The sequence below is a fragment of the Deinococcus hopiensis KR-140 genome, assembly GCF_900176165.1.
Taxonomy (GTDB): Bacteria; Deinococcota; Deinococci; order Deinococcales; family Deinococcaceae; genus Deinococcus; species Deinococcus hopiensis.
In genome coordinates this window covers 172515-229412 of the sequence record NZ_FWWU01000007.1, presented here as the reverse complement: position 1 = coordinate 229412, position 56898 = coordinate 172515, and the positions used below count along the sequence as shown (strand labels likewise).

52 protein-coding genes and 3 pseudogenes (2 of these 55 running past the window's edge) are annotated in these 56898 nt (G+C 62.5%); 19 read left to right on the top strand and 36 right to left on the bottom strand.

Annotated features, from left to right (window positions below; all coding sequences use genetic code 11):
- From B9A95_RS09675 to B9A95_RS09660, 4 genes are all read right to left on the bottom strand, one after another.
- Positions 1–2208: the 5' portion of a winged helix-turn-helix domain-containing protein gene (locus B9A95_RS09675; RefSeq protein WP_281255834.1), read on the bottom strand. 453 nt of this gene lie to the left of the window's left edge; only the first 2208 of its 2661 coding nucleotides appear in the window; its start codon is at positions 2206–2208; its stop codon lies beyond the left edge, outside the window.
- A 512-nt stretch (positions 2209–2720) separates the two neighbouring features.
- Positions 2721–3842 carry a Gfo/Idh/MocA family protein gene (locus tag B9A95_RS09670; RefSeq protein WP_084046806.1) on the bottom strand — a complete coding sequence of 374 codons (1122 nt, stop codon included), beginning with the start codon at positions 3840–3842 and terminating at the stop codon, positions 2721–2723.
- A gap of 125 nt (positions 3843–3967) precedes the next feature.
- A complete protein-coding gene (locus B9A95_RS09665) occupies positions 3968–4789 on the bottom strand; it encodes a sugar phosphate isomerase/epimerase family protein (RefSeq protein ID WP_084046804.1) in 822 nt (273 codons plus the stop codon).
- Between the two features lie 421 nt (positions 4790–5210).
- A complete protein-coding gene (locus tag B9A95_RS09660) occupies positions 5211–5966 on the bottom strand; it encodes an SDR family NAD(P)-dependent oxidoreductase (RefSeq protein WP_084046803.1) in 756 nt (251 codons plus the stop codon).
- A 467-nt stretch (positions 5967–6433) separates the two neighbouring features.
- On the opposite strand from B9A95_RS09660, the gene B9A95_RS09655 reads away from it, so the two are divergent.
- A complete protein-coding gene (locus tag B9A95_RS09655) occupies positions 6434–7495 on the top strand; it encodes a chemotaxis protein CheB (protein ID WP_245808230.1) in 1062 nt (353 codons plus the stop codon).
- A 17-nt stretch (positions 7496–7512) separates the two neighbouring features.
- Here the strand turns inward: B9A95_RS09655 and B9A95_RS09650 are convergent, their stop codons facing one another.
- Entirely contained in the window at positions 7513–8811 is a 1299-nt protein-coding gene (locus tag B9A95_RS09650; RefSeq protein ID WP_084046800.1) for a sensor histidine kinase, read from the bottom strand.
- A 246-nt stretch (positions 8812–9057) separates the two neighbouring features.
- Here B9A95_RS09650 and B9A95_RS09645 point away from each other — a divergent pair, with 246 nt between their 5' ends.
- Positions 9058–12015 carry a CheR family methyltransferase gene (locus B9A95_RS09645; RefSeq protein ID WP_084046799.1) on the top strand — a complete coding sequence of 986 codons (2958 nt, stop codon included), beginning with the start codon at positions 9058–9060 and terminating at the stop codon, positions 12013–12015.
- A 500-nt stretch (positions 12016–12515) separates the two neighbouring features.
- Here the strand turns inward: B9A95_RS09645 and B9A95_RS36150 are convergent, their stop codons facing one another.
- The 3 genes and pseudogenes from B9A95_RS36150 to B9A95_RS09635 form a co-directional block, all read right to left on the bottom strand.
- Positions 12516–12710: a chemotaxis protein CheB gene (locus B9A95_RS36150; RefSeq protein ID WP_281255833.1), complete on the bottom strand. Its 195-nt coding sequence runs from the start codon at positions 12708–12710 to the stop codon at positions 12516–12518.
- Positions 12711–12790: 80 nt separating this feature from the next.
- Positions 12791–13006, bottom strand: a pseudogene (locus tag B9A95_RS37020) (chemotaxis protein CheB); the annotation flags it as partial.
- Positions 13007–13093: 87 nt separating this feature from the next.
- Positions 13094–13369, bottom strand: coding sequence for a hypothetical protein (locus B9A95_RS09635; RefSeq protein ID WP_084046796.1), 276 nt, complete (start codon positions 13367–13369; stop codon positions 13094–13096).
- Between the two features lie 146 nt (positions 13370–13515).
- Here B9A95_RS09635 and B9A95_RS09630 point away from each other — a divergent pair, with 146 nt between their 5' ends.
- Positions 13516–14967, top strand: coding sequence for a sensor histidine kinase (locus B9A95_RS09630; protein ID WP_084046794.1), 1452 nt, complete (start codon positions 13516–13518; stop codon positions 14965–14967).
- Positions 14964–15605, top strand: a complete 642-nt coding sequence (locus B9A95_RS09625) for a LuxR C-terminal-related transcriptional regulator (protein WP_084046793.1) — start codon at positions 14964–14966, stop codon at positions 15603–15605. The genes B9A95_RS09630 and B9A95_RS09625 overlap by 4 nt, the downstream gene beginning before the upstream one ends.
- A gap of 486 nt (positions 15606–16091) precedes the next feature.
- Here the strand turns inward: B9A95_RS09625 and B9A95_RS09620 are convergent, their stop codons facing one another.
- The 3 genes from B9A95_RS09620 to B9A95_RS09610 form a co-directional block, all read right to left on the bottom strand.
- Entirely contained in the window at positions 16092–16610 is a 519-nt protein-coding gene (locus B9A95_RS09620; RefSeq protein ID WP_084046792.1) for an SHOCT domain-containing protein, read from the bottom strand.
- Positions 16611–16751: 141 nt separating this feature from the next.
- On the bottom strand, positions 16752–17435 hold the full coding sequence (locus tag B9A95_RS09615) for an ankyrin repeat domain-containing protein (protein WP_245808229.1): 684 nt from the start codon (positions 17433–17435) through the stop codon (positions 16752–16754).
- Positions 17432–17956, bottom strand: coding sequence for a GlcG/HbpS family heme-binding protein (locus B9A95_RS09610; RefSeq protein ID WP_084046790.1), 525 nt, complete (start codon positions 17954–17956; stop codon positions 17432–17434). Before B9A95_RS09610 ends, B9A95_RS09615 begins: the two co-directional genes overlap by 4 nt.
- Before the next feature lie 730 nt (positions 17957–18686).
- Between B9A95_RS09610 and B9A95_RS09605 the strand changes: the two genes are divergently transcribed.
- Both B9A95_RS09605 and chrA read left to right on the top strand, forming a co-directional pair.
- A complete protein-coding gene (locus B9A95_RS09605) occupies positions 18687–19583 on the top strand; it encodes a chromate resistance protein ChrB domain-containing protein (RefSeq protein ID WP_084046788.1) in 897 nt (298 codons plus the stop codon).
- Positions 19576–20964 carry a chromate efflux transporter gene (gene chrA, locus B9A95_RS09600; protein ID WP_084046786.1) on the top strand — a complete coding sequence of 463 codons (1389 nt, stop codon included), beginning with the start codon at positions 19576–19578 and terminating at the stop codon, positions 20962–20964. The genes B9A95_RS09605 and chrA overlap by 8 nt, the downstream gene beginning before the upstream one ends.
- 191 nt (positions 20965–21155) lie before the next feature.
- Here the strand turns inward: chrA and B9A95_RS31965 are convergent, their stop codons facing one another.
- Positions 21156–21425, bottom strand: coding sequence for a hypothetical protein (locus tag B9A95_RS31965; RefSeq protein WP_139806633.1), 270 nt, complete (start codon positions 21423–21425; stop codon positions 21156–21158).
- A 29-nt stretch (positions 21426–21454) separates the two neighbouring features.
- On the bottom strand, positions 21455–21712 hold the full coding sequence (locus tag B9A95_RS09595) for a hypothetical protein (RefSeq protein ID WP_084046784.1): 258 nt from the start codon (positions 21710–21712) through the stop codon (positions 21455–21457).
- Positions 21713–22192: 480 nt separating this feature from the next.
- Here B9A95_RS09595 and B9A95_RS33510 point away from each other — a divergent pair, with 480 nt between their 5' ends.
- Positions 22193–22342, top strand: a complete 150-nt coding sequence (locus B9A95_RS33510) for a hypothetical protein (RefSeq protein WP_170928549.1) — start codon at positions 22193–22195, stop codon at positions 22340–22342.
- Positions 22343–22596: 254 nt separating this feature from the next.
- Here the strand turns inward: B9A95_RS33510 and B9A95_RS09590 are convergent, their stop codons facing one another.
- The gene (locus B9A95_RS09590; RefSeq protein ID WP_084046782.1) at positions 22597–23073 is read right to left on the bottom strand and encodes an ankyrin repeat domain-containing protein; all 477 of its coding nucleotides are present in this window, start codon (positions 23071–23073) and stop codon (positions 22597–22599) included.
- A 56-nt stretch (positions 23074–23129) separates the two neighbouring features.
- Positions 23130–23321 (bottom strand): hypothetical protein, encoded by a 192-nt coding sequence (locus tag B9A95_RS31960; protein WP_139806632.1) that lies wholly within the window; start codon positions 23319–23321, stop codon positions 23130–23132.
- A 428-nt stretch (positions 23322–23749) separates the two neighbouring features.
- Here B9A95_RS31960 and B9A95_RS09580 point away from each other — a divergent pair, with 428 nt between their 5' ends.
- Positions 23750–23980: a hypothetical protein gene (locus tag B9A95_RS09580; RefSeq protein WP_084046779.1), complete on the top strand. Its 231-nt coding sequence runs from the start codon at positions 23750–23752 to the stop codon at positions 23978–23980.
- 127 nt (positions 23981–24107) lie between these two features.
- On the opposite strand, the gene B9A95_RS09575 is transcribed toward B9A95_RS09580, so the two are convergent.
- A complete protein-coding gene (locus B9A95_RS09575; RefSeq protein WP_245808228.1) occupies positions 24108–24464 on the bottom strand; it encodes a transposase family protein in 357 nt (118 codons plus the stop codon).
- A complete protein-coding gene (locus B9A95_RS09570; protein ID WP_139806631.1) occupies positions 24415–24930 on the bottom strand; it encodes a transposase family protein in 516 nt (171 codons plus the stop codon). Before B9A95_RS09570 ends, B9A95_RS09575 begins: the two co-directional genes overlap by 50 nt.
- Before the next feature lie 286 nt (positions 24931–25216).
- Here B9A95_RS09570 and B9A95_RS09565 point away from each other — a divergent pair, with 286 nt between their 5' ends.
- Complete coding sequence (locus B9A95_RS09565; RefSeq protein ID WP_084046777.1) at positions 25217–26050, top strand: IS5 family transposase; 834 nt, start codon at positions 25217–25219, stop codon at positions 26048–26050.
- Between the two features lie 347 nt (positions 26051–26397).
- Here the strand turns inward: B9A95_RS09565 and B9A95_RS31955 are convergent, their stop codons facing one another.
- Positions 26398–26631: a hypothetical protein gene (locus B9A95_RS31955; RefSeq protein ID WP_139806630.1), complete on the bottom strand. Its 234-nt coding sequence runs from the start codon at positions 26629–26631 to the stop codon at positions 26398–26400.
- A gap of 913 nt (positions 26632–27544) precedes the next feature.
- On the opposite strand from B9A95_RS31955, the gene B9A95_RS09555 reads away from it, so the two are divergent.
- Together B9A95_RS09555 and B9A95_RS09550 are read left to right on the top strand one after the other, a co-directional pair.
- Positions 27545–30262 (top strand): ATP-binding protein, encoded by a 2718-nt coding sequence (locus B9A95_RS09555; RefSeq protein WP_084046774.1) that lies wholly within the window; start codon positions 27545–27547, stop codon positions 30260–30262.
- Positions 30255–30980: a response regulator gene (locus tag B9A95_RS09550; protein WP_084046772.1), complete on the top strand. Its 726-nt coding sequence runs from the start codon at positions 30255–30257 to the stop codon at positions 30978–30980. The genes B9A95_RS09555 and B9A95_RS09550 overlap by 8 nt, the downstream gene beginning before the upstream one ends.
- Before the next feature lie 613 nt (positions 30981–31593).
- Here B9A95_RS09550 and B9A95_RS09545 read toward each other — a convergent pair.
- The 3 genes from B9A95_RS09545 to B9A95_RS09535 form a co-directional block, all read right to left on the bottom strand.
- Positions 31594–32145, bottom strand: a complete 552-nt coding sequence (locus tag B9A95_RS09545; RefSeq protein WP_245808227.1) for a carboxymuconolactone decarboxylase family protein — start codon at positions 32143–32145, stop codon at positions 31594–31596.
- Between the two features lie 312 nt (positions 32146–32457).
- Complete coding sequence (locus tag B9A95_RS09540) at positions 32458–33756, bottom strand: cytochrome-c peroxidase (protein ID WP_212648287.1); 1299 nt, start codon at positions 33754–33756, stop codon at positions 32458–32460.
- 6 nt (positions 33757–33762) lie between these two features.
- The gene (locus B9A95_RS09535; RefSeq protein ID WP_084046770.1) at positions 33763–34233 is read right to left on the bottom strand and encodes a FixH family protein; all 471 of its coding nucleotides are present in this window, start codon (positions 34231–34233) and stop codon (positions 33763–33765) included.
- A 908-nt stretch (positions 34234–35141) separates the two neighbouring features.
- On the opposite strand from B9A95_RS09535, the gene B9A95_RS35255 reads away from it, so the two are divergent.
- Together B9A95_RS35255 and B9A95_RS09525 are read left to right on the top strand one after the other, a co-directional pair.
- Positions 35142–35318, top strand: a complete 177-nt coding sequence (locus B9A95_RS35255; protein ID WP_245808226.1) for a recombinase family protein — start codon at positions 35142–35144, stop codon at positions 35316–35318.
- Positions 35319–35833: 515 nt separating this feature from the next.
- Positions 35834–36788 (top strand): annotated as a pseudogene (locus B9A95_RS09525) (IS630 family transposase).
- Between the two features lie 745 nt (positions 36789–37533).
- Here the strand turns inward: B9A95_RS09525 and B9A95_RS37015 are convergent.
- The gene (locus B9A95_RS37015) at positions 37534–37980 is read right to left on the bottom strand and encodes a hypothetical protein (protein ID WP_170928548.1); all 447 of its coding nucleotides are present in this window, start codon (positions 37978–37980) and stop codon (positions 37534–37536) included.
- A complete protein-coding gene (locus tag B9A95_RS09520) occupies positions 37977–38597 on the bottom strand; it encodes an IS630 family transposase (RefSeq protein WP_084046768.1) in 621 nt (206 codons plus the stop codon). The genes B9A95_RS37015 and B9A95_RS09520 overlap by 4 nt, the downstream gene beginning before the upstream one ends.
- Before the next feature lie 101 nt (positions 38598–38698).
- Here B9A95_RS09520 and B9A95_RS09515 point away from each other — a divergent pair, with 101 nt between their 5' ends.
- Positions 38699–39784, top strand: coding sequence for an IS4 family transposase (locus B9A95_RS09515; protein ID WP_425429929.1), 1086 nt, complete (start codon positions 38699–38701; stop codon positions 39782–39784).
- Positions 39785–39870: 86 nt separating this feature from the next.
- Here the strand turns inward: B9A95_RS09515 and B9A95_RS09510 are convergent, their stop codons facing one another.
- The 3 genes from B9A95_RS09510 to B9A95_RS09500 all read right to left on the bottom strand — a co-directional run bounded on the left by B9A95_RS09510 (position 39871) and on the right by B9A95_RS09500 (position 42008).
- Positions 39871–40890, bottom strand: coding sequence for a beta-ketoacyl-ACP synthase III (locus B9A95_RS09510; protein WP_245808225.1), 1020 nt, complete (start codon positions 40888–40890; stop codon positions 39871–39873).
- A gap of 198 nt (positions 40891–41088) precedes the next feature.
- Positions 41089–41613 (bottom strand): SRPBCC family protein, encoded by a 525-nt coding sequence (locus B9A95_RS09505; protein ID WP_084046764.1) that lies wholly within the window; start codon positions 41611–41613, stop codon positions 41089–41091.
- On the bottom strand, positions 41610–42008 hold the full coding sequence (locus B9A95_RS09500; RefSeq protein ID WP_245808224.1) for an ArsR/SmtB family transcription factor: 399 nt from the start codon (positions 42006–42008) through the stop codon (positions 41610–41612). Before B9A95_RS09500 ends, B9A95_RS09505 begins: the two co-directional genes overlap by 4 nt.
- Between B9A95_RS09500 and B9A95_RS09495 the strand changes: the two genes are divergently transcribed.
- Positions 42008–42394: a hypothetical protein gene (locus B9A95_RS09495; protein ID WP_084046763.1), complete on the top strand. Its 387-nt coding sequence runs from the start codon at positions 42008–42010 to the stop codon at positions 42392–42394. The two genes, B9A95_RS09500 and B9A95_RS09495, sit on opposite strands and share 1 nt — an antisense overlap.
- 597 nt (positions 42395–42991) lie before the next feature.
- On the opposite strand, the gene B9A95_RS09490 is transcribed toward B9A95_RS09495, so the two are convergent.
- The 4 genes from B9A95_RS09490 to B9A95_RS31940 form a co-directional block, all read right to left on the bottom strand.
- On the bottom strand, positions 42992–43651 hold the full coding sequence (locus tag B9A95_RS09490) for a response regulator (RefSeq protein WP_084046762.1): 660 nt from the start codon (positions 43649–43651) through the stop codon (positions 42992–42994).
- The gene (locus tag B9A95_RS09485) at positions 43648–44811 is read right to left on the bottom strand and encodes a sensor histidine kinase (RefSeq protein ID WP_084046760.1); all 1164 of its coding nucleotides are present in this window, start codon (positions 44809–44811) and stop codon (positions 43648–43650) included. The genes B9A95_RS09490 and B9A95_RS09485 overlap by 4 nt, the downstream gene beginning before the upstream one ends.
- A gap of 51 nt (positions 44812–44862) precedes the next feature.
- Entirely contained in the window at positions 44863–46197 is a 1335-nt protein-coding gene (locus tag B9A95_RS09480; protein ID WP_170928547.1) for a DJ-1/PfpI family protein, read from the bottom strand.
- A 569-nt stretch (positions 46198–46766) separates the two neighbouring features.
- On the bottom strand, positions 46767–46985 hold the full coding sequence (locus B9A95_RS31940) for a hypothetical protein (protein ID WP_139806629.1): 219 nt from the start codon (positions 46983–46985) through the stop codon (positions 46767–46769).
- 259 nt (positions 46986–47244) lie between these two features.
- On the opposite strand from B9A95_RS31940, the gene B9A95_RS33505 reads away from it, so the two are divergent.
- Complete coding sequence (locus tag B9A95_RS33505) at positions 47245–47409, top strand: hypothetical protein (protein WP_170928546.1); 165 nt, start codon at positions 47245–47247, stop codon at positions 47407–47409.
- On the opposite strand, the gene B9A95_RS09475 is transcribed toward B9A95_RS33505, so the two are convergent.
- From B9A95_RS09475 to B9A95_RS09460, 3 genes are all read right to left on the bottom strand, one after another.
- Complete coding sequence (locus B9A95_RS09475; RefSeq protein WP_084046757.1) at positions 47394–48371, bottom strand: replication initiator protein A; 978 nt, start codon at positions 48369–48371, stop codon at positions 47394–47396. The two genes, B9A95_RS33505 and B9A95_RS09475, sit on opposite strands and share 16 nt — an antisense overlap.
- Before the next feature lie 1524 nt (positions 48372–49895).
- On the bottom strand, positions 49896–50801 hold the full coding sequence (locus B9A95_RS09465) for a ParB/RepB/Spo0J family partition protein (RefSeq protein ID WP_084046753.1): 906 nt from the start codon (positions 50799–50801) through the stop codon (positions 49896–49898).
- Positions 50798–51583 (bottom strand): type II toxin-antitoxin system prevent-host-death family antitoxin, encoded by a 786-nt coding sequence (locus B9A95_RS09460; protein ID WP_084046752.1) that lies wholly within the window; start codon positions 51581–51583, stop codon positions 50798–50800. Before B9A95_RS09460 ends, B9A95_RS09465 begins: the two co-directional genes overlap by 4 nt.
- Before the next feature lie 678 nt (positions 51584–52261).
- On the opposite strand from B9A95_RS09460, the gene B9A95_RS33500 reads away from it, so the two are divergent.
- Positions 52262–52420 carry a hypothetical protein gene (locus B9A95_RS33500; protein WP_170928545.1) on the top strand — a complete coding sequence of 53 codons (159 nt, stop codon included), beginning with the start codon at positions 52262–52264 and terminating at the stop codon, positions 52418–52420.
- 1160 nt (positions 52421–53580) lie between these two features.
- On the opposite strand, the gene B9A95_RS09455 is transcribed toward B9A95_RS33500, so the two are convergent.
- Positions 53581–53814, bottom strand: coding sequence for a hypothetical protein (locus B9A95_RS09455; protein ID WP_139806627.1), 234 nt, complete (start codon positions 53812–53814; stop codon positions 53581–53583).
- On the opposite strand from B9A95_RS09455, the gene B9A95_RS09450 reads away from it, so the two are divergent.
- Entirely contained in the window at positions 53813–55012 is a 1200-nt protein-coding gene (locus B9A95_RS09450; protein WP_084046749.1) for a hypothetical protein, read from the top strand. The genes B9A95_RS09455 and B9A95_RS09450 overlap by 2 nt on opposite strands.
- Before the next feature lie 30 nt (positions 55013–55042).
- Positions 55043–55396, top strand: a complete 354-nt coding sequence (locus B9A95_RS09445) for a hypothetical protein (RefSeq protein WP_084046748.1) — start codon at positions 55043–55045, stop codon at positions 55394–55396.
- A gap of 36 nt (positions 55397–55432) precedes the next feature.
- Here B9A95_RS09445 and B9A95_RS09440 read toward each other — a convergent pair whose 3' ends face one another.
- Positions 55433–55912, bottom strand: a complete 480-nt coding sequence (locus B9A95_RS09440) for a hypothetical protein (RefSeq protein WP_084046746.1) — start codon at positions 55910–55912, stop codon at positions 55433–55435.
- Between the two features lie 722 nt (positions 55913–56634).
- A pseudogene (locus B9A95_RS09430) lies at positions 56635–56898 on the bottom strand (RecQ family ATP-dependent DNA helicase) (its annotated part continues 283 nt past the right edge of the window); the annotation flags it as partial.

Genomic DNA, 56898 nt, shown 5'->3' with positions numbered 1-56898 from the left:
GAGGGTGCCGGTCCGTCCACCGGCGGCAGCCGCCTCTTCCAGGCGCGTCAGAAGTCCCAGCGCACCGCGCCGTTCCCGGTCGCCCCGCGAACTGGCGAGGCGCGCGCGCGCCCATGTGAGGTGCGCAAGCTCCCGAACGAACGGCACGGCGTCGTGGGGGGAGACGCTCCATTCCCGGATGATGGCCTCAGCGGCCTTCACGCGGCCTTGCAGGAGCAACACGCGTGCCCTTGATGCGGACACGAGGCGTACATCTGGAAAGAAGTCGGGCACGTACCGGCGCCCAGCCTCCTCAAGGAGGCGAAGGGCCTCGTCCAGATTTCCCTGCTGCACGTGCATCCCTGCCAGGGCCATGGGCTCGCGCCAACTGTGCTGCGGCAGTCCCATGTGGACGCCAAGCGCCTCACTCCGCTGGAGGTGATGCTGGGCGCCCGCCAGGTCGTTCCACTCCTGGTGGAGCCCACTCAGGCCCACATGCATGTCCGCCGCGCCTCGCGCGGCCGCCTGCCCAGGCGGGCAGGCGAACTGGAGGCCTCGTTCATACGTGCGTCTTGCCTCCTGCAGGTGGCCCTGAACGATGAGAATATCGGCCTGGGCGCGCGCCGCTCCCACGGCGTCCGGCACATGACCCGCACGCAGCAAGAGGGTCTCCCCTTCCGCCCAATGAAGGCGCGCTGCCTCGAGGTGCCCGCGGTGCAGGGACGTCAAACCGAGGAAACCTGCCACTGCACCGCGGGCGAGGTGGTCATCCTCATTGGAAAGCCGGAGTGCCCACTGCGCATGCCGCTCCGCCTCGTCCACCTCGCCGAGCGTCATGGCGCTGGCAGCGCGGTAGATTGCAATCTCCACAGGCAGGTGTGGACGGTCTTCCACGCGGCGCACTTCCAACCAACGTTCTGCTGCGCTTAACCTCGCCTCGACGCTGTGCAGGTCCCCGGTTGCCAGCAACGCTTTGGCGTAATGCACGTTCAGGGCCGGGCGGGAGCGCATGAGCTCCTCGGGAAGGGCTTGGAGCCAGCCCAGGACGGCGCCCTCCCGGAGGTCTCGGCGCAACTCAGGAATGATCCGTTCGAGCAGGTCGGCCGCCCGCTCAAAGTCTTCTCCCGCGAGGGCATGCCGAACTGCATCGGCGAGCAAATCCTGCTGTTCGAACCAGGTGCTCGCGCGGCGGTGTAAGAGCGGCACCCGTTCCGCCTCTTCGGCCCGCAGCCGCGCTTCAAGTGCTTCGGCAAACAGGCGGTGGTAACGGTACCAGCGGCCTGCACCGCCCAGAGGAACGAGGAAGAAGTTCTGCCGTTCGAGCGACTCCAGCCGCTCCTGGCCTCCTCCCTGTCCGCTCACGGCGTCGCACAGCGGCCCGTTCAGCCGCTCCAGCACCGCAGTGTGCAGCAGGAACCGCCGGACGGGTTCGGGTTGACGCGCGAGGATCTCTTCAACGAGGTACTCCAGCACGTACGTGTCGTTTCCAGCGAAACCGTGAATAAATGCGCTTCGGTCCACGCGGTGCTTCAGGGAGAGGGCCGCCAACTGGAGCCCGGCCACCCAGCCTTCAGTGCGTGCGTCGAGGGCAGTCACGTCCTCGGGGGACAGGCCAAGTCCCATGACCCCATTGAGGAAGGTTGCCGCCTCGCCCAAAGTAAAGCGCAGTTCGGAGGCACCCAGTTCACTCAGTCCATTGCGCACGCGCAGACGAGCGAGGGGAAAAGGTGGAGCCTCCCGCGTGATGACGATCAGGTGCAGTTGCGGAGGTTGATGCTCGAGGATGAAGTTGAGCATGGCGTGCACCGATGCGTGGCGAATGACGTGATAATCGTCCAGAACAAGAATGACGGGCTCCCGGCGCCGACCCACGGCGTTGAGCAGTGCGGTCAGGGTGTCGGGTAAGGGGAGCGGTCCAGCGGGCTGCAGCGCCTCCTCCAGCTGTTCAGCCAGCCCTGGGGTCACCACGCGTAGGGCAGCGGTAAAGTACGCCGCAAACCGCTCCGGATCATTGTCTTCGTTGTCGAGCGACAGCCAGGCGACGGGGCGCGGCGACGCAGCAGCCCAAGCGCTGACGAGGGTGGTTTTTCCTGACCCCGCAGGCGCCAACACAAGACACAAGTTGGCATAGAGGCCTGCGTTCAGCTGGTCTTCAAGGTGAGCGCGCGTGACGAGTGACCGCCGCGGCTGCGGTAGGTAGATTTTGGTGTCGATGATAGGGGAAGTCACAGGGGGAGTTGGCGCCACTGGGAAACTGGGGACGGCCCTGCGCCGCCCTGCGAGAGGCCTACTGTACAGCCTGGTAAAGGCCATGTGCCCGCGGTATTGCAGCCTATACGGACTCCGATTGAACCGTTTGCAGAGAGATTCGGTCCGAGCAGAGCGAGAAGGAGAGAAACGGGTTCCGGGTGTGGAGGGGCACCCCAGCGGTCTTCCGGTTTGTTAATGAAACAGACGGCACCCGTCTCAGCCCTGAACCTCGCCTCGAAATTGTTGCCACTGGACCTCCCTGAGGTCCAGTCCCAGTGACGCTTTGGCCGGCATGTGGGGTGGCCGCTCCTCCCCTTCAGACAAGCTGTACTGCGCCACACCACCAGAACCCAGTCGAGCAGTCCACGGAGCGCCAGCGCCCGAATGAACGCTTGCCTCACCAGCGCCCGCGCCAGTGGTGCTCCTCCCTCTGTGGAGGTTCGCCTCGGCGGGTCATTCCTTTGCGGTCGCGTCTCAAATCAACCTCGGCATCAACAGATCTGGTCGGGCGGCACGCTGCCCGGGTGCGTGAACCAAGCCGGCTGGGTCTCCAGCGCTTCGGGCCGCTGCACCGAGCTGCTTAGCGTCAGTGTGCGCTCCACCGCTGACGCTTCCAGCGTGGTGTGCATGATGTCGAGGATGTGGAAGGCAAGGTCGCCGCTTGCCCGGTGGGATGTGCCGTGTGCGATGGCGCTGAGCATGTCGGCCAGACCAATGCCACGCGCGTTGGTCTGGAAGGGGCGCTTGAGTTCCACCGTCTCCCATTCTTCCGCTCCCCGGCGGCGAAGTCTGACCGGACCGCCGAAGGTGTTGGGATCGGGGAGGCTGAGCGTCCCCTCCGTGCCGTACAGCTCCATGCGCGGCAGTTCGCTCGCGTGCGCGTCGAAGCTGGAGATGAACGTCGCGGCCTGACCTCCCTCAAAGGTCAGCTGGGCGGTGACGTGGGTCGGCGTGTTGACCGAAATCCGCTCCCCGCGGCGAGATTCGTGGCCCGCCACCCGCTCTTCCAGGGCACGTATGCCACTGCCACTCACGCGCTGCACCGGTCCCAGGAGGTGGACCAGGGCCGTCAGGTAATACGGTCCCATATCGAACAGCGGGCCTGCGCCCCGCTGAAAGAAGAACGCCGGGTTGGGATGCCAGCTCTCCGGCCCACTGCCCATCATGAAGGCAGTGGCAGCAACGGGACGTCCAATGGCGCCAGCATCGAGCAATTCGCGCGCAGTCTGAAACCCGGCGCCGAGGAAAGTATCTGGTGCGCAGCCGACCCGCAGGCCACGCCCGGTAGCTTCGCGCAGGATGGCCAAACCGTCTTCCCGCTCAATGGCCAGAGGTTTCTCGCTGTAGACGTGCTTCCCGGCGCGCAGAACTTCCATGCTGACCTCCGCGTGTGCAGCGGGTGGGGTGAGATTCACAACAGCGGTGATCTCCGGGTCAGCGAGAAGCTCATCCCGCGGTGCAGCTTGCGTTCCGTACTCCACAGCCCGGGCACGGGCGAGGTCGAGGTCAAGATCGGTGACAGCCCTGACTTCGAACAATCCGAGTTCACGGGCGACTCGGAGGTAGGCGGCACTGATGTTTCCGGTGCCAATGATGCCAATCTTGTGGGTCATGGTGCCGTCCTTGGGTGAGGGGGGACGCGTGTGGTGACCTGAGCACTGGTTCTCAATTCAGGTGAGGCAGCTGGTGTTGGGAGGACACGGCCTGAACGGAAGGGAGCAACTCCGAGGTCCGCGGATCACTCCCAGGAGGACAGGCCTTCCTCGATCAGACGCTTGGCACTCTGCTCAACGTCGGCAAAGACGTCTCCTGCACTGCGGTCCATCTCCAGCACGTGCCACTGTGCAGACGGCGCAGCGAGGAGCGCCGCGCGGTAATCCACCACGCCACCGCCCAGCGGCACCTGATCTCCCTCCTGCGTTGCAGGGCCATCCTTGATGTGGAGTGCCAGAACGCGGTCCCCAAATCGCTCAAGCAATTCAACGGGGTTTTGCCCTGCTGTACGTACCCAGTAGGTGTCCATCTCGAGAAACACCGCCGGGTCGAGCAGGTTGAGGAGGGTCTCATAGGCGGAGTGTCCGTTTTCCAGTGTGTTCCACTCCCAGAAGTGGTTGTGGTAGCCGATGCGAATTCCCCGTCTGCTCGCATTCTGAGCAGCTTCGTTCATGGCGTCCGCGAAACGCTGCGTACTGCCGAGCGTCGAGAGGGCATCCCGATCGAAGCCGTGCACTTCACCAGACCATGAGGCAAAAGCCAGGTTGGCTCCTATCAATTCCAACTCGTCGAGGATCGCTTCTGTCTCGGGTCCATATGGTGCAGCGGAGTGAACGGACGAGACCCTCAGGCCATGGTCGTCAAGCGCGCGGCGTGTCGCAGCTGCCGTTGCCATTCGCGCATTGGGGACCTGCTGGCGGTTACCTATACCGAAGGGCTCGATGTACTTGAAGCCGATCCCGGCCACCTGCGCGATTGTGGCCGAAGGGTCTGCTGGGTGAGCGTTGCGAAAGGTGTACATCTGCACCGAAAGGGTGCCCCGAGGGGTGTCCTGGGCGTCGGTCATGCGCAAACCTCCGAGAACGTGGGTTCTTGTGGGAAATGAGGCGGGTGGGCTGCGGCCGAATGGAACGGGCAAGAAGAATCGGTAACGGCTCAGCGTGAAAGTGTAGTGTCCTCCTCACCTGCCTTCAGGCCATCTGCTGCTTTGCGCTCCCCCCAGTCCAGGGCAGAGTCGTTCCTGCGGGGCCATAAGGGCGTCGAGGTGGTCCTGTGCGGCCTGCAAAGCCATTATCACCGGACGCACTGGCCGTGCGGATACGGCCGGTTCCCGTTCCTCCTGTACAGCAGCAACACCCCTGCGCCCTGCTCCAGGACCGGACGCCTTGGATGAACAGGGCGGCCGGGTCCGCCTCGCCGCCCTGTTCTCCGGGCGCCGTTCCTTGCTCTTCGGCCCCGTCCTCGTTCATCGGCCGGCGCCCAGACACTCAACGTACGTAGGAGGCGCCATTGAGGTCCAAGGTTGCGCCCGTCATGTGCCGAACCAGGCCTGAAGCGACGAAGGCAATCGTGTTGGCGACTTCTTCCGGAGGGACAACCTCACCCAGGGGAATTTCACGCGCAATGGTGTCCGCATGCGCCTCGATATACGCCTGCGCCATATCGGTGCTTACCCAGCCGGGCGCAACAGCGTAGGCCAGCACATTCTCACGGGCATACCCCCTGGCAATTGAGCGCGTCAGTGCAATAACGCCTCCCTTTGAGGCCGCGTAGTGCATCGCGTCGGGATTATCTCCCCGAAAAGCGGCTCGGCTGGCGACGTTCACGATGATTCCGCCCCCACGCTCCCTGAAGTGCAAGATGGCTTCACGGCAAAGATCTGCTGTGGCGACCAGGTTCACCTGCAGCGTGCTGGCCCAGGCAGCCGACCATTCACCCACCGGATCGTCAACGGTGGCCGTGGGAGCAATCCCGGCATTGTTAACCAGCACGTCCACGCGCCCCTGCCACGCAGCGGCTCTTTGGAAGAGTTCAGCCGCCGCTCCAGGCTGAGAGAGGTCAGCGCCGAGTGGCAGGGCATGGTCGTGACCCAAGTCCTCTACGAGCACCTGAGCTTCCGTAGCATTCCGTCCGTAATGGATGATGACTTGCGCTCCAGCATGGGCCAGTGTCCGGGCTGTCGCAGCACCGATACCGCGTGAGGCTCCCGTTACGAGAATTACTTTTCCAGTCAGGTCCGCCATGGTGCTTATTGTCTGACAGGGACATGTCCCTCTCGTGCCGTGGACGTCACTGAGGCCTAGACGACGGGAAGCAAAAACACCTTCTGCGTTGGAATGTCTCGCTTCGACACGTGAGCAATGCCCGATTTGCCCGGGTAAAAACTCGGCTCTTCTTTTGCATGGACGCCCGACTCTCAAATCTTTCCCGCCATACTCGGCGGGCTGTTCCCCGCACCACCGATGAAGCAGCCCAACAGAAGTGCTTTTCCTCCGGAACGGGGCCATGCAGGGGCGGCTTGAGAATCAAGTCGCCCACCGCGCTACACCGGCCTCGCCGAGGTTGGGTTGCCAGAACCGGACCGAGCAAGGCAGGTTCCGGGAGAAAAGTTGCGAACCCTTCGCGCTCCCTCCGCTCGTATGTGCCCTGCCTCAACATCCTTGGGGCAAAAGCGCACCCGCTAAACGTGCCTTGCACCCACGATGCTCGTATGTCATCCGTACCCGTCGTTGTGATCGGGGGATCTGCCGGAGCGCTCGTTCCCCTCCGTGAGATCACCGCGAATCTGCCTCAGGACTTCCCCGCTGCTGTTCTCGTCGTTATTCACGTCTCCCCGGACTACCCCAGCCATCTTCCCGACATCCTCAGCCGCAGTGGTCCCCTCCCTGCCCGGCACGCCGAGCAGGGCGAGGCCCTGTTGCCCGGTCAGATCTACGTCGCGCCTCCCGACCATCACCTGCTGGTCGCGGCCGACCGCGTGCGCCTGTCACGCGGGCCGAAGGAAAACCGTTCGCGGCCCAGCATTGACGTGCTTTTCCGCTCCGCTGCCTACACGCACCGCCCAAACGTTGTTGGCGTCCTGCTGAGTGGCATGCTCGACGACGGTGCGTCCGGCCTCTGGACCATCAAGCAGCTGGGGGGACGAGCGATTGCGCAGCATCCCGAGGACGCTGAGTTTGACTCCATGCCGCTCAGCGGCCTGAGGATCGTCACTGTGGACGCCATGCCCTACGCGCGCGACATCGCCCCGACCCTACAGCGGCTGCTGGGTCCGTCCGTCCCCCCTCAGGAGATCCAAGGCATGAATGACGAGGAATGGCAGCGGCTGGAACTGGAAGTCGGCATTGCCAGCGGGGACAACGCCTTTCACTCCGGCCTGCTGACCCACGGGTCACCGTCCACCTTTACCTGCCCCGAGTGTCACGGGGTGCTGATACGCCTCAGAGAAGGCAACACGCTGCGCTTCCGCTGTCATACCGGGCACGCCTACACGGCCGTGGGCCTCCTGAGTGAACTGCGGTCCTCGGTTGAGGCGAGCCTCTGGAACGCTGCCCGGACGCTCGACGAAGACGTGATGCTGCTCGAGCACCTGGCCAAGCACCACGAGGAGGCGGGCCAGCCCGAGCTGGCCGATGCGTACCGGGCGGAAGCGCAGGACGCCCGGGCGCGGGGAGGGCGCGTTCGGCAAGACGCCCTGCGCACGGCACAGACTGGGCGAGACCGCCTGCTCAACCTGCAGGGTGAGGCACCGGCGGAGGCCGAAGGGCCCTAACCCCGATGGGCGTTGTCTCAGTCCAGTACGTGCGGCTGTTTCGGCCAGGCGAGGAAAAGCGTGGCTCCCTCATTTACGCGGCCCTCACCCCAGACGCGCCCACCGAAGCGGGTGCAGATTCGGCGCACGACGGCCAGCCCCATCCCCGTCCCTGGGAAGGCGGATTCTGGGTGCAGGCGCTTAAACACCTGAAACAGCTTGTCCTTGTGGCGGTTGTTGAAGCCCACGCCATTGTCCTCAAAGCGCAGAATGAATTCCGCCTCTGTCTCCTCGGCGCGAACGTGAATCTGGGCCTCTTCGCGGGTGGCCGTGAACTTCAGGGCGTTGCGCAGCATCTCGAGGAACACCTGCTGCATCGCGTTGCTGTCGCCCTGCACTGTCGGCAACAAACCGGAGGTGAGGGATACCTTCCGGCCTTCCATCTGCGGCCGCAAGTCCTTCAGGACTTCAGAAAAGACGCGGTTGAGATCAAGTGGCGTGAGCCGCAGACGCCCGTGGCTGGCCCGGGTGTACTCCAGGAGCGCTGTGGTGAGTTCCTCCATCTGCCCGACCGAGCGGGAGATGAGTTCAAGGTGCTTGAGTGACGCCTCGCTGTCTTTAACCACGTCGCGCTTCAGCAGTTCCCCGAAGGAGGCGACGCGCCGGAGCGGGGCCATCAGGTCTTCCGCGACCGCCACCGCCACGATCCGCAGTTCGGTGCTCAGCTCCCGGATTTTGGCCGTGCGTTCCGCGACCCGCGCCTCCAGCGTCTCGTTCAGCCGCAGCAGGTCCTCCTGCGCCGCCTTTTCGGTGGTGATGTCCGTCACCGCAACCAGGCTGCCCGCCGGCGCGTACGCCTGGCCTTCCAGCCGCACCGGAAAGGTGGAGCCGTCGCCACGCTGCAGGCGCAGTTCTGCGACGAGCTCCTCCTGACTGGCGTGCAGGCGAGCCAGCAAGTGGGCCAGGGTGGTGCGCGAGTCTGGAGCGGTGAACTGGGCGAGGCGGCGTCCCAGCAGCCGGGATCCCTCTGCCCCCAACATGCGGCTGGCCCGCAGGTTCGCCTGCACAATCGCACCGTTCCCGTCCAGGGTGAAGTACCCGACCGGTGCAAAGTCGTACAGCCCGACGTATTTTTCGTGGGCTTCCTGGAGCTTCTGGACCGTACGCTGCAACTCCTCGTTTTGCAGCTCCAGCTCGATCTGACGCACCGAGAGCTCATGACGGAGGGCTTCCGGCGTCTCAACCAACGGCAAGACCTCAGGAACTGCGTCTTCGAGTTTGAGCTCAGCCTGCTCACGCAGCTTCCGTTGGGCCTGCTCGTTCTTTTGATCGTTCATGACACCTTTCACCGCAACAGCAACAGGCCTCTCCTGCACGCTCCAGACCAGATCTTATAGGAAGAGACGGAAGAGTAGCAGAGCACGCACGTGCTTCTCCCGTCACCCCGCGCGTCAAGGGAGGTGTCGGCACGTCCCGCGACCATTCGGTGTTCTCCGCAACCACTAGAGTGAGTCGTCCGCTTGGAGCCGTTTTAAGACGGAATCCCTGCGACATGCCCCTCCGCACTTCTTGATAGGACGCCCATGCCAGATGAACTGACGCCCACTCCCCTGCCCACCTCCACCCAGCCCTCCGCCATCGTGGGAATTGGGGGCTCCGCCGGCGCGCTCGACGGTTACGAACGGTTCTTCCTGGGATTGCCGCCTGGCAGCGGCATGGCCTTCGCGGTGGTTTCGCACCTGAGTCCAAACGGGGAAAGCCTCATGCCGGACCTGCTGCGCCGCTGCACCTCCTTGCCCGTGGTGGAGGTCGAGGACGGCATGCCTGCCCTTCCGGACCACGTGTATGTGGCGCCCGGTGGGTTCAGCGTCCTCATCCGGAACGGAACGTTCTTCCTGCGTGAGTCCGACGAGGCTCAGGGTCACACCATCAACGTGTTTTTCAGCAGCCTCGCTGCTGATCAGGGAGAGCGCTCGGTGGCGGTGATTCTGTCGGGCATGGGTACGGACGGCACGCGCGGCCTCCGGGCCATCAAGGACAATTTCGGCCTTGTGCTGGTGCAGTCCCCGGAAACCGCGGACTACCCGGCCATGCCGGCCAGCGCTGTTGCCACGGGCCTGGCCGATCACATCCTGCCACCGGATGAACTCGCGCCGCGCCTGCACCAGCTCGTCACGCACGAACGCCTGTTGCAGTCCGAACCGGAAGCGGTCTCCAGCGCGGACCTCCAGAAGGTCCTGCTCCTCGTGCGGGAACGCACCGGGCAGGACTTCAGCCGGTACAAGGCGGCCACCTTGCTCCGCCGCATTGACCGGCGCATGAAGGCCCACCGGTTGGGCACCCTCCCGCAGTACCTCGGGCACCTCCAGCAGAATCCGGGTGAAGTCGACGCCCTGTTCGACGACCTCACCATCAACGTGACCAGCTTTTTCCGTGATCCTGAGGCGTTCGACCTGCTCAAGGTCCGCCTGCGGAGGTCCCTCACCCAGGAGGAACGCGGCGAAGAAGCCATTCGCGTCTGGAGCGTCGGCTGCGCGAGCGGCGAGGAAGCCTACAGCATTGCCATTGTGCTGCACGAGCTTATTCAGGAGCCCAACTGGACGGGTCCCGTCACGGTTCAAATCTTCGCCACGGATATCGACCCCCGCTCCATCGGGAAGGCCCGCCTGGGCCTGTACCCCCGCGACCTTGAGCAGACGGTGGCTCCTGAGCGGCTGCAGCGTTACTTCTCCCTCGGGGAGGGCGGTTACCAGGTCAGCAGCCTGATCCGGGACATGATTGTATTTGCCCGGCATAACACCTTTGGTGATCCGCCCTTCACGCAGTTGGACCTGCTGTGCTGCCGCAACATGCTGATCTACCTGAACGCCGACTTGCAAAAACGGATTCTCTCGGTGTTCCATTACGCCCTCAAGCCGGGCGGGCTCCTGTTTCTGGGGGCGAGCGAGACGCCCGGACTTTCCGACGAGCGGTTCAGTCCTCTGGATGCCCGCTGGAAACTCTATCGGCGCAGGCCGGGAGCCTCCGGCACGCTTCCCATCGAAGCGGGCTCAAGCGGTCCGGGCCACTTTCCCCATCAGGGTTTGCCGCCGCGAGCAGACCGCCGATTACGCACCGTGAACCTGCCGCAGCACATCCAGCGGCTGCTCCTCGCGAAGTACGCTCCCCCGTCCGTGGCGGTGAACGCGGAGGGGAACATCCTGTACGTGAACGGGCGGACGAGCCGCTACCTCGAACTGCCGTCCGGCAGCAGCGGTACGAACAATGTCCTCGACATGGTGCGGGACGGACTGCGTTTCGAACTGTCCTCCGCCATACGCCGGGTGCTGAAGGAACAGCACGCCATTACCCTTCGTGACGTGCAGACGGGCGAAGGGCAGCAACCCTACCTGCTGGACGTGACGGTGCAGCTCATCTCCGCTCCGGACGTGCAGGAGGGAGAACCCACGCTGCTGATCATCTTTGAGGAGCGGCCCGCGGAGGACACGTTGGAGGCCGCGCCCGAGCAGGTGGATCAGGTCCAAGCCCTCGTGCGGGAACTGCACCACCTGCGCGAGACGCTGCAGACGACGCTGGAAGAGAACATCACCTCCACAGAGGAACTGCGCAGCACCAACGAGGAGTACCAGACGACCATCGAGGAGCTCAAGAGCACCAACGAGGAACTGCTGACCTCCAAAGAAGAGCTGCAGTCCGTGAACGAGGAACTGATCACCACGAGCGCCGAGCACCAGGGCATCATTCACGACCTCGCGCAGGCGAATGACGACATGAAGAACTTGCTGGAAAGCGCCGGAATCGCCACCCTGTACCTGGGCAACGACCTGCGCATCAAGCGCTTCACGTCTCAGATCACCCAGGTCATGAACCTGATCCCGACCGACATTGGGCGGCAGTTCAGCGACATCAGCGTGAAGCTCAACGGCACAGACTTCGGACACCACGTTCGGCAGGTGCTGAGTACCCTCACGCCGCTCGAAATGCAGGTCCGCGCAACGGACGACCGCTGGTACCTGATGCGCATCAGCCCGTACCGCACCTCCGACAACTTCATCGATGGCGTCGTCATTGCCTTCACGAACATCGACGCGGTCAAATCGCTGGAAGCGAAGCTCAACCACTCCGCGCAGTACTCGGAGGCGCTGCTCAACACCATCCTCACGCCGATGGTGGTCTTCGACGACGAACTGCGGGTGGTCACCGCCAACCGCGCCCTGTACAGCCTGCTGCGCGTCTCCCCCGAGCAGGCCCGCGGGCAGCGGCTGTATGACATCGGCAGCCAGCAGCTCAACCAGTGGGAATTGCGCGAGAAGCTCCGCGACATGGTCGCGGTGGATATGCCGCTTTCTCAGTACATCATCGACCTGGACATGCCTGGGGTCGGCATACGGAAGACGAAGGTGGAGGCGTGGCCCGTGCTGGACTCAGGCGGCGTGCAGGCCCTACACCTGATGACCCTGGAGGACCTGACGTCGGTCTTTTCCAAGGTGGCGCAGGAGGGAGAAAGCTTTAGGGGGGACGCCAGGGAGCAGGGCCAGTGACGGGAGACTTGGTGTCGGGAAGACCCAGCGCGGCCTCATTTGTCCAATCGGGCGTCCCGCTTGAGCTGCTCCTGAATCCGGGCCTCCGGTCCTGACCACGTGCTCAAAAATGGTGCGGCCCCGGAGCTTCAGCCCGTGGGCCCTGCACCAGTAGGACTGTGCGGGGTGAACCTCACCGTTGTTCCGCAATGCCGCACCAGTGTTTTTCAGCAGTGTGGTCGCTTCCTCCAGCGTCCGCATGGTCCGCCATAAGGTCTCCTCAACGTGCTCGGTCACGCTAACGAGCAGGGCATCCGGGGTGTAGGCGTGCCCGGTGTGGCAATGGTACCGGGCCCCCTCTCCTTGAGCTCCGCCAGCACGCCGCCGCAGACCAGGCAGGTTTGGGGCGTGAGCTGCCCGAGCGCCATCACGCCCTTGCGAAAAGCGTCGCTGCCCCCCAATACTGACCTTTATCTCGACGCGCCGCCGCTCGTCCTCGCTGACCGTTACCCCTGCCCATTTCAAACGGGTTCACCCAGGAGGCGGACGAGGAGCGCACCGAGGTCGCGGGCGCGAACGGTATGTTCCACGTCCATCTGGTTCAGTGCGCTGAGCGGTATGGAACTGTATTCAGCGTCTTGCACGGCGGTGGTACCGCCGAAGTGCTTGATGGTCCGCAGGGCCGAGGTGCCGTCGTCGACCACGCTGGACAGCACGACACCGATGGCCTGGGGCCTGCATTGTACCCAGTGGAACGGAAGAGGATGTTGCTGGTTGGCCGAACGCGGTTTTCCTTGGGGCCCTGCTTGCCGGTGAGGTGACAACCCTCCACGAGGAGGTGATGATTGGACGGCGCGCAGGCGCTGCGGCCTGACCTGATGGCTTCGCCGTCGTGAGGATGTGAAGCGGGAAGAGGACCGGCGCTGCTGGGGATCTCGGGGCGTCGACATGGACTGTGCGCGGGCACGTGCGTGACGGTGCAGATCCCTGCCAGGAAGGTGAAGCCCAGCATTCCTGCCTCGGGCGCGCCTTCTGGACGTTTCAGTCACTGTTCTGGGCCGCCCAGAGGACGGCCCGGAATCTCGCGAATGGTTGCTGCTTAGCGGTGCCCGCCGCCATGGTTGCCGTGGTCGTCGCCGAGCTCCTGATGTCCACCCCGACCACGGTCATCCCCCACTTCCTTATGGTTCCCCCGGTCATCGCGGGGTTCGGCTTCACGCGAGGCAGAGACAGAGGCGTTGCGGACCACCTTCTGCACAGTGGTCTGATTGGTATGGCGACCGTGACGCCCGGACTCGGTTTCGCGGGCAAGGGCGGGTGTCAGGATGAGCAGGCTGGACAAGGCGATGATGGAAGAAATGGTGTTGCGCTTCATAGGGACCTCCTTGGGTGCCTTCACTGTAGGCACCGCTCCTTTCCGCCGACATGGACCGCAGACGGGGGCAGGTCCCCGGACCATCGCCCCAGACCCCACCCGACTTTGGTCTGATCCCCAAGGGCGGCGGCAGAGGATAATGGGGCATGGCGCTCAGACTGCTCCCCGGGGCTTCCCTGTTTCCCCGGCGTGGCCCTTCGCTGATCACGAGGCCGTGGAATCTGGCGCGGCAGTACAGCCTGGCGAGCCTGCTGGTGCTGCTCCTGAGCCTGCTCCTGATCGGCTGGTGGGTGGGACGACAGATTGAGGTCGGCGTTACCCACCGGGCGGCCGCGGCCGCCGCGCTCTACGTCGAGAATTTCATCGTCACGCATCTTCAAGGTCTGAAGCGGCAGCGTTGGTTGAGCGCGCGGGAAAAGGCTGAACTGGAGCGGCTCTTTACCACCACGCCGCTCGGCCACGAAATTGTAAGCATCAAAGTCTGGGGCCCGGGAGGCCGCGTCGTATACGGCGACGAGGCGGGCCGCACCTTTTCCGTGGGAGAAGATCAGGCGCGTGCCTGGAAGGGCGAGGTGTCTTCCGACATCTCCGACCTCACCGACGCGGAGAACGTCAACCTGAAAGCCAAGCACCACCGCTTGTTAGAAATCTATGCCCCCATGCGCCTGGAAGGGTCTGACCGCGTGATTGCGGTGGCTGAGTTCTACCAGAGCGTTGTTCCCCTGGAGCGCGCCATTCGTCAGGCCCAGATCGAGAGCTGGCTGTTGGTGGGGGCGGTGCTGCTGCTCGCCTACCTGCTGCTTTTGGGTCTGGTCCGCCGGGGCAGCGACACCATCGCCCACCAGCAGGCAGCCTTGGGCGCTCAACTTGCCGAGCAACGCGCCCTGATGATCCAGAACGCGGAGTTGCACGACCGGGTGCAGCGCGCCGCCACCCGCATTGCGGAGTTGCACGAGCGGGTGATGGAACGGGTATCCAGCGGACTGCACGACGGCCCAGCACAGGATGTGAGTTATGCCTTGTTGCGGCTCGATAGCCTTTCAGCCCGCACTGAGCGCCTGGAGAGCCCCTACCGGGAACAGGCCGAGCAGGACCTGGCCGCGCTGGAACGCTCCCTCACTGGCGCCATGCGGGCCATGCGGGACCTGGCGACCGAGGTTCGGCTGCCCGCCCTCCACGCCCTGACGCTGGAGGAAACGCTGGAACGCGCCGTACGTGACCACCACAACCGTACGGGCAGCGAGGTCGGCACACACTGGGCCGGTCTCCCCCAACAAGCGCCACTGCCCGTCAAGATCACCGCTTTCCGGGTGGTGCGTGAGGCCTTGAGCAATGCCTACAAGCATGCAGGTGGACAGGCGCAGTGGGTGAGAGCAAGGGCGCTGGAAAACGCCCTGCTCCTGGAGGTGTCTGACGGCGGCGCGGGGTTTGATCCCTCGGTGATCGACCTGGAGGGCAGCCGCCTGGGCTTCATGGGCATGCGGGAGCGGGTGGAGAGCCTGGGTGGAGCGTTCGCAGTGTACAGCGCAAGCTCCGGCACCCGCGTGCAGGTCCACCTCCCCCTGACTGTTCGCTCAACTCTGGAGGAGACCCCATGACCGATCCCATTCGCACGGTGCTGGTGGATGACCATCCCCTCTTTCGCGAGGGTGTGGCCGCGACCCTGAGTGCCGATCCACACTTCGAGGTGGTGGGTGAGGGCGCCACCGCCGACGAGGCGCTACGCCTGTGTGCCGGACTGCTACCGGACGTGCTCCTGCTGGACCTCAACTTGCCCGGAGGTGGCCTCAATGGGGCCCGAGCGGTGGCCGCCGCCTGCCCCGTGACCCGCATCGTCATGTTGACCGTCAGTGAAGACGAGGCCGACGTGCTGGGCGCCCTCAAAGCGGGGGCGCGCGGCTTCGTGCTCAAGGGCGTCTCTGGGCGAGAACTCCGCGGCATCATCGCTTCCGTGGCGGCGGGAGACGTCTACGTGACGCCCGGCCTGGCGGCCAGCATGCTCCGCGACATGAGCTCGCCCCGTCCATCGGCCCGTCCGCTGGATGACCTCACGCCCCGAGAGCGGCAGATCCTGGAGGGGGTGGCCTCAGGACAGAGCAACAAGGAGATCGCGCGCGGTCTGGAGCTTACCGAGAAGACGGTCAAGCATTACATGACCAACATCCTCCAAAAATTGCAGGTCCGCAACCGGGTGGAAGCGGCCCTGCTCGCCCAGCGGGAACAGGCCCGGGAATAGCTCCATCTGGCCAATACAAGCAGCGTGTCCGCAGCCGTGCAAGGGTATCCCACAGGCGGTCTGTTTTTCAGACGACATGATAAAAGCGGCCTCGCGACGGATCAGGGTGCTCCGTTGGCCGTGTGGGTAAGCCGTTCGCGGACCAGGGTGTGCAGCTGCCCCGGGGTGAGGTGGCAGAAATGGGCATGCCGGAGTTCGGCATTGGCCCCCCCGAGCGTGTTGACCAGCGCCGGCCCTTTTCCGGAATGACTGTGGGTACACGGCGGCGGTCGGCGGTGTTGCGCGCAGTGGACCAGGCCGGCGGCAGCTGGCGCAGAGCGCGAGGTCCTTCTCGAGGAGGGGGCGGAAGAAAAGGCACCATCCCGGGTGGAATGTGCCTGTAGAGTCCTGGCTGGAGCCAGGGAGTACTGCCCCTCCAATACACGCAAAAGCGAATAGGCAAGTCGAGGCTCCTGAGCTGAAGACCCGTTCGCCCCGGAAGAAGGCTTACGACCCGAGGTACTGCTGGACCTTCACGTCATACTCTTCTTGGGTGAATACGCCGGCCTGCAGCGCCTTCTCCAGCTGTTGGAGCTTCTCTTCGTGCTCCAGGCGCTTGAGCAGCTGGCCCCGCTTCTCCTCAAACTCCACCCCATCCAACAGTCCTTTGTCGTGGCTCTCCTTCAGGACCCGGAACCGCATCTCAAAGTTCGCGGCCGGCTGCGCTCCTGAAAAAGGGTGGGCCAGCGCCGAGGGGAGACGCCCCCACAGCGGCGTGTTCCGATGTTGGAGAAGGTAGAGGTCGTAGTACCCGAGGAGTCCAAACGCGATCCACACCGGAAGGGCCAGAGCGCCTCCCGAAAGGGCAATCAGGGTGAGGGCAGCAGCGGTATAGATCCCCGCTTTGGCCGGCATTCCATTGGAGAGGTACCAGATCGGTCCGAGGGCGAAGGATCCCCAGTTCCAGGTGGCGGCGAAGTTTCCTCGGTTGCGGTCAAATTCAGCGAATGCTTTTTCGTGGTTCATATCACTCTCCGTTGCGTTTCAGTGTGCCCGGAAGCGGCCGTGCGTACATCCTCCTTAAGGACGCCCGTTTTCCTCCACCTTTCGTTCCCCACCCGCTTGATGCCTTGGGAAACAAAACGGTGGATCTGCGCCCACCATGGCTTAACGCCCACGTCCGGATGTCAAAAGCGCCACCATGCTGGCAAAGCCGCGCCGTTTGGCATGTGCCAGGGGTGTCACGCCGTCCCGGTCCGTCAGGTTGGGATTGGCATCCGCTGCGAGCAGCAAGCGAACGATCTCGGTATGGCGGGGATCACCGTCGCCGAGGAGGACCGCCTCCAGCAGGGCAGTCCACCCCAGGTTGTTCACATGATTCACATCAATACCGGTCTTGAGCAGTTCGCGCACGTACTCGACGTGTCCCCGGTCGGCCGCTGGAATCAGGGCGGTACCGCCGAAGCGATTGGTACGGGTCAGGTCCGGCCCTGCGCGCAACACCTCGCGGAGCATGCCGACGTTGCCGGTTTCACCGGTCACGAGCAGGGCATTGTTCCGGGCCGTGTCCTGCGGATCCGGGTCTGCTCCCGCAGCAACGAGCATCCGGGCCACAGCGACGTGATTCCCGAGAGCAGCGCTCGTCAGGGCAGTGCGGCCGTCCGCGCGCCGAGCGCGCGGTGAGGCCCCACGCTTTAAAAGGTTGCGGACCCCGGCCACGTCGCCCCGTTCGGCGGCCTGGCCCAGGGCGGCGTTCAGGGCGGGCTGGCCCACGCCAGGCTGGAGGGTGGCTGCCCCACCCGCGTCCGCCCATGGGAAGATGAGCAGGGCAGCCAGCAGTGCGCGCCTCACCGACCCAGGACCGTCGTGATGGCGTCGGTCACGCACTTCTCGTCGATGGTTCCGCTTGCGCCCCCTACCCCGGCAGCGCCCACCACCACGTTGTCGACGCGAATGGGCATGCCCCCGGCCAGCACGAGGAAGCGGTCAATGCGGGCGAGCTCGGCCGAGGTGGGGTTGGTGCGGATGTTCTCAGCGATGGCGGCGGTGGTGTTGCGGGCCGAGGCGCGGGTGTACGCCTTGCGGTATGAGGCGTCGAGGGTGTGGGGGCCAGCATTCTCGGCGGGGGCCACAGCGAGGGTGATCCCGGCGCGGTCCACCACGGTCGCGGTGACGTTGTAGCCTCCCTGGGCGCAGTTCTGAACAGCAAGCTGGGCGATGCGCACCGCCGCCGAGAGGCTAAGGCTTACCTGGGTCACGGTGCGCGTGGCAGCGAGCTGGACGGGCTGCGGCGCGGGCTGGGCGGCCGGGGTCGTCTGGGCAAGGGCAACGGGCAGGCCCAGGGCGAGCAGAGGCAGCAAGACCCGTTTCATTCGCCCACTCTGGCATTCCTCCAGGCGGCGGCACCATGCGGGGCATTTCTTAGGCACCTGCGTAGTTTTACGCAGGGCAGGCACGGGCTGCTCTGCCGTTCCGGCTGGTCTTCGGCACAGCTGTGCGGATCGGGGAGGCGCTCAATTTCCACCTGGAGACCTCGACCCGATGAAAGGGAACGAACACCTGACGGTGCTGGAAAGGGAGACCGAAAACGCACCGTGCTCCTCGCCGATCCCGAACTGGTCAACACCCTGCGGCGTTGCCTGCGGACCCTGGCTTACATCCAAGGCTGACTCTTCCAGGCAGTGAAGAATAGGCGCGGCAGACCTCTGCGCTATCAGCGTGGGCAGAGCCCCTGACAGGGGTATACGGAGGGTGGAGGCCACACCTGCACGCTCCATCAACTTCGATACAGCCACGCCACGGAACTCGTGGACGGCAATCTGGCGTTATCCGCAAGCGGCTGGGCCACCAGCACATCCAGACCACGCTGCGCTACGCCAAGGTCAATGACGCGACGGCTAATGCCGCGGTGCGGTGCTGGCGCAGGAGAAATTCCCAACCAAACCCCTGTGGCCGGTCACCTCAAGCGGGAGCTGCCCTCCGTAAATCCAGCTTCACAGGGAGAGGTGCAAAGTACGTTTCTTTATAACGCAACACCTGTAACATTCCTTTATATGGAGTGGTTGGTGTTCTCTTCCGCCCGCCCCAGTGGGGACACGTCAAGTGCCCGTGTCGCCCTTTGGCGACGGCTCAAGCGTTTGGGGGCAGTCACACTCCCCGGGAACAATACAGTCCTCCCGACCCGAACCTCTCGAAGCCCTCCAATGGCTTGCCCAGGAGGTTCGTCATGGCGGCGGGGAGGGCGTCATCCTCCGCGTCCAGGGCTTTCTTGGCCTGACGGACGCTGAGCTTATCAAGCGCTTCAACGCCGCCCGCAGTGAGGAGTACGCCGAGCTGGAGGAAGACCTGCGCGCGCTCGAGGCCCTGATCCAGCCCGGCAAAAGCCTCCAGGCCAAGACCCAGGCCGCGCTGGAGAAGCTGCGCAAACGCCACGCCGAGCTCGGCCGGATCGATTTCTTTCAGTCTCAGGCAGGACGAACGCTGGCCCTGCGCCTCGCGGACGTCGCCCAGGTGCTCACCGTCCCGGAGGTTCCCATGCCCGTTCCCCACGCCTCTCGCGCTGCCTATCTGGGCCGCCGCTGGGTCACCCGGCCCCCTCCCCATGTGGACCGCCTCGCCTCTGCCTGGCTTATCAAGCGCTTCATTGACCCTATGGCTGCCATCCGCTACACCATGGCCCCGGGTCCTGATGAAGTCACCTTCGGTACCCCGAATGGCGACTTCACCCCCATGGTGGGAGACCTTTGCACCTTCGAGACGCTGCTGCGCGCGTTTGACCTCACGGAAGGAGCCCTCACGGCCCTGGCCGAGATCGTGCATGGCATCGACTTGCGGGACGGGAAGTACAACCGTCGTCAAACCGCTGGCGTGGAGGCCCTGCTTGACGGCTGGGTAACCTCCGGATTGAGGGACGGACAACTGGAGGTCAATGGCCTTGCCCTCTTCGATGGTCTGTACGCTGCCCTCTCGGATCAACCCTTGGGAGAAACCCATGCTTAGCCGCCGTGCGGCTGTGCCCACCCCCGCTCACGGCATCTCTTTTCGAGAGGCCCTCGTCGTGTGGACGCGCGTGGCATTGCAGAGCTTTGGTGGTCCCGCTGGACAGATCGCGGTGATGCACCGCATCCTTGTAGAGGAGAAACGCTGGATCAGCGAGGAGCGCTTCCTGCACGCCCTGAATTACTGCACGCTCCTGCCTGGCCCGGAAGCACAGCAGCTCGCCATCTATATCGGCTGGCTGCTCCACGGCACCCGGGGCGGCATCGTCGCTGGCACTTTGTTCGTTCTGCCCGGCTTCCTCTCGATCCTCCTGTTGAGCATCATCTACGCTCTGTATGAGGAGACGACAGCCATTCAGGCCGTCTTCTTCGGCCTCAAGGCCGCCGTCCTCGCCATCGTTCTCGAGGCGGTGTTCCGCATCGGTCGCCGCGCCCTGAAGCATCCCCTCCTGGTTGTCTTCGCAGGGCTGGCCTTCACTGCCCTTTTCTTCTTCAACGTTCCCTTCCCATTGGTAGTCCTCAGTGCTGGAGTGATGGGGTACTTCGGGAGCCGTGCCCGCCCTGAAGTGTTCGCAGGTGGCGGGGGGCACGGACCGGGGAAAACAGCTGTCCTGTCCGAGGACCAAGCGGTGATTAACCGTCACACCGTCCCGCATGTATTCCCCTCCTGGGGGCGTACCCTAAGGGTCGGGGGGTTGGGCCTGGCTGCCTGGTTTGGTCCATTGCTGCTGGTCGGTGTGCTCCTGGACTTTGGCAGCGTGTACTGGCAGCAGGCGAAGTTCTTTAGCCAGATGGCGGTGGTGACCTTCGGTGGAGCCTATGCGGTCCTCGCCTACGTTGCTCAGCAGGCCGTGGAGGTGTTCGGCTGGCTGCGTCCCGGAGAGATGCTCAATGGACTGGGGATGGCGGAAACAACGCCAGGTCCCCTGATCCAGGTCGTGCAGTACGTCGGGTTCCTCGGGGCGTTCCGCCATCCTGAAGGTCTGGCCCCGCTCACCGCTGGCATCCTGGCCTCTATCGTCGTGACGTGGGCGACATATGCCCCATGCTTCCTGTGGATCTTTCTGGGCGCGCCGTACATTGAGCAGCTTCGGGGAAACAAGGCGCTCTCAGGTGGGTTGACCGCCATCACCGCCGCCGTCGTCGGTGTGATCCTGAACCTTAGCGTCTGGTTCGCGCTGCACACCCTGTTTGGCGGGGTAGCGGAACAGCACGTTGGCCCGCTGCGCCTCTACGTTCCCGAGTGGAACACCCTGAGTCTCCCTACCCTGGTGCTGTCGGTGCTGGCCACCTTGGCACTGTTCCGCTTCAAGATCGGCACGCTGCCTGTCCTCGTGGGGAGTACGGTTCTCGGTGCCGCATACGTGTTCCTCATGACGTGAATAGGACCGGCAGGAGACACTACCAGACAGAGATAAGGCCAAGTTGAACAACGATCAATATTGTGGTGAAAGGCGCAACATAGTTCTCTGGTCGTCCACAACTCCTTCCCCACCTTGTAGGCAAAAAAGGCCCCACCTTCGTGTGTCCCGAGGGGGGGGTTCCCCGTTTCTACTGCTGCTTAGAGCGTTTGTCAAAAAGAGGACTTCTTTTTGACCGAGCAGGGCGAACTTGAAGGCGCATTTGTCCGAATGGCGCCGTGAGTGGAAGGCCATCCCTCACGGCGCCATTCGGACAAATGCGCTAGGCCGTAGCACCAACTCCTTGCCTGGCGTATGGCCCAGATCATTCCCAGCACGAGCAACGCTGCTGGGACGCCGAACCATTGAGCCGCCTCTTTGCTTGGCCAGAACAGCCAGCCGATCCCAAAGGCAGCAGCCCAGATGCCGGTGAGGATCAGCATGGTCCGCATTGAGGGGGGTTTGGGCGATTTCATTGCCTTGCCAGCAGGGCATGCATCTCTGCCCGCCGCTGTCGCCCTTTCTCGGTGATGACGGATGTCCCAAAGGCGCGACCGTCACGGGTCGTGAGGCGATCAGCGACGAGAAGACCGGCCTCACCGGATGCCGTTTTGGGCTTGACCTCCTCGGGGAGAAGCGCCATCCGGTCCTGGAGACGAATGGGGCCGTCTGGCATGACGGCAATCATTTGATCGATGGTCTGGAGCCCAGCCTTCTGGCCGCCAGTCACTGCTGCGCCTTCGGCCGGACCACGATTTCGAGACCAAGCATGTCAAGTACATCCAGGAAGCTTTAAGGGATGAAGCGGAATAATAATGATTCTCAATCATACGGTTATGAGAGTCATATTTATTTAAGCCCTCCTAGGTATGATCTGTATCCTCATCATACATCTAGCCATATACAGGAATCACTTTGGTTCCGTGTGCGTCCTCTCTTGCGGGTCAGGACAGCAGTGATCAATGGGGGTTTAATGCCCAGTGTCCCGGCTAGTGCAGCGTGCGTTATGCCCTGTTGCCGCCGCGCATGTTCTGGCTCCTCCTTTATCTTTTGCTCCGTCTCGGACAGCTCGCTCATGCCAAAATGTAGTAGACGACTCGTCTATTAATGGCAGTAGACATATTGCCTATAAAGACAGCAAAAAAGGCAGGTCATCCCAGGAAAGTTTCCCGCCTCTGTGACGCCATCACCTGTTAGTTCAGGGAGCAAGTTGACCACTATCGCTCCCCGCACCAAGACCATCATCCACAAGGCCTGCGTCGGTAATGTCGAGTACAGCGTTCTCCACAGCGTGAGCACCCACTTCGTGACGCTGGGGCGGGACCACAGCGTCAACTTGGCGTGGTTGCAGAGGGGGTGAACGTGAGCTTCGTGGAGGCCTCCCGCTTGCCTGACAGCACTTCCCAGGTGGAGATGAAGAAGTCACACGCCGACTCCCACCGGGAACGCGGTCGCTTATCAGCCGCACCGTACGCTGGACTACTTGAGCTACCGCAACCACGCTGCTCTGGCCCCGGAGGTGCTGGGCCGCCCGGTGACGAGCTTAACCACGCTGAGTACAGAGGACGCGGCCCCGGGCGGGAGCGGAGAAAGTTCCGACAATCCCAGCGCTGATCAAAGGACAAGCAGTTCTGCAGCTTCGGTCCAGCCATGCCGGCGGGCGACAGCCTCGGCGGTCAGACCAGCGCCAATGGTCACGGTAGGGTCAGCGCCGTAGCGCAGCAGGAGGTGGAGCATCTGGAGGTCACGAGGTCTGCCGTCCTGAGCCTCTAGTTCTATTTGCGCCTCGATGGCCTCCATGAGCAGCGTCTGTCCAGCACGGTTGCATCTGTGCACGTCTCCACCTCGCTGCAAGATCAACTCTATGCCGGGCAGCCATCCCTGCTCGACAGCACTGCTGAGGGCGGACAGGCGTCCGTCTTCAGCAGGTGCATTTGGATCTGCACCGAGCGTGAGGAGGTCTGCCGTCATCTCCAGATGGCCGTGCCACGCGGCCAGTCTAAGCGCTTCGGTGAGCTTGCTCAGGGGAACTGGTCCAGCGGAGCATTCCAGACGAAGATCGTTCCAGCGTTGCGCTATGTCCCGTGGCATTCCCCAAAGTGTAGCTGGCGGTGGGATTTTAGGCGTTCACCAGGGAGGTTCTCTCATCACGCCTTCAGGCCTGCCCGAACAGGGTTGCCCTGCAGGGCGGGCTCAATGAGCAGGCGCTTCCCCATCTTGGTCTTGCCGGGCCGCCGTCCAGTGCAGACCACCCCGAAGCGCTTGGCATTCGTGACGATCTGACGCTGGGCGGGGTGGTACTTTGGCAGGGGCACCCCGACAGCGGTATTCACCGCCATACACCACTTGGATGGTCATGCTGCCGCTGTGACTGCGCTTCTCCGTGAACAGGCCAAAGCGCTTGCCCAGAATCTCACTGGCCTTGAGCAGGTCCTTCATGTCCTGTCCGCCGTCCTGCAGGGTACTGGTCCAGAACTCCCGCAGGTCGTTAACCGTGGCGATTGTGACAGGCTGCTCAGCCATAGTCTGCGCGCGCAGGCATGCGCCCGCGTTGACCCGGCGAAGCAAGCGGTACCCCTGATTGCCAGCGCTGGCCGGGGAGTAACCCGCGAGCTATGGCGGCCTTCAGCAGGTCAGCGCGCTGGGCGGAAGCGTTAGCGAAGGCGCAGTCCTCACCCCAAGCACCGCGCCCATCTCCTCGGCGGTTGGTTGTTTCGGTGCGTCGGTTTGCATCGGCGGAATCACCCCCTTAGGGTAAAGTGGGCGAATGGACAGAATTATTCAAGCAATGGCGATGCAGGTCTACCTTCTCGCCTTTGGCAACTACCGAAATCGCCTCGGCGGCGATGAGGAGAGACATAAAGTCGCTGCCACTCACGTCGATATGTTCCTGACAGATGCGCTTGGCGGGAACAGCAACTGGAAGGCGCTCAGCAATGAAGTTCAAGGCCGAGCGCGAGCTCAGTTGCTCAAGGACATGGAAACTCCAGCAGAATGAACAAAAAGCTGCTCGGATAGGCAGTTTTTTATTGGTTTCACTTTTTAAACAGCACGCAGAGCCTTGATCACAGGGAGGTTGCGTCCCGCTCGGAAGTAACAAACGATGATTAGACCTCTTGCGGAAGTCATGATTGGCAGGCTCGTGTCAGCTTGCACAGCGCCGCGATGGGCTGAACCCGGAGGGCAAAGCGACGCCGCCGATGTCGGTACACGCCCTTCAACACGCGGAAGATCTTCATGCGCCGGATCACATGTATGGTCCCCTGCGGGGTATGCGCCAGGACATGGTTGTCCTGGCGCTGCTCATCTGACAGAGGCGACGTAAGGGTCATGGCGTGCCTGTGGCTTCTCCACAAGCCCTGATACCCAGCATCTCCAATGAGCGCCGTGTGGTGAGGGAAACGGACGCCTGACTGACCCAACAGCTTCAGGTCATGAACGGCCCCAGTGCTCGTGGCCGTGCTGAGGATCCGCTGCGTCACGGTGCAGGTGAGCAGCTGAAATCTCACGGTGTGGCGCTTTTTCTTCCCGCGCTACCAGCAGCGCTGTTTTTTTTGGTCGCTTACAGGGCACTTCGGAGGCATCAACGGCAACGACGCTGTACACCAACTGCGCTTCCTGAAACATACGCCTCTTCGGCATCCGGAACCGCGCACTTTCGATCAGGGCCGCCTCCACGCGTTCCACCGTGCCGTGCACGGTGCTCTCATGCACGCCCCAGTCGTCACCCAGGTGCGCGAAGGTCCGGTACTCGCGCCAGAACTCCAGCGTCATCAGCAGTTGTTCCGCCACGCTGAGTGCGGCTGGGCGTCCAGACTTCTTCTTCCGTCCTTCGCGTCGCCTCAGCACCTCTTCCATCTCCGCAAAGGTTTCCGCGTAGACCCCGGTGCGTCGACGAAACTGCTTGCGATTCACTTTTAGCGTGCGTGCCAGACGGTCTCGCTCCACGCTCCCAGCTTAGCCCACGACTTTCGCAAGAGGTCTATTGCTCGTCTGTCAGTCGCACCTTTTTAGCGTGCCACACGGCCCTCAGCCAAAACAGTGACCTATTTCCGGATGACCTGTAGTACTACAGTTGCAGTTGGCGATTGGGTCCCTCAAACACGGGAATTCTCGGGAGGTGCCTGGTGACAGAAAGCCCTTGAACAACAGGTTCCTTGGGCAACTGCAACTGTAGTAGTAGAGGGCGTTTTGGAAATGGATTAGTTCTCATGGTGTCTCATTACCTTGAGGCATGCCCTTTGGAACCTACGACTCCGACGTAACGGATGCCGAATGGGAACTCCTTGAAGAGGTCTGGCCCTCTCGTCCAAAGCGAGGCGCACCTCCCACATGGCACCCTCGGCTTATCCTGGATGCAATCTTATACGTTCTACGAGGAGGGATTGCCTGGAGAGCCCTTCCGCATGACTTCCCGCCTTGGGAAACCGTGCATTACCACTTTCGTACGATGCGTCTGACAGGCGTCTGGGAACGGATCAATGATCAACTCAGACGCATATACCGCGAACATATTAGACGAACTGCTGAGGTGCATGCTGCGATCATTGACAGCCGGAGCAGCAAAACCACGGAAAACGGCGGTGTCAGAGGATTCGACGGCAATAAAAAGATCAAGGGTCGGAAACGCCATATCCTGGTGGATACGCTTGGACTCCTGCTGAAAGTCGTCGTCCACCCTGCCGATCTGCAAGATCGGCAGGGTGGACGTTTATTGGTAGAGGCGGTGAAAGGTCAATTCCCTGGTTTGAAGAAGATCTGGGCAGATCAGGGATACACTGGTGAGTTTAAGCGTTGGGCCAGTCAGGAGCTACAAGTGGAGTTTGAAGTCGTGTATCCCTGGTGGCGGCAGTTGAAGCACTATGCTCCCGACATCCTCGAGGCACAGGGAATTGACCCGAAGGCCTTCCATGTTCTTCCGAGACGTTGGGTTGTCGAACGATCATTTGCGTGGATGGGCCGGAACCGCCGTTTATCAAAAGACTTTGAGGTATTACCCGAAACGACAGAAACCTGGTGCTATCTCGCCATGAGTCGCCTGGCTCTCCGTCGTCTCGCACAGCGGTGATGTCCACTTCCGCCACTTCAATGAATTCCAAAACGCCCTCTAAGAAAGCACCGGTCAGAAAAGAGGCCCTGCAAGCTTCAAAATCACCTGCTTGAGAGACAATTATCATCAAGTCAGTTTCTTCTTAGGCTTCAGTTTGTATTTTAGAGACTGAATTTGCCGATCTTACTGGATCGAAACAAGCAGCAAAAGACCGGGTGCTACAACTCCTTAAGTAAAAACATCAGACAGGGGGCACCAATAAAGTACTTTGCCCCCTGTCTATTTTGATACTTCGCTGATTTGCCCTTGTCTTTCTACATGGTCGATGAAATACCAGCCGAAGAGAGATATTGTTGAGGGTGGAATCAAGATTCGCGAACTTTTTTAACAAGGGCGCCAAGCACGCCTTGAATCAAATCATCGTCCAGTCTCCTCCGTCCCATGTGATTGAGCAGCAGGTCCGCTGCTTTTAAAACTTGGTCTGGGTCGTTCGATGTCGAAATAACTCCCCTTAGATAGCGCTGAATGGGGTTGATGTCGTTGTATTCGAAAGGTGGTTCCAGAGCATCAAGGTCCCAGTTCTTCTCCTCACCAAACATGCCCCTACCCTACCCCTTCGTGTGAACCAGCGGTTGCCACTTTACCCACCGAAAGAACTCCACAGCACTATGAGGGGATGAGAATGGGCGTGTCTTCAGAGTCTAGAGGATGGACCATTGCTCGTCTGTCAGTCGCACCTTTTTAGCGTGCCACACGGCCCTCAGCCAAAACAGTGACCTATTTCCGGATGACCTGTACGCTGACCTCCTGCACTTCGCTGCGCTCGACGCCCAGTCCAACCTTCCCTTAGGCCGTCGTGAACTCAATAAACACGCTCCCTTCTGTTCCTTGCAGGAGGTTGTGGGCCTTCTCGACTTCTGCAGGGTCTAGACCATGGTATTCGTACATTTTCCCGTTAATCATCTCAATCCTAATGGCTGCCATGCCTCACCGTGGCCACTCACATTCACCCGTAGTTGCCAGATTCACGAACGAAAAAGGCACCTGCTTGGCGTGCTGGGGGGACTGTGGAGTGGGCCTCATCAAAAGCTCTGCCCGGAAGTCCCAGCGCCGATCTATAAAGTCACCTGGTCCGCCATCCTCGAAGCCCTCAACCTCAAAGCGGGTATCCGCCCCAAAGAGACATGAGGCCCACTACCGCGCCAGCGCCCAAACGAACGTGAGAGCTCGAGACAGCCCGAACACCACGCCCTCGCTGCCTTGGTGAAGCTTCCCGCATCCAAACAGGGACCCTTTTCTCTCACCAGGCCTACCATGGCTGCCCCCTTGAACTCGCGCTCATGTAGGGGCACTTCCACGCGATGTACCTTGACAGCCTTCCCGTCCAGGCTCAGGCTCAAGTCGGCTGTCAGGGCAGTTTTCCTGAGGTGGATTGCGGCGTAGACTGCAGTCCGTTTTCTCCTTCTCTTACGGCAAAGTTCGCACATCAGCGCCACGATAGACCACCAAATCATGCTGCCTTCCTCCCCTGCCACTCCGCATACCCCCGGTGATCAGCACACCCTGCGGGGCGTACCGCTGCGTACGTTTCTGCTGCGGCCCCTCTGGCTGCCCATGCTGCTACTGCTGCTCGTGACGCTTACAGTGGCGTGGTCCGTCCTCCGCAACGCGCGTTCTGCCGACCTCGTACATCAATCTCAGGAAAACATCACGCTGGCGCGGGACCTATTGAATGACATGGTGGATTTGGAAACGGGACAGCGGGGATTTATCCTGACGCTCGACCCTCAATTTCTGGAACCCTATACCGCGGCCCGCACGCGGTTACCGGGACATCTACAGGCCCTGCAAATTCAAGCTCGACAGGCCCCCCTTGAGGAGGACCGCCGGGCCTCGCAACTGCAGCAGGTTCAGCGGATCGAACGGCTGCTCAGCGACTGGGAGGAGCGCGGAGGTGGCCTGGCCCTCCGCCTGGCGCGTACGGACCCAGAGGCGGCAGTTCAACAGGTGCGCAGCGGCGCGGGCAAACGCATCATGGATCAAATCCGGGAGGCCATCGCTGCGTACCAGCAGGCTGAACTGACACACCAGCGCCAGTTGATGCAGGTCAACGCGAATGACTTGCGTCAGGCGCTCGGCGTGACCGTCCTGGGGGTGCTGCTGACCACCCTGACCCTGCTGGTGGTCCTCAGGCGTACAGCCACAAGCGTGGCTCAGGTACTCCGCCACCTGTCCACCACCACTCAGGGCATTGCCCACGGCGCGGTGGGTGCGCCCTTGCCTCCCCACGCCATTCACGAAGTGGCGGCCCTCGCCGAGAACCTGAGTGATGTGGGCCAGCAGGTCATCCGCCGAGAACGTGAACGCGACGCGTCCCTCACGGCCCTGCAGGAGAGCGAGACGCGGCACCGGGCGCTCATCTCCGCCATTCCCGACATCCTCATGAGCGTAAATGCCCGTGGAGAGATTCAGACATTTAAGCCCCCCGTAGACGTGGACAATCCAGATTGGATTAAAGCGATGGTGGGAAACAAAGTGCCTGACGTCCTCCCACCCCACGTGGCTGAACTGATCATGCGCGGCGTGCGCGACAGCCTGCGAGACAACCGGCCGCAGCGCGCGGAAATGACCATGGATATGTCGATCGTCACCCCCGAGGCACCGGCCATTCAGGACTTCGAAGTGCGCTTCGTACCTGCCCAGGGTGAAGAAGTCTTGATCATTTCTCGGGACATCAGTGACCGCAAGCACGTTGAACGCCTCAAGAACGAATTTGTCTCGACCGTTAGCCATGAGCTGCGGACACCCCTGACGTCCATCCGGGGTTCACTGAGCCTGATTGCAAGCGGCATCATGGGCGAACTGCAGCCGCGAGGCAAGAAGCTCGTGGAAATCGCCCTGAACAACAGCGAGCGGTTGGTGCGGCTGATCAACGACCTGCTGGACATGGAGAAAATTGAGTCTGGAAAACTTGAATTCGAGATGCGGCGCCTGGACGTGAACGCCCTCGTAAGGCGGAGTGTGGAAGCCAACAGGGCGTATGCCCAGCCGTTTGGCGTGGAACTGGAGTTCTCCCCGCAGGTTCCCGACGTTCACGTTTGGGGAGACGAAGACCGGCTCCTGCAAGTCCTGACGAACCTGATCTCCAACGCCGTGAAGTTCTCCCCGCAGGGCAGTGCCGTCACGGTCGCCACTGCGATGAAGGACGGCGCTGTGCGGATTTCAGTGCGGGACCGCGGCCCTGGCATTCCTCCTCAGTTTCGCTCGCGGATCTTCGGGCGCTTCGCTCAGGCGGACGCGTCCGTCACGCGCGACAAGGGCGGCACAGGACTTGGGCTGAGCATCAGTAAGGCGATCGTGGACCGGCACGGAGGCCGCATTGCCTTCGAGGATCATCCCGAAGGTGGGACAGTGTTCGCGTTTGAGCTGCCCCCTTCAGCGCCTGAACCCCCGTTCACCACGAATGAGGCTGCGCCAGTGGGCCGCCGACTGCTGATCTGCGAGGACGACCGGGACATCGCGTACCTGCTGCAGCTGATCCTTACACAGGCAGGTTTTGAATCTGACGTGTCGTACACGGCTGGAGAGGCCCGAACGCGCTTGGCGGAACGTCCATATGAGGCGCTGGTCCTGGACCTTCTGCTGCCCGACCATGACGGCGTGGGGTTTATCCAGCAGCTGCGCCAGCAGCCGAGCACAGCGGCGCTTCCCATCATCGTGGTGTCCGCCGTGGCGGATGAGCGGCGTGGACTGGTCAATGGTGACGCCGTGTCCGTGGTGGACTGGATCAACAAGCCCCTGGACACCCAGCGGCTTCTGACCGCTGTGCGCCTCGCCTCGCGCCGTGCTGCAGCTCAGGAGATGCACCTGCTGCACGTGGAGGACGACGCGGACCTTCGGCAGGTGGTACAGGAGGTTCTGCGCGGCGTGGCGACGGTTGCGTCCGCTCCAACCCTTGCGCAGGCCCGCGCAGCGCTACGCGGAGAGGCATTTGACCTGATCCTGCTGGACCCAGGCCTGCCAGACGGAAATGGCCTGGAGCTGCTGCCGGAACTGCGCGAAGTCCATCCGCACGTGCCGGTGCTGGTGTTCTCAGCTGGGGACCTTGACCGCGTGGACACGCAGCGGGTTGCGGCCACCCTCGTCAAATCCCGCACATCCAACGAGCAACTGCTTGAAACCATTCGCGCCCTGATTCACCCAGAAGGCTCTGGAGGCCCCCATGACTGATTCCCTGCAACGCGTGCTGCTCGTCGAGGACGACCCGGACATTCAGGCCATTGCGCTCATCGCCCTGGAGGACATCGGTGGGCTGCAGGTTCAAACCTGCGACACCGGATTCGAAGCGCTTGAGCGGTTCCCTGGGTTCGCCCCGGATTTGGTGCTGCTGGACGTGATGATGCCGGGCCTTTCAGGTCCGGAGACCCTTATGGCGTTGCGGCGCCTACCCGGTGCGGATAGGGTGCCTGTGGTCTTCATGACCGCCAAAGTGCAAAAGGGCGAGGTGGAGGAGTACCTGAATCTGGGAGCGGTGGGCGTCATTCCCAAACCGTTCGAACCCATGACTTTGGCGGACGAGCTGCGCACGCTCGCGCAAGCACACGGCCAGCAGCGGGAAACGGAGGATGAACGCACGTTTCGGGAGCAACTGCTGGAACTGAAGGCGGAGTTCTCCCAGGAGTTGCCCGGCCGCGTCGCGGCCCTACGCCGCATATGGGCGTCCATACAGCGGGGCGAGGCACTCCCCGAGGCGTTGCAGAGAGAGGCCCACCAGCTCAGCGGGACGGCTGCCACGTTCGGACATCCCCACACGGCCCACCTCGCCGTGCAGTTGGAGCGAGATCCCGCCCTGGCCTCCTCCACTCCCCCCGGTGAGACGGCGTCACAGCGCGTTGAGGAACTTCTCTCTAAACTGAGTGCGGCGGCCCAGGAGACGGGATCAACGTAAAGCGGTCAGAGCCATGGTCCTCCTGCGAAAGTGGATTTCGAGGTCATCCTGCCTCTCCCATCCGTCGCCCCCCACATCTTCTTCAGTTGGGGAAGCGGCACTCACTCTGCGTTGAGGTTCCAGCCACCTTCGTCTGTGAAGCCGGGCCAATCCAGGAGCAGGAGGGCAGGTCTCTCCACTCCTGGCGGGAATTCAACCCGTGGTGGAGAGAACGGCCCTATCATCAGTGGCCGTACAGGTGATTCACTGCGTGTCACAGAGAGGCTGCTGTACCAATCAGCACCATAGGTCCTCGTGGGCTGCTTCAGAAGTCCTTTGACACTTCTGCCAAGAGAATGGTCGGTCCCATGCCCTCCGGGCGTTCTCCCTAACTGTCGAGGTTTTTCTGAAGCGGACCACCAGGGACCGCACCGGACGTGCCGCCAGCAGCAGTATGATCCCAAGGGCAGCGCTGAGTATTCCTGCGTCTCCAGCAAAGTATCAGTTGAACGGCAGAAATGGCACCAGGCGCGTGTAGAACCCCATCCCCGAACCATTGTGAGGGCGAAGCCCAACAGGAGCAGTCCAACACCAGCGAGCCCCACTACTGCGCTCAGAAACCGCTCCTGCCAGATTACTCTGGATGGTCCATGAGGGCGCAGAACCCCTGACTCTCAATATTCAGAGGCCTGGTGAGGCGGTTAAAGAAATTCTCCGTGGCGACGGCGACCGTTAACTCTATGATTTCCCGCTCAGTGTAAAAACGCGTAAGGGTCGCGTATACCTCATCACTCACGCGGGCAGTGACTTGCGTCGCTTCCCACGCGTACTCGAGCGCAGCGCGTTCGGCTGCACTGTACTCAGGCCGCACACGAAACTCCAGGACCCATTTCAGTTTTGTGGCGTCTAGGCCCTTGCCCTGCGCGACGCGTTCTCCCAGGTCAATACAGAACGCACATCCGTTAAGCTGAGCGACCAGATGGGATACAAGCGCCTTCGTGGTGGAGTTGAGCTGCGTAGAGCTGTTGACGTAGAGACCCGTGATGAACAGATAGGGCACAGGATATGCAGGGTGGTGACTGAGCAGAGCCAACGTGGGGAAAGGCTTTCCAAACCGCCAGGTGAGTGCGCGTGAAGCCAAGCTGGCAATCCAGGGCAAACGGGCTGGAGCGGAAATTCGGGACATGGATCAACCTCCGGAAGGTCAGCGTGAGGCAGCGAGTAGCAGGCGCTGCAGGTAATCGCGCCGCTCGGTCTGAAAGGCAGGAGCGTCAATGTTCAGATGGAAAGCTGCAGCCAAGGTATGTCCGAATATCAAGTAGGCGTAGCACGGCCGGAACCATCTGCCGGACGTCCTCACCTCAAAGTGCGACGCCCTGTAACACAGCAGCTGCAGCTTGAGCAGCGGTCGCTACGTCCACGTGATACGCCTGAATTTCATTCATGTGGCGCGTTATGGTTCGCGCACGGCGAGACGAACGGGGAGGTGGCGCAGGCGTCAGGGCTGTGGCGTTGGAGTTGCGGGAGTTCGGGCGAATGGGTCTCGTAGGAGCGCCGCTGGGGCGTCCACTGGACTGTCCAGCGTGCGCATGAACGCCTCGATGTGGTCGAGATCCTGCCCACTCAGGTGCAGCGGCATGAGTTCCGAGTGCCCAACAGCAGCGGAGAGGGCCAGGTTGTAATGTTCCAGGACATCTCGCAGCGTCGCCTTCTGTCCGGCGTGCATGTAGGGCGCGGTACGGGCGACTCCCCGGAGGGGCGGCACCTTGAACTGGCCTTCGAGTTCAGGGCCATCCGTTTTTAAAAAACGCAGATTGACGCATTCGGAGGGGGGAGCGTCGCTGTATTTGCTCAGGCAGTTGAACTCGTCCCGCCTGACCAGTGGGGCCCCGGAAGCGCGGCCTCGGTCGGGTGGCAGGCCCGGCGCTGTAGGAATGCCCGTATTGTGAAAGTCTCCGTCGGTCAGCAGGGGGCCACTGTGGCAGCTTACGCAGCTCGCCCTCCCAATAAAGAGACGTAGGCCGTCCGCTTCGGCAGGGGTAAAGGTGGTCCGCATGACCCGCGTATCATTGGCCAGGACTGCCCGCACGTACCTGTCGAAGCGGGACGGGGCGGGATTCAGGCGGCGTTCGTAGGCGGCAAGGGCCTTGCCGATGTTCACGTACACCTCGGTCACGGCGCGTTGCCGGCTCCGGGTCAGCCCGTTCCAGCTGGCGCGTGCCTGGAGGTTTTGCACGGGTCCAGCGTGTTGGGGCAGGCCCGTTAGGTCAGGCAACGGGCCGAACAGGGCCTCATACCTGGCGCGGTGGTATCTGGCGATCAGCCGGGCGTACATGGTGCGGTCTCCACCATGCTCAACAGCGCTTTCCAGGGGCCCCAACGCCTGCGCCCACAGGCTGTCTTTGCGCCCATCCCAGAACAGGAAGGGAGCGTAGGCCACGCCTACCACCGTCATGGTCCGGCGACCCGTTTGGCCCACACCACGCCCCAGCGGCAGGGCGTCGCTGAACCCACGCACGGGTTGGTGGCACGAGGCGCAGGACACCTTGCCGTTTGCGCTGAGGCGGGAATCGAAAAACAGAGCTTGACCCAGCTTCACAGCGCGGGAATTGTCCGCGACCCGGTTGCTGGGGTCGGGCGGCAGGGGCGGCAAACGGTCAATGGAGAGCCCCTGGAGGATCCGGCGTTCATCGCCCGTCCAACGTGGCCCGGACGCTGCCGACCACACCGCCGAGCCACCCAGGGCAACGAAGCCCACGGTGAAAGCGAGGCCAGGAAGCCACCAAAAGCGGGGCACCTGCCCTCACTTCTCCAGCATCAAGTTGAAGCGTACGGTATCGGTCTGCTGCCCCGACGAGACCTTGAAGTCCATCACCCACCAGCCGCCCATCTGGTACCTCAGGCCGTCCACCCGGTAATTGCCGTGGCCGAGGTTGGCGTCTGCGACCGGGCGAGTGGGAAGGCCATGGCCATGCTGCGGCATGTCGCCGTCCACCTCAATCCGGGCACCTTCGATGGGCTGCCCGTCCAGCGTTTCGAGGTGCAGCGTCCAGCTATGCAGACGGCCAATGGGGATGGGCGTGACGCTCGGCGTGTAGGTGGCGCGAAACAACCGGTGATTGGAGGGCCGGGTCATGCCATAGTCCAGTCCTTGAGGAATGGCCGCCATGTGGGTGGAGGTGGCGGCGCCGCCGAGCAAGACAGTTGCAAGTGAGGCTCCGCCGAGGATCAGTAGGGAGATGAGGACGCGACGTGCGCGTGGGAGGCGGGACATAATCACCTTTCCTTTCAAACGCGCCGCGATGCTGCTGCGCGCTCGGGGGTTTAAGGTATGCGGGCGACGCCGCACGGTGATGCGTCAGAGGTCATGCAGAGGGGTCACGCCTGCCAGGAGATCCTACAGCTGTTGGGACCACAAGCCTGGCAGAGCGGCGAGAGAATACGGACCGCGTCAGTATCGTACTCAGGCCGGAACACCAGGGGTGTACCAACGCCCCGCCCAGAACTTATTTTGCGACTGCTCAGGAGGGGACCTACAGGGTAGGACGGGCCAGAATGAGAGCCTTTCAAACGACAGCGGCCCCAACTGGAGGCAACTTCAAGCCCAACTCGCTGAAGTGCTGAAACGCCTTCAGGAATTGGAAGCCCGACCGCCACAAGATGGCCAGACTTCCCACCAACCTCCTAATGGTCTGATGGAGAGGTACTTCGGGAGTTGAATGGAAGGGGTCCTTTTGGCTTCGCGTTGTGACTGCACTCTCTACGGTGCGGAGGGAAACTTATCTCCCAACTTACTTCTCTATCAGACCACTAGCGAGGATATTCAGACGAGTATGCATTTGCTGTTTAGCAAGGCATTTATGGGCCCATGCACTGTTGAAACCACTTCGTGCTGTGGGCCAGGGAAGGAGCGACCGCCCTTCAATCTGGCGGAGGAATGGGGGTACGGCCCCACTCGTGAAGCCCAGAGCCAGGGGTTCAACACGGCACCGTTTGCCCCTGAGCGCTCAGGCCTAAAGGACTGGGTCACGTCCAGGACAGCTTTGGCGTGGCCCGTGAATATTCCCCGCAGTACAGCTAAAGTGCGTCTGAAAGACGTGCTGGTATAAGCTTTTCAGGATTGTGCGGTGGAGGCGTCCCCAGTAGGAGACGGCCCTTGAGCAAACCCGGCGAATTAGCGGAGTGCTCCTCATTGCCAAACTCGACCGCCTTGCCCGCAACGTCGCTGTCGTCACCACCCTCCTGACGTCCGGAGTCCGCTTTATCTCCGTGGAAATGCTGGAAGCTGACAACCTCACCATCCACATCATGGCAGCTGTAACGGAGAGGGAAGCTCCGCTGATCTCGGCGAGGACATAGGCTGCTCGGAAAGCGCAGGGGCTCAAGCTCGGAAAACTTGATCCCGGAAGGCGGCTGGCCGGAGCGGCCGCCCCGAAGGCCAGGGCCGTCCCGAACACGCGAACCGTCACCGCTTATGCAGGGGCGCTCCGGGAGCAGGACCTCCGTCTCCGTACTCTTGCCGCCTGGGTCGGAGTCATGGCTTCAAAACCTGCAAAGCCGGCTCCTGGAACGCTGGTCAAGGCAAACGCCTGCTGGACGGGCGAAAATTACCTGCCCCAGATTCAAATGCATGATTTGACAACACGTGAATACCACCATATTTTAAGGAAATCAAGGCGGCCTCCGGGTCGCCTTCTCCTTTTCACTTCCCTCTACAACCCTTCCCATGATTAGCTGATCCGCCAGGCCGCTCTTTTCAGAGTAACGCTGTCCTCCCGGCGTTGGAGGTGCGCAGGAACGAGACAACCGCTGCCCGGTCCAGCAGCAGTTGTGGAAGCAGGAAAGGCCTTTAGAGCATTTGTCATAATAAGAGCATGAAGCCAGTGGGTGGGCGAGGATACAGTCTGGATTTGCGCGAGCGGGTGGTGGCGGCAGTCGAAGGAGGACAGAGCCGGCAAGAAGTCGCCCGGTTGTACCGAATGCGCGTCGAAACCGTTGATACATATCTGGAAAAGCAGCGCTTGGGAACACTCCACGAAGTGGGTCGGTCTTCTGGACGTCCTCCACGTGTCACCCTCCTCCACGAACAGCAACTGTTGAAGCAACTCGAAACGCATCGGGACGCGACCTTGGTCGAGCATGCGAGCATGCTCGAAGAAGCGACAGGCCTGAAGATCAGTTTTAAAACGGTGGACCGGGTGTTTCGCAAGCACCACATCACCCATAAAAAAAACGCTGGTCGCGAGCGAACGAAGTGAAGAGCACAGACAGCAGTTTCTAAATGATCTGGCTCCCTATCTCACGCATCCGGAACAACTGGTCTTCCTGGACGAGAGTGGCTTTCACACTGCCATGACACGTGGGTACGCACGTGCGCACCGTTCTGAACGGGCTCAGGGCCGTGTTCCCAGAAATCACGGACGCAATCAGACGTTGATTTGCGCCCGACAACTTGCGGGACCCATGGTCCCGTTCGTCTTAAACGGGGCTGTCAACGGTTCAACGTTTGAATGGTACGTCCGCCACCTCATCTGTCCTGCCCTACAACCAGGACAGGTCGTTGTCATGGACAATCTGTCTTCTCACCATCGAGCGTCCGTTCGGGCGCTCATTGAGGCACAGGGGTGTTAGCTCTTGTTCCTTCCGTCCTATAGTCCCGACTTGGATCCCATTGAACTCATGTTCTCCAAGATCAAAGCCGTCGTAAGAGCAAAGGCTTGTCGAACCATAGACTGTCTCATCTCTACTCTTGGAACTGCTTTGCAGGCGGTTCGCGCGCAGGACATTACTGCCTGGTTCCAGCATGCCTACCCTTCGGCATCTTTATGAAAAGTGCTCTAGAAGGGGGCCCGGGGTTCCTTGAAGGATTGATGGGCACGGTGTACAGCAGGATCACGGCAACAGAAGTGCAGGGTGACGGTCCATTGGGTGACACATCTTGCGGTCATTCCTGAGGCTACTCTGGGTCACCCTACTGATATTCATGTGGGTCTGGTCCGTCTACTGGGGAGTTAAGCGTCCGCTCCAGCATCCGCGCGGCGTGTGACGTCACGAAACCCCTTCCCTGGACCTCGTATTTCTGACTGTGCATTGCAAAATCTTTGGCTCTCCAGTTGATAGCGTCAATGTACGGAGTCCCTTTCGCAGATCCAGCAGCGATTGGGCGCCGCTCTTCAGATCTCTCTGGCTGGACTGTATTCAGAGGAAGAAGAATTCCGAGGAGCCCTGTATCACATTTGTGACGCAGCACAGCGTATATTTCCCAGTCACTGTCCAAGAGGGGACCGAGTGCTGCTCGATCTGCCGATGTGAGCGATCAATTTCCCCGATGCTCTGGTGAGGTTGGCCTTCGCTGTTCCGGCAGAGGATTTGCAGGTTGAAAGGTTCGGCCAGGCACTTCACGAAGGTTCCGCTGATTGAATTCGATCTTTCCTGGGCGTGGTCTCACACCGGTAGCGTACCCGGCAAAGGCAAGTAGATGGGGTCACAACGGCAGATTTCAACCCCTGTGCATAACATCAACGAGGTTGGGCATCATCGGATGGTGCTTCAGGCTTCTACGCCTTATACGGGATTAAGATGAGTCTAGAACGTGCTTGATCCATGGAAAGAGAGTCAGCGACTTTACTTCCTGAGGGCAACTTCTAAGTATTTCACATTCTCGTACGATTAGATCTTCGACTTCTTGAAGATCTCCTATTGTTTTATTAGCCAATGGTACTTTCAGTTTCATGACCATGGGTTCTGCCGGGGAAAGCTCAGGTGTATAGGCTGGAAATGGGGGTAGAAAAATATTGGGAAGAACACTGAGTTTCTTACTCATGTGCCACCCCGCTTGGTCGAGTAGAAGCACAATAAGCTGTCGACCCTCAGGGTAGACAGCCCGACTGCATTCTCTCAGAGCGATTTCCATTGATGGGATGTTGACGGTGGGAAAGATCAGGAATTCACTTTGGCCCGTCTGAGGTTCAACGAAAATGTAGGTGTAGAGCCATTGATAACGCCAGCGTTGAGCAATCACAGGCCGCTGCCCCGAAGCGCCCAGAGGCGTTTCAACACTGGCTTAAGGCCAAAACGTCCTTCGTCCTGTACCCAAAGGAGGACTTGCTTCTCGGGGTAAGCGGCTCGAGCAACGCTCAGCGCCGCCTCGACTTTTTTTATGAACGCCTCCTGTTCTTTGGGAGAAGCCGCCTCCGTATGCGTCGGTCGAGGAACCTGAACAGGAAAGCCAAGTCTTTTCAAGTAGCCCCAGGCACACACCTCAGTCACTTCAATCCCAAAATGCTCCTGGATGTGCATCTTGACTTTCTTGCTGGTCCAGAAACCACCCGAGAGGGGTGGTCCCTGAAGAGCCTGAAATAATGCCTCTTGCTGGTCTGGATTGAGAGCAGGATCAGACTTGTTAAACTGACGCTTATCCAGAAGAGCCTGTTCGCCGTTGGCATTGTAGGTCGCAATCAACGTACTGATCGTTGTACGCGAAAATCCGGTCGCGTCAATGATCTCTGGAATTGACTTTCCTTTGCTTTTGAGCCAGATAATTTGCCAGCGGGAGCGTTCAATAGGACGTTCGGCTTGGCGATACGCCACTTCAAGCTCTTCAGATGTATGGTGCGGAATCAAGGCTGCAGCTCTCATATTCGGAACTCATCTTAACTCAGTATTCTCAGTACCTGACAGGTTGATGTAAATGTCGTCTAGGACGTAGAAAAGCCAGAAAAAGGGCGGCAAATGGAGGTGTGATCCGTCCCAGTGCCGCCCTTTCGCATGTTGACACGTTCGCCGCGTACCTCAAAGAACGCCTCCCGCATCACCGTTCCGACACCCTCCGTCGCCTGACGGAGGTCCTGTTCGGCATCCTTCAGGCCGAGTCCACGCTGCACCGTAAGATCGCCGTTCATATCCACCGTGACGCGACGCCGAGCTCCATTCTCCGCCTAGTCGCTCGGACGTTCCACGAAACGGACCTCACGCCGCAGGACGTCACGGACGTCCTGCTTCCACTGCTCCCGACGGGCAAGCTCACCTTCGTTCTGGACCGCACGAACTGGAAGTTGGGTCAGCGCGACCTCAATCTCCTGGTGCTAGGCGTTGCCCTCGGGGATGTGGTCCTCCCCCTCATGTGGAAGGTGTTGCCGCACGGCGGTAACAGTGACATGCGGGTCCGGATGCTCCTGGTCGGTCTGCTTCTGAAGCGTCTTCCCGCTCGACGTTGGGCGGTCCTGATCGCCGACCGGGAGTTCGTCGGGCAGGAGTGGTTCAGTTTTTTGCGAGCGAGGCAGATCAAGCGATGTATCCGTATCCGGGAAAACACTGTATTGGACGAAGATCCTGCACGCCACTACTTCCAGAATCTCAAGCCGGGAGAGGTTCGTGAACTGCTCGAACGGGTCTGGGTGTACGGCAGTTGGATGCGCGTAGTGGCGACGTTCTCCCCACAGGGAGAGCGCCTCCTCGTCGCCTCGGATTTGTCCCTCTGGAACACACTGACGACCTATCGTTTGAGGTGGGGCATCGAATGTGCGTTCTCAGCCATGAAAACTCGGGGTTTGAACCTCGAGCAGACCCACATGACCCAGCCAGATCGCCTCTCCCGCCTCTTTGGGCTGCTCAGCTTGGCACTGGCCTGGATGGTCCGCGTTGGGGCATGGCGGGCGGGGCAGCAGCCTATATCTACCAAGAAGCATGCTCGCCCGGCGATCAGCCGGGCGAGCTACGGGCGGGAACTCCTGTGCCCTGCCCTTCGGTGGGGAAAAACCACGTTCTACACGTACCTTGACCTGCTTAAGTCCCCTTTTCCCGCTCCTGAACGGCAAAAAACCTAACATGTCAGGTACTGAGCTCAGTATTACTTCGCGCTTTGCCTCTGCTTCCGCTTTTTGATGCTTGAGCCACTTTTTCCACGTTTGGATCAGCGCACGCCTTCTTGTGCCTGCGAAGTCAGACTCGGCGCGCCTCCCCACCACTTGAGGGTGCACGCGGCCCAGCTCAGCCCTCCCCCGAATGCCACGAGGAGAAGCTGCTGGCCATCTCTCAAGCGCCCGTCGTCAATGGCCTCTCCCAGTGCCAGAGGCACCGTGGCGCTCGATGTGTTGCCGTAGCGGTCGAGGTTCACCACCGCCTTGCTGAGCGGCATCCCAAAGCGTTCGCACGCCGCTTCGATAATGCGGACATTGGCCTGGTGGAGAATGACCCAGTCCACGCTGCTGGTGGCCAGGCCGCTTTTTTTCAGCACCTCTGTGCCGCTCTCCACCACGGCCCGAACCGCGAACTTGAAGACCTCGCGGCCATTCATGCCCAGGAAGCGGCCCATGGGAAAGCCGCCGGGGAGTTCTGGCGCCGCGCAGCGCAGGTACAGGCTGGACGCGCCCGTCCCGTCAGAGCCCAGGGCGAATGCCTGGAGGCCGTAGCCCGCCGGGACGGGGCCCAGCACCACCGCGCCCGCACCGTCGCCGAACAAGACGGCGGTGTTGCGGTCGTTCTGATCCACCACCTTGGACATCACCTCGGCCCCGACCACCAGGACCCGCCGGGCTGTACCTCCCAGGATCAGGCCCTGCGCCATGCTGAGCGCATACACAAAGCCGCTGCACGCGGCAGACAGGTCGAAGGCCGCCGCACCGCCCAGCCCGACTTGCATCGCGATCAGCGCGGCCGTGGACGGCATCAGCGCGTCCGGGCTCAGCGTGGCGCAGACCACGGCGCTCACGTCCTGCAATCCGTGTGGGTCACGCGAGAGCAGGTCGCGCACAGCGGCCACGCCCAGGTCTGAGCTGTATTCGTCTCCCCGGGCAAAGCGGCGTTCGCGGATACCGGTGCGGCTCTCAATCCACTCGGCGGTGGTGGCCAGCTGCGCCTCGTATTCGGCGTTGGACACCACCCGTTCTGGGACGTACCTTCCCAGCGCTGTTATGCCAATGGAGGACCTCATGTCCGGGAGGATCATGCCTTCACGCTACCATTCTTTGAACGGTTGTTCAATGAATTCTGAAAGCGCCAGTCTGGAGTCATGTCCGCTGTGGCCTTCTGAGCACGTGCTGTAGCCAGGCCAGCGAGGCAGAATGCAAGGAAGACGCCAGAAGCGCCGGCTACGCAGCGCTTCTGGCGTCTGAGCGTAGGGAGGAACGCTTTAACCCTGTGTGGACAGGTATTCGGCGAGGCGGTCCCAGGTCTGGCTGATGCCCTGCAGCATGCCCATGTCGAGTACAGTTTGCAGCGCTCCTTCGGAGTTGTACTCGGCGCGGTTGATCACGCGGGTTCCGCCGGGCACCTCTTCGAAGGTCAGGGTCGAGAGGGTGGAGGGCAGATCGGGGTTGATGCCCGCGTCCGCATCGGAGAAGTAGTCGGTGTAGACGATGCGCTCGGGCGCCTGGATGTCGCGGTAGATGCCCAGTCCCCAGGAGTCCATGCCGTAGAAGTCGCCCTGGGCGGGATCGACACACTTCATGCAGTAGTGCCACTTGCCCTCTGGGCGGAAGTCGACGGTGCAGTGGGGGATTTCCCAGCCCTGGGGCGCCCACCAGTGACGCAGGTGCTCGGCCTGAGAGAACGCGGCGTAGATCAGGGCGCGTGGAGCCTTGAAGGTGCGCTCCAGCACCAGGGTGCGGCCGGCTTCGATGTTCGAGGTGATGGCGGGCGTGTGGGTTGCGGTCATGTGGGGCCTCCTGTGGGGGTGGTGGGACCGATGGTCTGAAGTTCTCTGAGGTAGCTCTCGAGGCGATCAAAGCGGCCTTCCCAGAGGGTGCGGTAGGCGCTCAACCAGGCGTCGAGGTCCTGAAAGGGTTCGGGGCGCAGGCTGCAGATGCGGCGGTTGGCCTGGGCCTGGACCTCGATGATGCCGGCGTCGCTGAGGACCTTGAGGTGCTTGGAGGCCTGGGGCTGACGCAGGTCGAGGCGGGAGGCGATCTCACCGACGGTGAGGGGCTGCTGGATCAGAAGTTCGACGATGTGCAGGCGGTGGGGTTCGGCAAGCGCACTGAATGTGGCGGCGTTCAGGAAGGCCTCCTTTTGATTGAGACAATTATACCCAAATGGGAATATTCCTGTCAATGCATAAACTAGAACTGCTCTCCCCTACCTGTGCGGCGCGGGAACACCGACACCTGACGCGTGAAGACCTCTCCTTGCATCCAGTTGTGGGTACCCCGGCGCTGGCGGGGACGCACACGTTCATCATCCCCGGGTTCCACGCCCACACCCGCAAGATCTATGCCCTGATCTGGGCCAGTTGCCCCCGGCGGGAGGACACGTATCGCCTCCCGGGCGGCGCCTTTGGCTTTTCGCGCGCCACCTTTGTGGTCGCAGCGCTGGTTCGGGAAGTCGATGAAGCCACCTGGCGCTGGGGACGCGTGCTGGGTCAGCTTCCCGCACCGTACCTGATGGAGTGGCTGCGGGCCGCCCGCAGAGCGCTGCGATGTCAGGGCATCGCCGTGTAGTTGGGGACGAATGCACTCGCAGGGGCAGCAGCGCACCAATTTTGGTTGCCTACGGGGAGCAGAGGCTCTGGCGGCTTCGCTGTTGCCCCCCGTTGCGGCAGTATGCGAGCCGAGCGGGCGTGAGGCCGAGCGCCTGGCCGCAAAGGCGACGTTCGGCGGGTCCCGTGAGCCTCAAGAGGTCCGTTGACCCCTTGGTGGAGACGCCAGAGCGGACGGTGCTTCTGCTCGCCTGTACAAGCCTACCGGGGAAAGGTCAACTGGCTTGTGCCCAGCGGCGGCCATGTCGGCCCTCAGGAGGTGAAGTTCAGCTCCCTCCTCGGCCCACTCCAAGAGGGGAGGGCCGCAGCCGTATTTTTTGAGGTTGCTCCTCGCTCAATACCCTTAGGCAACACAGTGGCAAACCCAGCCGATAACGCCCGAAACGCGTCTGCCAAGGATCATGACAAACCCGTTGCTGGAGACGAACACGCCCAGCATGTCGGCAACGATCAACCTGTCACAGCACGTAAGCAACGGTATAAGCTGGGTGTCTTCTTGGGTCAAAGTGATCTCGGTCCCCTGTACGGTTAACCTGTAGACGGTTCACAGCAGTTCGTATCACAGCAGCCCAAGCGCCTTGCCCTGGAGGGCCGCCTGCGTCCGGTCACGTACGCCGAGTTTGCCAAGCACGCTCGTCACGTGGTTCTTGACGGTGCCCTCGGCGAGGCGCAGCGCCGCGGCGATCTCTCTGTTGCTCGCCCCGCTTGCGAGCAGGCGCAACACCTGGCGCTCCCGCTCGGACAGGCGCTCCACGGGAGGCTCCGCGAGAGGCGTGGGCGACTGCACCTCGGTCAAGCGAGCAAATTCCGCAACCACCCGCGCGGCAACAGAAGGTTGAAGGACCGACTCGCCCCGCGCGGCGGCGCTGATGGCCTCCACCAGCTGGTGAGCCCGCACGTCCTTGAGGAGGTACCCCACTGCTCCAGCGCGCAGCGCCCCATACACGTCCGCGTCATCGTCGAAGGTGGTGAGGGCGATGACGCGGACGTGCGGATAGGCCGCCCGCAAGCGCTTGGTGGCCTCCACACCCCCGAGGACGGGCATGCGCAGGTCCATCAGCACGACCTGCGGGTTGAGCTCCGCCGTTTTCTCCAGGGCCTCCAGACCATTGGTTGCCTCGCCCACCACCCGCAGTTCGGGCCGCACCGAGAGCAATGTCGCCAGGCCTTCGCGGAAGAGGGCCTGATCGTCGACCAGCAGCACCCGGATAGGCTTCACATCGGTATTGTGACGCGAAGGGTGAGGCCGTGGTTGGGGGCGCTGTCAAGTTGGACCGTACCGCCGAGGGCACCCACACGCTCTCGCACGCCGAGCAGTCCATAACCCCCGTTGGCGTCCACCGTGCCCACGCCGTTGTCGCGCACGCTGAGTGACACTGCGCCGGCATGGTGCTCGAGCGTCAGGGTGACTTGCGTGGCCTGCGCGTGTTTGCGTGCGTTGGTCAGCGCCTCCTGCGCGACCCGGTATAACCCCTGCTCCACCACAGACGCGATGGGTTGAGGTGGGCCCAGAATATGAATGGTTATGGCAACGCCCGCTGCCTCCACTTCTTGCGTGAGGGCGTGTAAGGCGTCTGGGAGTGGTCCCAGGGGGGTGCGCAGCGCAGCCACTGAGCGGCGCGTGTCGGCCAGCGCCTCGCCCGTCAGCGCCTGAGCCCGTTCCAGCGCCCGTTCGGCCTGCTCTGGATGAATTCGGAACACCGCCTGCGCGGCCTGAAGCTGCATGTGCAAGGCGGTGAGGTGGTGTCCCAGCCCATCGTGGATTTCGCGGGCGAGGCGGTTGCGCTCACGCATGGTGGACAGCTCCTCTGCCTGGGCGGCGGCGGCGAGGAGCCCAGCGTTGGCCCGCCGAAGTTCCTCGGCGAGCGCTTCCTTCTCCGCCCTCACCCGCCGCTCGCCAACAGCCACGCGGGTGATCAGCACGACGAAAACGCCTGCAATGAGCAGGCCAAGCCCTTCTCTCAGGGCGTCGTTCCAGCGCATGCCCAGGTGCGCGAGCGGCAACAGGGCGCAGGCGGCCAGGGCCCAGCCCAGCGGGAGTACCTGGCTGGCCTGATTGATGAGCAGCAGCAGCAGCAAGACGTTACCGATCCCGATCCCTCCGAGGGCGACGAGGCTGACACCGAGCGCGCCCTGGAAGCAGAAGTACGTCAGATGGATGAATGGGCGCTTCCGGCGCTGCGCGGCGCGAAAGCCAAGGGTGGCAGCCAGCACATAGGCCGCGCCCAGCACAGCAGGCAGGGCTTGGGAGGCCGCAGCAGGCAACGGTTCGCTCAACGTGAGGCCATACGCCAGGACGAACAAGGCGGCCGTCCAGGTGCCCGGGGCCAGGGCGAGCGGCAGGGCAGTCGTAAGCGGTGAGGTAAAGCGCTGGTTCATCCCGTTCTTCCCCTTAGCGTAACGTGATTGAAGGCCGGGGCATAGGGGCCGTCAGAGTCCAGCAGCGAGGCGACGCCGGTTCCAGGGCCGCTGCTCCAGGAGGCGGAAGAGGACCAGGGAGAGCGCCCCCAGCGCCAGGGGACGCAGAACCACAGTGGAGGTCCACCATCTACGCCCCCGCGGGGGTGCGTCCCAAGACCGGAATTCCAGGCGTTTGGAAGCGAGCACGGCAGTGGGAAGGTCGGTGTGGCGGGCCAGTCCGAGCAGAACCGCACTGAATGGAAAGGGCCCTCCGCTGGACCATTCGGGGCGGCGGCGATATGCCGCCGTCCAGGCAGGTGGAGCAGGTGGCGTGCCAGCAATCAGCAGTGGGCGCGACGTGGCCCACTGCTGGGGCGTGCGGCGCGCCACCAGGTGCAGGCCCGAGCGCGTGGTAACAGGGCCCTCTGGAGCGACGCTGACCAGGCGGCCTGCCAGGGCTGTGGGTACCGTGTCGTAGAGCGACGCCAGGGCCAGATCGTCGATCCCGTCAAACAGCGCGGCGCCCAAAGTGGGACGGTCCCAGCGGTACAGCAGGTTCAGCGCGGTGATCAGCGCGTCTGGGAACGTCAGGTGAAATTGGGATATGGCCGTCTGATCGAGGTAGCGCGTTTCAAGGTGTAGGGCCTGCGCCACCCGCTCGGCCAGGTCTCGCCCCTGCAGGCGGGCGATGACGCGCAGCGCGCCGTCCACGCCTGAGAGGATGCCCCCCGTGCTAATGACCGAGCCGTCATCAACGTAACGTTGGCCGCGCACCCACCGTACCGCCGGGAACTTCCGCTTGATGCGGGCGATGTCCCCCCAATGGGTGGTGGCGGGGCGACCGTCCAACAGGCCTGCGGCAGCCACCATTTCGGCCCCCGCGCAAACGCTCATCACCAGGCTTTTCCCCCCCTGGCCATGCCGTTTTATCCAGAGTCGCAGCGCCTCGTTGGTCCCGAGATGCAGCACATTGGGCACCACAATCACGTCCGGGGCCCAGCCGAACCGAGCGTCGAGCGCAGCAAAGGTGAACTGCGGCAGCACATCCAGATTTCCCGTCAGTGGAACGGGCCGCAGCGTTTCGGCCACTGTGATGACATTGAAGGCTCCCGTGGCCTGAAATACCACGTAGGGGGCGAGTGCGTCGGTGATCTCCGTCCCGTCCAGAGCCAGCACCACCGCAACCGTAGGCTTGGTTGGATCGGGTGCTGGTGACGCGAGGGTCCCCTGAAAGGCTGGGGTGGGAGGCGCTGGAGCGAAGAGAAATGAGGTGGCCGTCGTGATCCCGACCATCAGAGGCAGGGCAAGAAAGGCGACGGGGTACTTGAGGACCTGTAAGGCGCAACGCCGGTGCGTAGAGGGCAAGGGAACTCCTTTAATCCTGCGAGGGCAGCGCGGGGAGCGTGGCCACCTCGCCCACGGTATGCACCGGGCCGGGCGGCATGATCGCCCAAAAGTCATGTCGTCGGGTCATGTGTCCGGTTTCGTTACCCGGGTGTGGTGACGTGCAGCGCTACTCTCCATCTTTGTGGGGTTCACTGGACTTGTTTGACTGCCCTACCGCTTGGGTGCAAAAGGCCTGGAGGAGGAGAATGGCGTCCTGTCCCTCAACCTGCTGATGGGCACCAGGCGGTAACGTTGCTGGCATCCGCGCGCCCAGTGTGTACCCCACCACTGCATGGGAATGTAGACCCAGGATGACGGCGAGGGAGGGCCGTCCCCCTTTCATCGGCAGGTGCGTCAGGTCAAACGTCCACACTTGGTGAGGCTACGCCACCCCGAACTCACGGTCGAGCAGGTTGGAGCAGACCGGAAAGGTAGGCGCTGCTGGGCCACGCTGGTGTGCTCGTGGAGCAGCACGGCCGTCATTCGCATGTCGAGCTTCAGGGTCTGCGACAGGCTTAGGATTGTTCAGAGCGTTCCCGAGGAGCGCTTTAGATCCGGCTGGGTCCGCTGGCCTTGAACGCGTTTGCCATGGCCGTGCCCTCCCCCACCACATGGGCACTGTGCTGACTGACCTCGCGCCGCTCCAGCACCTGGCCACCGGTCAGGCGCAACGCGCCAAGGGGTATTCCGCCCTGGATCTGCTGCGCGAACGTTAGCACCTCTCCACCCGGGCGGAAGCTGTGCGCTGCGCACCCATCCAGGGTCACGAGCTGCCAATGGGTACCGTCCTTGCGTCACACCTTCGCCGTGCCGTGCAGGTCCGTCATGGGCGCCCCTCCGCCGAGCATTCCGGACACTTCGGTGACCAAGATTGCAAGGTTGGAATCCTACCCTCTTCGGAGGTGGCGACGCCCATAAAGGCGGCCCGCTCACCCCCTTTGATCGTCTCCCCGGCACCCAGGTGATCAGATTGCCCGGGACTGTGGCGCTAAGCGCCGCTGCGTCCAGTTCCCCCTGGAGCGCCCGGTGGCGCATCAGGTCGAGTTCCAGCGCCGTGAACTTGCGGTGGTAGAGCAGCGGGGCCCGCTTGACAGCGAAGATCGCCGCTTCCTCAGGAGAGCGGCCCTGCAACTGCTCGGCAAAGTCGGGCACCGCCACGTCGGGTTCTCTCACCTTCACCACCCGCTGTGAAGTCCCTGGGAGCACGGTGGATCTCCCTGCTCCACGTCCACGTACTGGTCAGAGTGCTTGATCAGGTGCATCAGGGCGTGGGCGGGGGTCTTCCCCGACTTCACCAGACGCTCGAAGAGGTCAGTCCGGGCCACCAGGACCGAGGCGGTGTGCTGACGCGCGAGCTGGCGAGAGACGCCGTGCAGGCGCAACCGGTGCAGCAGTGCCGGACTGACGGGCGAGAACTCGTGGCGGAGGCGCTGCTGACGGCCGCGGCCCTCCACCGTGACCTGCCGCAGGTATCCCCGGCGCTGCAGTTCCTCGTGGGGCCCCTCGAGGGCCCGGCGGATGACGTCCGGCCGGGTGGTGGGCAGCTTGCACTGGTCGGCCCACTCCAGCAGCCCCACCTCGTACTCGTCGATGATCTCGTCGGGTTGCTCGGGGTTGTAGCGCATGGCGTCGAGCAGCCGGAAGATGCTGCGGGTGCAGGGCCTCGACAGCGACTGCATGAATTCGAGGTTCAGGGGCTTGATGTACCCGCTTCTGAGCGACGCGACAAGCGGCTCGGCCAAACGGATGCGCAGCATGCTTCGCTCGCCGAACTTCCCCGACCCGCCCTGGTGGGTGTACTCGAGCAGCTCGATGAAGTGGAAGTTGACAGTCGTCCAGCGCCGGTTGAGATGGTCGCGCCAGCCCCCGCTGACCTCATGGGACGTGGTGTGCAGGCGGTCAAGGCTCACGCTCAACATCTCGCGGTACTTGCCGTTGCGGTGGAAGTTGGCGAGCTGCATGAGTTCCGAGACGGACAGCACCATTTCACCGTCGTGCGGAAGTCCGATGCTCATGTAGTGATCGATCAAGGCGCTGCTGACGTCATTGTCGATGCGGTGGGGAATGCTGTAGTCCAGCAGGGCCCGGCAGGCTACCCGCACCACCCGGTCGCCGTGCTCATACGTGACGCGCCAGCTGTGCTGTTCTGCCACCTAATCCTGAGCGGACACGAGGTTGAGACGCCCCCAGTTCAGGTCATCGAATCCGGCCCGCTTGCTCTCCTCCACTCCGCCTCCTGATGTTGAACAACATACTCTTTATGGAAAAGATCTTTTGAAAAAGATTGGTGAAAAAACACCACCAGGGAGACCAGACAGAGGGCGTCTACGAGAGGCTGCAGCCTCCCTTATCCCACAGGTGTGTCTCAGGGAACGCCACGGGTGTGCCTCAGCCCTCTTCTGAGACACACCCGTGGGAAATCTTTTCAACCCCACAGGTATGTCTCAGGAGAACATACCGCCGGGCAGTCGGAAGCTGACGGCCACGTTCTCCTCAGGAAGCGTCATGATGGCGAAGCAGTGCTGCTGGAATGGACCGTCCGCGTGGCAGACGGTCGCCTAGATCCGCGATAGGTGGTTCGAGAGCCACGCCCTCTGCGGACGCAGGGTCAACACGTGCCTCACCAACGACCTCCTGGAGCTTGGCAGGGTCTTCCGAACCGAGAAGCTGAGCACGAAAGCCTGGCAGAAGGTCTTCGGGCGTTCTGCCGGCAGGAACGCCCCTGGGGTGTTCTCCATGCTGCTCCAACGCAAGGCGAAGAGAGCCGGCGGCCAGGTGCAGTGGACCGGTTCCTGGGGGACGGCACTCTCCCGGCACTGCATCTGCGGGGCCAGGAAGAAGCCTCGCTCTCAACGGGTCCACACCTGTACTTGCGGGGCGGATGGGCTTCAGAGGGACCTGCGCTCGGCGTACCTGGCAAGACATACGGAGAGCGACACCGTGGGTTGGAGGGATGTCCAAGCATCCTCCGAGGGGGCGGAAGTGTGCCTGGGATCGGCCCACCAGCACCTCGGTGCTCTACAAGCCGCGCGTGGAAGACCACGGTCCTCCCACCCCTCACGGGATCAGGGCGGCTCGCTCAACCTGGAGGGCTCAACGCTCCGCCCGTTGACCAAGGCCCACATTGTGGGAGAGGGCAGATGGGCAGACGAAAACCCAAGCCTTGAAGCGTGGGCTGCTTCAGGTCTCTGCGTATGGTCTGACGACAGTCCAGGAACAGGAACAGTGCCCTGAGCAGTTGGGCGCGGCGGAGGACAAGGCCCGTAGGCGAAGGTCTGTTCGCACCGTATGGTGATCTCGGTCCGATGCCTCACGGATTTGGTATCGCTATGGTACGGCACGGATCCGTTCTGCACGATTAAGACGTGCGGCGCGGCGACGGAATCCCAGAACCTGCATATGAGGCGATTCCTCCAGCCCAATCAGGTCCATGCCCATGAAGGTCGCGAATGTGGGGCGCTCCTCTCCCCTGTCCAGCTGCTCGTATGTTCGCTTACTCTCCTTCCCGGTCACGTTCGTCTGCCACTTCTACAGTTCCGTGGCGGGAGTATTGAGGGGCAACGGGATCAGCCTCAGTGCGCCATGTCAGTTCATCCCGTCAGAAATGGTGGTATGGACGGTGCCCCTGAATAACGCAATTCAGGGGCACCACTCTGTATTGCGTTATTCAGACCCCTTTACTCACCCAGAATTTCATTGAGTTGTTGAATCAGTGCCTCTGCGCGGGTTCTTTGATCGGCAGTCAGCTTGTTCAGTACCCGAGGAGTCATCTTCTTTTTGAGTTGAACAACGGCCAGTTCCGCACCGGAGGACGAGCGGCGCTTCAGGGCACTGATTTGTTCCCGCAGTTCGAGGTGCGTGACCTGGTCGTCAACCGCGCTTCTGAGGAGGGCTGGCTGGTGTTCCTGAGGAGCACGGGCGATCAGTAGCGCCTTACTGTACTCCAGCGTCCCGCCCTGCACCGCCTGAACGAGAACTTCCGGCAGATTCAGAACCGGAAGACCGTTGGTGACGAACGACAGCCACTGCTCGCGGCCCAACTGGGTGAACAGGGCGACAAGCTGGGCCACCTGCTCCAGGTCCCGGCTGGGATCACTCCGGAGTTCCTTCAACCGCTGTGCCGCTTCCTGGGAGGTGGTGCCGAACAGTCGGGCGATCAGCCGGAGCTTGAACGCCACCTCGTCGTAGCGGTTGAGGTCCTCCCGCTGCAGATTCTCGACTGTGGCGACAAGTTCGGCCTCCTCGTCACTCAGGTCACGGACCAGAGAGGGAACTGTCTCCACCCCAGCAAGCTTCGCTGCCCGCCAGCGCCGCTCTCCGTACACAATCTCGTAGCGCTCCTCGCTCAGGGGACGCACGAGCAAGGGCTGCAGGACGCCGCGTTCCCGAATGCTTTCGGCCAACTGCCTGAGGCTGGCTTCGTCAAACGTGCGGCGCGGCTGCCTGGGGTTCGGAACCACCGAGGCAAGCGGCAGCTGGATGACCCGGGCGTCAGTAGGGGAGGTGACGCTGGCAAATTCGATGGAGCGCTGCAGCATTCTGTCCATGCCAGTGCTTGACCGGGCAAAACGGTTCTTGCTCACTGCTCGTCCTCCAGGGCAGCCCGGATCTCGGCCCAGATCTCGCGGAACTGGCCGAGTTCCACCGGTGCACGTCCAAAAACCTTCTCGTAGGCCGACAAGGACTTCACGACGGTTTCCAGGCGCGGGTGCGCGTTCAGGGCCTGGTTGGCTTCATGCGCCATACCCTTGCGGGCATCGAAGCGGTTGAGCACGATGGCGTAATTGAAGCTCGGCAGCGCGGCCTCGAGGTCAGTAAGGAGTTCCAAGGTGGTGGCAAGGCGGTCGACATCAAGGCCTGTCGGGAGCACTGGTACCAGCACGACGTCGGCCACGGTGGCAGCGCTCTTCAGGATCTCACGGTTATTGGGCGGCGTATCAATCACGACGGTGCAGCCCTCCTGGGCCAGCCGCCGCGCCTGACGCATCAATGTGTTGCGGTCTGCCGCCATGACCTCGAAGGGAAGGGCCACCCTCTCGGCCTGCGCGTGTTGCTGCCACCGCAAGGCGCTCACTTCCTCGTCGGCGTCCAGTACCACCACGCGCTCCTGCTCCTGGGCGATCGCGGCCGCGAGATGCATGGCGAGCGTCGTCTTTCCCACGCCTCCCTTGAGGCTGGCCAGCGCAATGATGTGGGGCGTTGCCGGAAGTGCCTTCTGGGGGCCCGCACCCTCGGCGGGAACAATGGTGGCGAGCGCTGTGCCGTGGCGGGTCACCACCAGAGGCTCTCCCGTAGCTTCCACCCGCCGGATCATATCGGGCAGATCCTGCCGAAGGGCCCGGATGCCGACCTTCTTCTGTGACATACCTTAAGACTACACAATGTGTACACAAACGCACAACTCTGAATTGCATTATTCAGGGACGTTCCCTCGCCTGTTTCAGGACGTTTCGTTGAAGGCGGAAGGCAACCCAGCAGCTTACCGGGCGCTTGTTTATTGTCCTCCATCATCTCACTCGGTGATCAGGTTCAGGCGGGGAGATCCCCCCTCCTACAATCAAACCACAACAAAACGGTATTCCTTGCCGAGCGCCTCTGGACATAGGAATACTGATCTCAGGCTGCGCCGTCAGCTCAGCGCTGGCGCTGCCCTTGAGGGTGCTGGCGATCTTGAAGGCAACTTTCCTACCGGCGGGGATCTAAATGCGCTCGCAGGCGCCGAGACGCATAGCGGTACGGGGGGCCGTTACCTTCTGATCATCAGGGCACACATCCTTGTGCCCAAAGGCAAGCGGGTGGGGGAGACGCTGATCGTCCGGGCAGAGCGGTTTGCCGAACGCCTGGGTGCGTGGACCTCGACGCGTGGGAAGCGGGAGGGGTGCTTAAGGGAAACGCGAGCATCTTTCCATGTCAGAGGACCTGGAGCCGGACGCGAAAGTGGTGCAGGGCCTGCAGGCGCTGGAGGTAAAACTCCAGACCGTCCGAACGGAGGTGATGAACACGGACAAAGCTCCTACCCCTCAATCATTTTCGGGAGCCACCCGTGGTCAATTTCACTGCCCAAGCGCTGCGGGAGCGAGATGGAGCAGAGGTGGGGCCAATCACGGACGGAGCGCTGTGCGGCGGGCTCAAGGCCAGTCGACTGGAGCGCGCCGCTGTGCTCAACGCAGTGCTGGTCGCCATCAAGCACACGACTTCATAGGTGACGGGCGGCTTCTGGGGTCTGGATCCCGGGATGGTGCTGTACCCGTTACGGGGGTTGCGGGGCTCACTGGTGTGCCTCGGCTGGGCAGCGTGCAGGTCACGGTCGACCCGGTGGGTGCGGTGCGGGTACACGGGGGAAGGCGCTGGCCACGGAGCACGGTGGGGGAGAGGGCGCCGGTAGAACCGGACCTGAGCCCCGTCCCGCTGAGTAGCGTGTTATTGCTCGCCTTGCAGATTCCCTAGAGGCGGCACTCCCGCAGCGGAAGAGGCGCTTCTGGGAGCAATGCGCAGCCTAAGAGATGACCAGCCACCCACCAAATAGCGGTGAGTGGCGAAGTCTTCGGCGCCAATGCTGGCGATTGCGTGGCGGCCTTTCAGTCAGGCGAAGTTCCCGGTCCGCCCCTGTTCTGCCTCTGCTCCGGTTCCTCGATCCGTGAAAGACGCTTGGGGCCTCTAACAGAAGTGCAGGGCCCTATGGCTGGCCCCACGGAGTGTATTCGGTCCTCTTTTTCTACAGGCGAAGTCGGTAGGCGCGCGACCACGCGTAAAAGGGAACGCCGGACCCAAGTTACTGGGCCAAGGTCAGTGCGCCGACGTCCCGGAGTGCCCCGCGCACGAGCCTCGGGCCTGCGCCTCAGGTCCGCCGGATAGGAGCTCACTGCAGCTTCCCTCCTGATATACGACCTGGTGAGGTGACATCTGCCTGGGCGGAAGACGCTGGCTGCATCTTCCACCCAGGCCTCAAGGAGAGAGGGAGGTATGAAAGACTTCAAGGCATTCGCAGATCAGGTCGGCCGCCGGTTCAAGACGCTGCAGGCCAGCCCGGAACTGTTCGTGACCAGCTGTACCGGGGACGAGCTCTACGCGCAGTACCTGGCCGTGTCCCCCGAGGGAACCAATCCCACGTACCGGGAGCGCACGGGGCACGACTGCTCGAATTGCCGGAGCTTTCTGCGCAACTTTGGTGGCGTGCTGGCCATCGATCCCACGATCCTCGCCGTACAGACGGTCTGGGACAGCTCAGGGTTGCCCTTCCCCTACGACGTCGTGGCCACGCGCCTGCGCGAGTTTGTCATCAGTCAGGGCGTCGGGGGCCTCTTCCGCGTCTCCCAGCCCTCATTCAGCGCCCAGAGGACATTCACGGCGGGTGAGGGCGGCCTACAGCGGTACGATCGCCTGCATGGCATGGCAGTGGCCCGTTTCGTTACCCGGAACGGTGGGCAGGTGGGCGTCCACGAGACCCCAGTGCAAGTGCTGCGGGACAGTCTGGAGCCCCTGGAAGTGGAGGCGCTGGATACGGTGCTCGATCTGATCGCTGCCAAGCAGCTCTACCGGGGCGACGAGCACTGCCGCAAGGTCGAGCGCTTTCGGGCCGCGCAGAAGCACTACCATGGTCGAGGACGCCATGAAGACCATCGAGGCGCTTGGCATCAACGTCTCCCGGCGCATGGCCCGGCTAGAGGACGTGTCGGTGAACAACGTGCTCTGGGTCGACACCACCGCGCGCCCGCTGATGAAGGACGGCCTGGCGGGAATGCTGGCCGGAGCGGTGAGCGTAAAGGCCCCGAAAGTCACCGGGAAGAACGTCGCAGAGATCGGCATCGAACCGTTCCTGGCGGACGTGCTGCCCGGCGCGCAGTCCATGAAGCTGCTCGTCGAGCCCGCGCTGTCGGGGCACTTCATGACCCTCACGACCGCTGCCGAGGAGGGAGGCCGTGTGCCGTTCAAGTGGGACAACCCATTCGCGTGGTCGTACGCGGGCGGCGTGACCGACAGCATCACCGAGTGCGTCAAGTCCGCAGGCGGCAACGTCCGCGCCCTGCTGCGTTTCAGCCTGTCATGGACGAACACCGACGACCTCGACATCCACCTGAGCTACCGGGGCCAGGGGGGCCGCCAGGAGCAGATCTCCTTCCGCAACCGCACGTCGCGTCTCAGCGGCCTGCGCGGCGGACTGGATGTGGACATGAACGTTCGCGGCGAGACGCGCGTGCCCGTCGAGAACATCGCCTTCACGCAGCTGCTGCCCGGAACCTACGCGGTGTCGGTGAACAACTTCAACCGGCGAGAAAACCGGGACGTGGGCTTCACCCTCCAGGTGGCCGACGCGGCCGGGCTGACCAACTACGCGTATGGGGTGGCGGTGGCCCACAAGCAGACCGTCGAGTGCCTCACGGCGACCGTGGACACGCAGGGCAACGTGACCTACAGCGTCGCGCCAGCCCTCTCGCAGACGTCCGCGGAAGTGACTGGCGAGAAGTGGGGCGTGCCGTTCGGGCACTACGCCGAGGTGCGCTGCGTGATGCTCAGCCCAAACCACTGGGACGGGCGTGAGGTCGGCAACAGGCACTGGTTCTTCATCCTCAAGGAGGCGAGGGCCGACGAGCAGCCGCGCGGCCTTTACAACGAGTACCTGCACGCCGACCTGGCAAAGCACCGCAAGGTGTTCGACGTGATCGGCGAGCGCACCCGGCCCGTGATCACCGGGGAGCAGCTCAGCGGCATCGGGATTTCTTCAACGCTGCGCCGCTCCGCCGTCTTCGAGGTGAGCGCGTCAGCGGGCAGGCGCACCTACCGCGTCCAGTTCTAGTTCCGTTCATCGGCCCCAAGGAGGCACCGGATGACCACCGTCAACCTGTTCGAGTACGCGTCGCGCAAGAAGCTCCGCTACGACACCGCCAAGGGCCAGCTCAGCGCCGAGCAGCTGTGGGAGCTCCCGCTCACGCACGACAACCCGGCGGTCACGACGCTCGACAGCGTCGCGCGCAGCGTCCACCGGGAGCTCCGGTCCGTGACCGAAGAGAGCTTCGTGCAGCTGAGGAAGGGCGACCGCGAGGCGCACCTCACCCTCAAACTCGAGCTCGTCAAGCACATCATTGGCGTGAAGCTCGCGGAGCGCGAGCAGGCCGAGCGGGCCAGGGCGCTCCAGCAGGAGAAGAGGCAAGGAAGGCAACGGTGCATTTCATCTGTGTAATGTCGTTCGCCTCCGTGGCAGACCGTTGATCGCTCCTTAAAGTCGTGGGTGGAATGCCAGCACAAAGAGTGGAGCCATCTCCGGACCCCCGCGTTCTTCGCCCTGACGGAGAGATTGGAGTTCACCGAGAGCAGCCGGGAGAGAAGCTTCCGGGACGCGGTAATGGTTGATCGGCCCTTCCGCCATCCGCTTCAGCCGCTTCCACAGCCATTCGTCGTACACCGCATTGAGGATGATCAACGGCGTCTCGCGCACGTTCCTGACGTAGCTCACTACACGGTAATGCCCGCCCACTTTTAAGCGCGCCATGGCAGGCAGTCCATGCGCCGTTCGGGACGTCAACGCTGGAGCTCGGCGGACTCCTTCCACAACCGCCGTAGGCACCAAGCGAAACTGCGCCGGCAAGTCAAGAACGTCCGGCTCAAACCGCAACCACACACTGCTGCCCCGTTGCTCCGCCTGCCCAATAATCTCGCCCTCGTCCGTCACCGCCAGGTACGCCGGTGCACCCATCATAGAAGCCCTCCGTTCCATACCTGCCTTCCCGCGCAGCGACTTCCCTCACACCTCCCGTTTCACCCAAAGGACGCCATGGTGTCCTCCTCAGCCACGTTCCCGTGCACGACGCTTATGCAGCATTACCAAGGTACCCACCAGTCCGCTGGCCTCATCCGACGGAACCAAAACCTTCCGCACCACCTCCGGGTGCACCCTCCCGCATCATGTCCGGTCGTGACGCCGGCTCCTCAAGAACAGCCAGCACTCCTCCCTCGCCCTCAAGCAACTGCCACACCTCCTCGAGCAACTCAAATGCTGTCTTCGGCCCCGTCTTGCTCGGCATCACCTTCACAGGCGCTGCACCCCCGTCCTCGTCCGTGCGTTCGTCTTCCTCTTGTCCCCCAGATGGACGAGGCGCCCTATTCTGATCGCGCCAACCATGCAATTCGGAGCCACCGTCATGAAGGAACAGATCGCGCCGCACAGCTTCAGGGGGAGTAGAGTCAGACCCAGAGAGATCTTGCGTCTCGACTCTGTTCATGACAGGCTCAAAAAGCGAGGGGGTACCGTGAAGTCCGGTACTCCCAAAGGGCATCTCCCGCACATCTTGTCCTGCTGTTGCAGCAACTCCTGAAGAGGCACGCCGTACTGTCGCGACGATCTCCAGAATTCGCTCCCGATACGCTTGAAGGCGCTTCGAACCCAAACCAGGCATGTCCTCAAACTCCGCCATCGTCCGTGGCCGGTTGCAGTTGCGGTCAGCGCGATTCGCGGAACCTGGGGGAATTCCCGTTCGAGAACGCTGAGTTGCTGGTACTCGGGGCGGAAGTCGTGGCCCCATTGGGAGACGCAGTGCGCCTCATCAATCGCGAAGAGGGCGATCTGCGCCTGGCGCAGCAGCTCCAGGGTACGGGGAAGGAGTAGGCGCTCCGGGGCGATATAGAGGAGGTCGAGGTCGCCACCCAGCACGGCGTGCTCCACAACGCGCGAAGCCGAAGGGGAGA

Bases quoted from the DNA above. Each gene is read 5' to 3' on its own strand.
- B9A95_RS09610 (WP_084046790.1), bottom strand. From the start codon at position 17,956: ATGAAACGGGTCTTGCTGCCTCTGCTCGCCCTGGGCCTGCCCGTTGCC.
- B9A95_RS09665 (WP_084046804.1), bottom strand. From the start codon at position 4,789: ATGACCGACGCCCAGGACACCCCTCGGGGCACCCTTTCGGTGCAGATG.
- B9A95_RS09445 (WP_084046748.1), top strand. From the start codon at position 55,043: ATGACCACCGTCAACCTGTTCGAGTACGCGTCGCGCAAGAAGCTCCGC.
- chrA (WP_084046786.1), top strand. From the start codon at position 19,576: ATGCTTAGCCGCCGTGCGGCTGTGCCCACCCCCGCTCACGGCATCTCT.
- B9A95_RS09455 (WP_139806627.1), bottom strand. From the start codon at position 53,814: ATGGTAGTGCTTCTGCGCGGCCCGAAAGCGCTCGACCTTGCGGCAGTG.
- B9A95_RS09450 (WP_084046749.1), top strand. From the start codon at position 53,813: ATGGTCGAGGACGCCATGAAGACCATCGAGGCGCTTGGCATCAACGTC.
- B9A95_RS09590 (WP_084046782.1), bottom strand. From the start codon at position 23,073: ATGCCACGGGACATAGCGCAACGCTGGAACGATCTTCGTCTGGAATGC.
- B9A95_RS31955 (WP_139806630.1), bottom strand. From the start codon at position 26,631: ATGTTTGGTGAGGAGAAGAACTGGGACCTTGATGCTCTGGAACCACCT.
- B9A95_RS09440 (WP_084046746.1), bottom strand. From the start codon at position 55,912: ATGATGGGTGCACCGGCGTACCTGGCGGTGACGGACGAGGGCGAGATT.
- B9A95_RS31965 (WP_139806633.1), bottom strand. From the start codon at position 21,425: ATGCTGATCCTCACCGGCATCTGGGCTGCTGCCTTTGGGATCGGCTGG.
- B9A95_RS09565 (WP_084046777.1), top strand. From the start codon at position 25,217: ATGCCCTTTGGAACCTACGACTCCGACGTAACGGATGCCGAATGGGAA.
- B9A95_RS09495 (WP_084046763.1), top strand. From the start codon at position 42,008: ATGCATAAACTAGAACTGCTCTCCCCTACCTGTGCGGCGCGGGAACAC.
- B9A95_RS09660 (WP_084046803.1), bottom strand. From the start codon at position 5,966: ATGGCGGACCTGACTGGAAAAGTAATTCTCGTAACGGGAGCCTCACGC.
- B9A95_RS09580 (WP_084046779.1), top strand. From the start codon at position 23,750: ATGGACAGAATTATTCAAGCAATGGCGATGCAGGTCTACCTTCTCGCC.
- B9A95_RS09555 (WP_084046774.1), top strand. From the start codon at position 27,545: ATGCTGCCTTCCTCCCCTGCCACTCCGCATACCCCCGGTGATCAGCAC.
- B9A95_RS09630 (WP_084046794.1), top strand. From the start codon at position 13,516: ATGGCGCTCAGACTGCTCCCCGGGGCTTCCCTGTTTCCCCGGCGTGGC.
- B9A95_RS09510 (WP_245808225.1), bottom strand. From the start codon at position 40,890: ATGAGGTCCTCCATTGGCATAACAGCGCTGGGAAGGTACGTCCCAGAA.
- B9A95_RS31960 (WP_139806632.1), bottom strand. From the start codon at position 23,321: ATGGCGGTGAATACCGCTGTCGGGGTGCCCCTGCCAAAGTACCACCCC.
- B9A95_RS09485 (WP_084046760.1), bottom strand. From the start codon at position 44,811: ATGAACCAGCGCTTTACCTCACCGCTTACGACTGCCCTGCCGCTCGCC.
- B9A95_RS09655 (WP_245808230.1), top strand. From the start codon at position 6,434: ATGTCATCCGTACCCGTCGTTGTGATCGGGGGATCTGCCGGAGCGCTC.
- B9A95_RS09535 (WP_084046770.1), bottom strand. From the start codon at position 34,233: ATGTCCCGCCTCCCACGCGCACGTCGCGTCCTCATCTCCCTACTGATC.
- B9A95_RS09670 (WP_084046806.1), bottom strand. From the start codon at position 3,842: ATGACCCACAAGATTGGCATCATTGGCACCGGAAACATCAGTGCCGCC.
- B9A95_RS09650 (WP_084046800.1), bottom strand. From the start codon at position 8,811: ATGAACGATCAAAAGAACGAGCAGGCCCAACGGAAGCTGCGTGAGCAG.
- B9A95_RS09550 (WP_084046772.1), top strand. From the start codon at position 30,255: ATGACTGATTCCCTGCAACGCGTGCTGCTCGTCGAGGACGACCCGGAC.
- B9A95_RS09460 (WP_084046752.1), bottom strand. From the start codon at position 51,583: ATGTCACAGAAGAAGGTCGGCATCCGGGCCCTTCGGCAGGATCTGCCC.
- B9A95_RS09505 (WP_084046764.1), bottom strand. From the start codon at position 41,613: ATGACCGCAACCCACACGCCCGCCATCACCTCGAACATCGAAGCCGGC.
- B9A95_RS09625 (WP_084046793.1), top strand. From the start codon at position 14,964: ATGACCGATCCCATTCGCACGGTGCTGGTGGATGACCATCCCCTCTTT.
- B9A95_RS09635 (WP_084046796.1), bottom strand. From the start codon at position 13,369: ATGAAGCGCAACACCATTTCTTCCATCATCGCCTTGTCCAGCCTGCTC.
- B9A95_RS09520 (WP_084046768.1), bottom strand. From the start codon at position 38,597: ATGAGAGCTGCAGCCTTGATTCCGCACCATACATCTGAAGAGCTTGAA.
- B9A95_RS09545 (WP_245808227.1), bottom strand. From the start codon at position 32,145: ATGTCCCGAATTTCCGCTCCAGCCCGTTTGCCCTGGATTGCCAGCTTG.
- B9A95_RS09620 (WP_084046792.1), bottom strand. From the start codon at position 16,610: ATGAACCACGAAAAAGCATTCGCTGAATTTGACCGCAACCGAGGAAAC.
- B9A95_RS09645 (WP_084046799.1), top strand. From the start codon at position 9,058: ATGCCAGATGAACTGACGCCCACTCCCCTGCCCACCTCCACCCAGCCC.